This is a genomic window from Microbispora corallina (assembly GCF_016863035.1).
In the GTDB taxonomy this organism is placed as follows: domain Bacteria; phylum Actinomycetota; class Actinomycetes; order Streptosporangiales; family Streptosporangiaceae; genus Microbispora; species Microbispora corallina.
The window spans coordinates 1-41,583 of the sequence record NZ_BOOC01000056.1 but is presented as its reverse complement, the minus strand read 5'-3'; the positions used below and the strand labels follow the sequence as shown (position 1 = coordinate 41,583).

General features: G+C 72.9%; 40 protein-coding genes and 1 pseudogene. 24 read left to right on the top strand and 17 right to left on the bottom strand.

Annotated features, from left to right (window positions below):
• Positions 1-222: 222 nt before the first annotated feature.
• Complete coding sequence (locus tag Mco01_RS36225; RefSeq protein WP_204061333.1) at positions 223-1,068, bottom strand: helix-turn-helix transcriptional regulator; 846 nt, start codon at positions 1,066-1,068, stop codon at positions 223-225.
• 126 nt (positions 1,069-1,194) lie between these two features.
• Here Mco01_RS36225 and Mco01_RS36220 point away from each other — a divergent pair, with 126 nt between their 5' ends.
• The 6 genes from Mco01_RS36220 (at position 1,195) to Mco01_RS36195 (ending at position 9,267) form a co-directional block, all read left to right on the top strand.
• On the top strand, positions 1,195-3,387 hold the full coding sequence (locus tag Mco01_RS36220; RefSeq protein ID WP_204061332.1) for a transglycosylase domain-containing protein: 2,193 nt from the start codon (positions 1,195-1,197) through the stop codon (positions 3,385-3,387).
• 165 nt (positions 3,388-3,552) lie between these two features.
• Positions 3,553-4,404 carry an LLM class flavin-dependent oxidoreductase gene (locus Mco01_RS36215; protein ID WP_204061331.1) on the top strand — a complete coding sequence of 284 codons (852 nt, stop codon included), beginning with the start codon at positions 3,553-3,555 and terminating at the stop codon, positions 4,402-4,404.
• 65 nt (positions 4,405-4,469) lie between these two features.
• Positions 4,470-5,669 (top strand): sensor histidine kinase, encoded by a 1,200-nt coding sequence (locus Mco01_RS36210; protein ID WP_204061330.1) that lies wholly within the window; start codon positions 4,470-4,472, stop codon positions 5,667-5,669.
• A gap of 123 nt (positions 5,670-5,792) precedes the next feature.
• Positions 5,793-7,175 carry a cytochrome P450 gene (locus Mco01_RS36205; RefSeq protein WP_204061329.1) on the top strand — a complete coding sequence of 461 codons (1,383 nt, stop codon included), beginning with the start codon at positions 5,793-5,795 and terminating at the stop codon, positions 7,173-7,175.
• A 72-nt stretch (positions 7,176-7,247) separates the two neighbouring features.
• Positions 7,248-8,366, top strand: coding sequence for a WD40 repeat domain-containing protein (locus tag Mco01_RS36200; RefSeq protein WP_204061328.1), 1,119 nt, complete (start codon positions 7,248-7,250; stop codon positions 8,364-8,366).
• Between the two features lie 247 nt (positions 8,367-8,613).
• Positions 8,614-9,267 carry a maltokinase N-terminal cap-like domain-containing protein gene (locus Mco01_RS36195; protein WP_204061327.1) on the top strand — a complete coding sequence of 218 codons (654 nt, stop codon included), beginning with the start codon at positions 8,614-8,616 and terminating at the stop codon, positions 9,265-9,267.
• Between the two features lie 74 nt (positions 9,268-9,341).
• On the opposite strand, the gene Mco01_RS36190 is transcribed toward Mco01_RS36195, so the two are convergent.
• Positions 9,342-9,959: an NAD(P)-dependent oxidoreductase gene (locus Mco01_RS36190; protein WP_204061326.1), complete on the bottom strand. Its 618-nt coding sequence runs from the start codon at positions 9,957-9,959 to the stop codon at positions 9,342-9,344.
• A 93-nt stretch (positions 9,960-10,052) separates the two neighbouring features.
• Here Mco01_RS36190 and Mco01_RS36185 point away from each other — a divergent pair, with 93 nt between their 5' ends.
• Positions 10,053-10,652, top strand: coding sequence for a TetR/AcrR family transcriptional regulator (locus Mco01_RS36185; RefSeq protein ID WP_204061325.1), 600 nt, complete (start codon positions 10,053-10,055; stop codon positions 10,650-10,652).
• 5 nt (positions 10,653-10,657) lie between these two features.
• On the opposite strand, the gene Mco01_RS36180 is transcribed toward Mco01_RS36185, so the two are convergent.
• Positions 10,658-11,101, bottom strand: coding sequence for an ester cyclase (locus tag Mco01_RS36180; RefSeq protein ID WP_204061324.1), 444 nt, complete (start codon positions 11,099-11,101; stop codon positions 10,658-10,660).
• Between the two features lie 147 nt (positions 11,102-11,248).
• The gene (locus tag Mco01_RS36175; protein WP_204061323.1) at positions 11,249-11,869 is read right to left on the bottom strand and encodes a TetR/AcrR family transcriptional regulator; all 621 of its coding nucleotides are present in this window, start codon (positions 11,867-11,869) and stop codon (positions 11,249-11,251) included.
• 76 nt (positions 11,870-11,945) lie between these two features.
• Between Mco01_RS36175 and Mco01_RS36170 the strand changes: the two genes are divergently transcribed.
• Positions 11,946-12,299: a YybH family protein gene (locus Mco01_RS36170; protein WP_204061322.1), complete on the top strand. Its 354-nt coding sequence runs from the start codon at positions 11,946-11,948 to the stop codon at positions 12,297-12,299.
• A 30-nt stretch (positions 12,300-12,329) separates the two neighbouring features.
• Here Mco01_RS36170 and Mco01_RS36165 read toward each other — a convergent pair whose 3' ends face one another.
• Complete coding sequence (locus tag Mco01_RS36165; RefSeq protein WP_239104183.1) at positions 12,330-13,538, bottom strand: YbfB/YjiJ family MFS transporter; 1,209 nt, start codon at positions 13,536-13,538, stop codon at positions 12,330-12,332.
• Positions 13,539-13,939: 401 nt separating this feature from the next.
• Between Mco01_RS36165 and Mco01_RS39980 the strand changes: the two genes are divergently transcribed.
• Positions 13,940-14,854, top strand: coding sequence for a LysR family transcriptional regulator (locus Mco01_RS39980; RefSeq protein ID WP_204061321.1), 915 nt, complete (start codon positions 13,940-13,942; stop codon positions 14,852-14,854).
• A 131-nt stretch (positions 14,855-14,985) separates the two neighbouring features.
• Entirely contained in the window at positions 14,986-15,699 is a 714-nt protein-coding gene (locus Mco01_RS36155) for an SDR family NAD(P)-dependent oxidoreductase (protein ID WP_204061320.1), read from the top strand.
• 69 nt (positions 15,700-15,768) lie between these two features.
• Here Mco01_RS36155 and Mco01_RS36150 read toward each other — a convergent pair whose 3' ends face one another.
• Positions 15,769-16,740: an AraC family transcriptional regulator gene (locus Mco01_RS36150; RefSeq protein WP_204061319.1), complete on the bottom strand. Its 972-nt coding sequence runs from the start codon at positions 16,738-16,740 to the stop codon at positions 15,769-15,771.
• An 84-nt stretch (positions 16,741-16,824) separates the two neighbouring features.
• Between Mco01_RS36150 and Mco01_RS36145 the strand changes: the two genes are divergently transcribed.
• Both Mco01_RS36145 and Mco01_RS36140 read left to right on the top strand, forming a co-directional pair.
• Positions 16,825-17,655, top strand: a complete 831-nt coding sequence (locus Mco01_RS36145) for an NAD(P)H-binding protein (protein WP_204061318.1) — start codon at positions 16,825-16,827, stop codon at positions 17,653-17,655.
• 105 nt (positions 17,656-17,760) lie between these two features.
• The gene (locus Mco01_RS36140) at positions 17,761-19,101 is read left to right on the top strand and encodes a M1 family metallopeptidase (protein WP_204061317.1); all 1,341 of its coding nucleotides are present in this window, start codon (positions 17,761-17,763) and stop codon (positions 19,099-19,101) included.
• Positions 19,102-19,165: 64 nt separating this feature from the next.
• Here the strand turns inward: Mco01_RS36140 and Mco01_RS36135 are convergent, their stop codons facing one another.
• A complete protein-coding gene (locus tag Mco01_RS36135; protein ID WP_204061316.1) occupies positions 19,166-19,840 on the bottom strand; it encodes a DsbA family oxidoreductase in 675 nt (224 codons plus the stop codon).
• Positions 19,841-19,993: 153 nt separating this feature from the next.
• Between Mco01_RS36135 and Mco01_RS36130 the strand changes: the two genes are divergently transcribed.
• The 3 genes from Mco01_RS36130 to Mco01_RS36120 are packed head-to-tail and all read left to right on the top strand — an operon-like array spanning position 19,994 to position 22,797.
• Positions 19,994-20,296 (top strand): FeoA family protein, encoded by a 303-nt coding sequence (locus Mco01_RS36130; RefSeq protein WP_204061315.1) that lies wholly within the window; start codon positions 19,994-19,996, stop codon positions 20,294-20,296.
• On the top strand, positions 20,293-22,248 hold the full coding sequence (gene feoB / locus Mco01_RS36125; protein WP_204061314.1) for a ferrous iron transporter B: 1,956 nt from the start codon (positions 20,293-20,295) through the stop codon (positions 22,246-22,248). The genes Mco01_RS36130 and feoB overlap by 4 nt, the downstream gene beginning before the upstream one ends.
• 6 nt (positions 22,249-22,254) lie before the next feature.
• On the top strand, positions 22,255-22,797 hold the full coding sequence (locus Mco01_RS36120) for a NifU family protein (RefSeq protein ID WP_204061313.1): 543 nt from the start codon (positions 22,255-22,257) through the stop codon (positions 22,795-22,797).
• A 63-nt stretch (positions 22,798-22,860) separates the two neighbouring features.
• Here the strand turns inward: Mco01_RS36120 and Mco01_RS36115 are convergent, their stop codons facing one another.
• Positions 22,861-23,112, bottom strand: a complete 252-nt coding sequence (locus Mco01_RS36115; protein ID WP_204061312.1) for a hypothetical protein — start codon at positions 23,110-23,112, stop codon at positions 22,861-22,863.
• 264 nt (positions 23,113-23,376) lie between these two features.
• Here Mco01_RS36115 and Mco01_RS36110 point away from each other — a divergent pair, with 264 nt between their 5' ends.
• Entirely contained in the window at positions 23,377-24,858 is a 1,482-nt protein-coding gene (locus Mco01_RS36110) for an FAD-dependent monooxygenase (protein ID WP_204061311.1), read from the top strand.
• A gap of 289 nt (positions 24,859-25,147) precedes the next feature.
• Positions 25,148-26,488: a molybdopterin-dependent oxidoreductase gene (locus Mco01_RS36105; protein WP_204061310.1), complete on the top strand. Its 1,341-nt coding sequence runs from the start codon at positions 25,148-25,150 to the stop codon at positions 26,486-26,488.
• A 105-nt stretch (positions 26,489-26,593) separates the two neighbouring features.
• Here Mco01_RS36105 and Mco01_RS36100 read toward each other — a convergent pair whose 3' ends face one another.
• Complete coding sequence (locus tag Mco01_RS36100) at positions 26,594-27,205, bottom strand: TetR/AcrR family transcriptional regulator (protein ID WP_204061309.1); 612 nt, start codon at positions 27,203-27,205, stop codon at positions 26,594-26,596.
• 145 nt (positions 27,206-27,350) lie between these two features.
• Here Mco01_RS36100 and Mco01_RS36095 point away from each other — a divergent pair, with 145 nt between their 5' ends.
• Both Mco01_RS36095 and Mco01_RS36090 read left to right on the top strand, forming a co-directional pair.
• Positions 27,351-28,085, top strand: coding sequence for an SDR family NAD(P)-dependent oxidoreductase (locus tag Mco01_RS36095; protein ID WP_204061308.1), 735 nt, complete (start codon positions 27,351-27,353; stop codon positions 28,083-28,085).
• Between the two features lie 32 nt (positions 28,086-28,117).
• A complete protein-coding gene (locus tag Mco01_RS36090) occupies positions 28,118-28,741 on the top strand; it encodes an NADPH-dependent F420 reductase (RefSeq protein ID WP_204061307.1) in 624 nt (207 codons plus the stop codon).
• 18 nt (positions 28,742-28,759) lie between these two features.
• Here the strand turns inward: Mco01_RS36090 and Mco01_RS40375 are convergent.
• The 4 genes and pseudogenes from Mco01_RS40375 to Mco01_RS36070 form a co-directional block, all read right to left on the bottom strand.
• Positions 28,760-28,924: pseudogene (locus Mco01_RS40375) on the bottom strand (Tn3 family transposase); the annotation flags it as partial.
• A gap of 331 nt (positions 28,925-29,255) precedes the next feature.
• A complete protein-coding gene (locus tag Mco01_RS36080) occupies positions 29,256-30,680 on the bottom strand; it encodes an MFS transporter (protein WP_204061306.1) in 1,425 nt (474 codons plus the stop codon).
• A gap of 70 nt (positions 30,681-30,750) precedes the next feature.
• A complete protein-coding gene (locus Mco01_RS36075) occupies positions 30,751-31,236 on the bottom strand; it encodes a MarR family winged helix-turn-helix transcriptional regulator (RefSeq protein WP_204061305.1) in 486 nt (161 codons plus the stop codon).
• A gap of 111 nt (positions 31,237-31,347) precedes the next feature.
• A complete protein-coding gene (locus Mco01_RS36070) occupies positions 31,348-32,886 on the bottom strand; it encodes a PQQ-dependent sugar dehydrogenase (protein ID WP_204061304.1) in 1,539 nt (512 codons plus the stop codon).
• Between the two features lie 377 nt (positions 32,887-33,263).
• Between Mco01_RS36070 and Mco01_RS36065 the strand changes: the two genes are divergently transcribed.
• A complete protein-coding gene (locus Mco01_RS36065) occupies positions 33,264-33,995 on the top strand; it encodes a GNAT family N-acetyltransferase (protein ID WP_239104182.1) in 732 nt (243 codons plus the stop codon).
• A gap of 34 nt (positions 33,996-34,029) precedes the next feature.
• Here the strand turns inward: Mco01_RS36065 and Mco01_RS36060 are convergent, their stop codons facing one another.
• From Mco01_RS36060 to Mco01_RS36045, 4 genes are all read right to left on the bottom strand, one after another.
• Positions 34,030-35,190, bottom strand: coding sequence for a PAS domain-containing sensor histidine kinase (locus Mco01_RS36060; protein ID WP_204061302.1), 1,161 nt, complete (start codon positions 35,188-35,190; stop codon positions 34,030-34,032).
• 31 nt (positions 35,191-35,221) lie between these two features.
• A complete protein-coding gene (locus Mco01_RS36055; protein ID WP_204061301.1) occupies positions 35,222-36,046 on the bottom strand; it encodes a sensor histidine kinase in 825 nt (274 codons plus the stop codon).
• Between the two features lie 343 nt (positions 36,047-36,389).
• Entirely contained in the window at positions 36,390-37,292 is a 903-nt protein-coding gene (locus tag Mco01_RS36050; protein ID WP_204061300.1) for an RNA polymerase sigma-70 factor, read from the bottom strand.
• Between the two features lie 394 nt (positions 37,293-37,686).
• Entirely contained in the window at positions 37,687-38,421 is a 735-nt protein-coding gene (locus Mco01_RS36045) for an SDR family oxidoreductase (RefSeq protein ID WP_204061299.1), read from the bottom strand.
• 100 nt (positions 38,422-38,521) lie between these two features.
• Here Mco01_RS36045 and Mco01_RS36040 point away from each other — a divergent pair, with 100 nt between their 5' ends.
• The 4 genes from Mco01_RS36040 (at position 38,522) to sigJ (ending at position 41,582) form a co-directional block, all read left to right on the top strand.
• Positions 38,522-38,998, top strand: a complete 477-nt coding sequence (locus tag Mco01_RS36040) for an RrF2 family transcriptional regulator (RefSeq protein ID WP_204061335.1) — start codon at positions 38,522-38,524, stop codon at positions 38,996-38,998.
• A 389-nt stretch (positions 38,999-39,387) separates the two neighbouring features.
• Positions 39,388-39,720, top strand: a complete 333-nt coding sequence (locus Mco01_RS36035; RefSeq protein ID WP_204061298.1) for a YybH family protein — start codon at positions 39,388-39,390, stop codon at positions 39,718-39,720.
• Positions 39,717-40,601 carry an SDR family NAD(P)-dependent oxidoreductase gene (locus tag Mco01_RS36030; RefSeq protein WP_239104181.1) on the top strand — a complete coding sequence of 295 codons (885 nt, stop codon included), beginning with the start codon at positions 39,717-39,719 and terminating at the stop codon, positions 40,599-40,601. Before Mco01_RS36035 ends, Mco01_RS36030 begins: the two co-directional genes overlap by 4 nt.
• Before the next feature lie 60 nt (positions 40,602-40,661).
• Positions 40,662-41,582 (top strand): RNA polymerase sigma factor SigJ, encoded by a 921-nt coding sequence (gene sigJ, locus Mco01_RS36025; RefSeq protein ID WP_204061297.1) that lies wholly within the window; start codon positions 40,662-40,664, stop codon positions 41,580-41,582.
• The last annotated feature ends 1 nt before the right edge of the window (position 41,583 follow it).

The following is a 41,583-nucleotide window of genomic DNA, read 5'->3' as shown; positions in this document are numbered from 1 at the left end:
GGAAGGAACTCCGTCACCCCCTCGACGACACCGAGCACCACGGCCTGCACCACACTGATGTCGCTCATCGAAGGTCCTCTCGTCTGCCAAGGACGGCGTCAGGTCGCCGCGGCGGCCCGGTGGACGGCGCGCCCGCGACACCGTGTCCTTTCCCTCCCGGCGCCCCTGTCACAGCAGCGACACAGGGCATACCCGCGAAACGTCGGCGCAGGAGCCCTGGGCCTACTCGGGACGGGCCGCAACCGGGGGCCGCGCGAGGGAGCGCAGCACGTCGACCGCCCGTTCGGAGCCGGTGCCCGGCGCCGCCTCGAAGACGATGAGCTGCTGGCCCGGAGCGCTGTTGACGGTCAGGGACTCGTACCGCAGGGCCATCTCCCCGGCTCTGGGGTGCCGGAACCGTCTCACCTCGGTCGTCCTCGGCCTGACCTCGTGGCGCGCCCACATGCGCCGGAACTCCGCGCTGCGCACGGAGAGCTCCTCCACGATCTGGGGCAGGAACGGGTCGTCCGGAACCGCGCCCGCCGCCGCCCGCAGGAGCGCCACCTGTGAGCGGGCGGCCTCCTCCCAGTCGACGTAGAACTGGGTCGCGAGGGGGTTGAGGAACAGCAGCCGCAGCAGGTTGTCCCGGTGCTCCAGGCCCTCGTACAGGACGTTCGCGAGGGCGTTGACCGCGAGCACGTCCAGCCAGCGGCCGTGGACGAACGCCGGGCCCTCGTCCCAGCCGTGCAGCAGCCGCAGCAGGGTGGGGCTGACCGGCTCCCGCCGGCACGGCGGCCGGAGCCCCGCCTGCGGACGCGGATGGACGAGTTCGTGCAGGTGCCGGGCCGCGTCCTCGTCCAGGCCCAGCACCTGGGCCAGGGCGCTCAGCACGTGATCCGAGGGACGGCGCTCGCGGCCCTGCTCCAGACGGATGTAATAGTCGGTGCTGATGCCGGCCAGCCGGGCCACCTCCACCCTGCGCAGCCCCGGCGTGCGGCGGCGGCCCGTCTCGGCCACACCGGCGTCCTCCGGGCTCACGGCCTGGCGGCGAGCACGGAGAAAGTCCCCGAGACGTCGGTCTGTGTCCACTTAGCCACACTATGTCCGATTCGCTGAGCGCGACGGCACCCGGCGGCCCGCGATGAGGCGAACCTCACAGGAATCGTCAAGCATCACCCCGCCCTCTGGTCAGCCAGAACTCGTAATCTCCCAGGTATGCCTAAGCGGGGGACAATTCGGACAGAAGGCAGCAAAGGCGTCGCGCTTCTCCTGGCGCTCGCGGTCGTCGCGGGCGTCCTGGTGGCCGGGATATCGCTGCCGGCCGTCGGCGGCGTGGGCGTCGGCATCGTGACCGCGTCGAACGACCTGGACGTCAAGCCGGAGGACCTCCAGGAACCCCCGCTCTCGGAGAAGTCCGTCGTGCTGGACGCGGACGGCCACCAGATCGCCCAGTTCTACGAGCAGTACCGGGAGATCGTGCCGCTCGACCAGGTGGCCGGCGTGATGAAGACGGCGATCATCTCCATCGAGGACTACCGCTTCTACCAGCACGGGCCGATCGACATCCAGGGGACGCTGCGCGCCCTGGCCAAGAACGTCACGACGGGCGGCGTGGCGCAGGGCGGCTCCTCCATCACCCAGCAGTACGTCAAGCAGGTGATGCTCAACAAGGCCAGGACGAAGAAGGAGCAGGAGGAGGCGCTGGCGCCGAGCTACGGGCGCAAGCTCAACGAGCTCCGGTACGCGATGGGCCTGGAGCAGAAGTACACCAAGGACCAGATCCTGGAGAAGTACCTGAACATCGCCTACTTCGGGGCGGGGGCGTACGGGGTGGAGGCGGCGGCCAAGCGGTTCTTCGGCGTGTCCGCGGCCGACCTGTCCCTCGCCCAGGCGGCGACGCTGGCGGGGGCCGTGCAGAAGCCCAACGAGACCGACCCCGCGGCGGGAAAGAAGAGCCGGGGGCTCCTGCTCGCCCGGCGCGACGTCGTGCTCGACCGTATGGCGCAGCTCAAGAAGATCACGCCGGAGCAGGCGGCCGAGGCCAAGGCCAAGCCGCTGGGGTACAAGGGCACTCCCCTGCCCGGCGGGTGCGAGTCGAGCCCCTATCCGTACTTCTGCATGTACGTGCGCGCCGACATCCTCACCAACCCCGTGTTCGCCGCCTTCGGCAGGACGCGGCAGGACCGCGACCAGTTCCTCAAGCGCGGCGGCCTCGTCATCAGGACCACGCTCGACCCGAAGCTGCAGGCGGCCGCCGACGCGGCCATCAAGGACCGGGTCCACGCCACCGACGACCCCGTGGCCTCCGAAGCCCTGGTCGAGCCGGGGACCGGCCGGATCAAGGCGATGGCGGCCAGCCGGAAGTACGGGACCGACGCCCGCAAGAAGCAGATCTCCTACAACGTGGTGGCCGACCGCGCCCACGGCGGCGGCACCGGCTTCCAGGCGGGCTCGACGTTCAAGGTGTTCACGCTGCTCACGGCCCTCAAGCAGGGCTGGAGGGTGGACGACGGCCTCGACAGCCCGGCGGGGTACACCGCGCCCGGCTACTCGTCCTTCACCGACTGCAAGGGCCGCGACGTCGGCGACCCCGCCCACACCGTCTCCAACGACGAGGGGTCCGGCGGGTTCAAGACGCTGAAGACGGGCACCTGGCAGTCGGTCAACACCTTCTTCCTGAAGCTGGAGCAGAAGGTCGGCCTGTGCGACGTCGTCAGGACCGCCGAGTCGCTGGGCGTCAAGCGGGCCGACGGCGGGCCGCTGCAGCAGTACGAGACCTTCACCCTCGGCGTCAACGAGATGGACCCGGTGACGGTCGCCACGGCGTACGCCGCCATCGCCGCCCGCGGCTCCTACTGCCCGCCCCAGGCCGTCAGCGCGATCACCGACAGGAACGGCACGACCACGCGGTACCAGCCGAAGTGCCGCCAGGCCCTCGACCCCGAGGTGGCCGACGCCGCCGCGGACGTCATGCGGGGCGTGTTCGGCCCGCAGGGCACCATGAGCGCCGTGGGAGGCATCGGCCGGGACGCGGCGGGCAAGACCGGCACCAGCGACGACTACTCGACGGCGTGGTTCGCCGGGTTCACCCCCGACCTCGCCGGCGCGGTCAGCCTCGGCGACCCCCGTGGGGCGAGCACGCACCGGCTGAGCGGCGTGACCATCGGCGGCAGGTACTACAGCGTGGTCTTCGGGGCGGACATCTCCGGCCGCATCTGGAAGGAGACGATGATCAGCGCGCTGAAGGGCGTCCCGAAATCGTCCTTCCCGCCCATCGACTCCGCGCGCTTCGGCGGCTGTGGCGACCGGTGCGCGCCCCGGGACGACGTCCCTCCTGTCGACAACGGCTGGGATCCCGGCTTCGGCCCCGGGCCTGACCGCTCCTTCGGCGGCCCGCCCCCCATGTGACCCCGCCCCGGCGCCTACTGTTGGAGAAGGGCGCCTGACGGCCAGCGGGGACTTCCCCGGGTGGCCACTCCACCACCGCCGCATCCTCCGCCACGAGGACGGCGAGCTGACGCGTTCCGGCGTCACCCGGCCGGTGACGGCCGCGCGACCGACTCGGGGGTGGCCATGAACGTCGGACTCGGCCTGCCCGTCGGCGACCCCGACGCGCTGCCGGAATGGGCGCGCCGCGCCGAGGACGGGCCCTTCTCCACCCTCGGCCTGGTCGACCGCCTCGTGTACGACAACCCGGAGCCGCTGGTGACGCTGGCGGCCCTCGCGGGGGCCACCTCCCGGATCCGGGTCATGACCGAGGTCCTGATCGCGCCCATGCGCCCGACGGCCCTGATGGCCAAGGAGCTCGCCACGCTCGACCGGCTCAGCGGCGGCCGCCTCACCGTCGGGATCGGCGTGGGCGCGCGGGAGGACGACTTCCTGGCCATGGGCGCCGAGCACCGGCGCCGCGGCCGCCGCCTCGACGAGCAGATGGCGGCGCTGCGGCGCGTCTGGGCCGGCCGCCCGTACGGCGAGGGGATCGGCCCGATCGGCCCGGCGCCCTCCCGCCCCGGAGGTCCCGAGGTGCTGTTCGGCGGCTTCGTCCAGGCCACGGCCGAGCGGGTGGCCCGCTGGGGGGACGGCCTCATGGCCTCGACGCTCCCGCCGGAGGAGATGGACCGGCTCTTCCGGATGGTCGAGGAGTCGTGGGAGAGGGCCGGGCGGCCCGGCCGTCCGCGGCTCGTCGCCCAGGCCAACGCGGCGCTCGGCCCCGAAGCCGTCCTGGACGAGGCCCGCCGCGCGGCCGGCGGCTACTACGCGTTCCTCGACTCGGGTGAGACGAGGGTGGAGGGGATGCTGACCTCACGCGAGGCGATCCGGGGGGCCGTGCGGGCCTTCTGCGACGTGGGCGCCGACGAGCTGATGCTGTACTGCTGGTCGGCCGATCCCGCCCAGGTCGACCGCATCGCCGCCGCCCTGCCCTGAGGTTCCGGGAAGCGCCGGTCAGGCGGTACGAGACATTGGGTGATAAACGTCGCAGAATGGCTCATATGGGGCGCACTATGGCAGGCGTCGCGCTCCGCCGGCGTGGCGTACTGGTCGATCTTCTGTTGGCGACCGCGGTGGTCGCGTTCACGATCCCGACGACCGCCATCGGCCGCTCCTTCTCGCTGTGGGGACCGGTTCCGGACTGGATCGAGTTCCTCGTGGGCTCGGTCACGGCCTTGACCATGTTCGTCCGGCGCCGGACGGCGTGGCCCGCGATCGTCGCGTCCGTCGCGTGCGCCTGCGTGACCGGCCAGACCGTGCCCATGGTCCTCGCCGCGTTCTCCATGACGTCCGAGTGCCGGATGCGCTCATGGTCGGGGGTCGCGCTGGCGCTCACCGGGGTGTACGCAGCCGTCGACTACGTGAACCCGTACACCGACCAGTTCCTCTATCTCTGCGTCGTGCGCGCGGTGACGCTCATCTACCTGCCCGCCCTGGTGGGGACGTGGGTGTGCGCGTACCGGCGGATGGTCGGCGAGCTGCGGGCCGGGGTCCGCGAGCGCGAGGAGCTGGCCGCCTCCGAGGAGCGACGCAAGATCGCCCGGGAGCTGCACGACACGGTGACGCACGCCGTGACCGTCATGGTCCTCAACGCCGGCGTGATCCGGGACTACAGGGACTCCCCCGAGGTCTCCCGGCTCGCCGCGGGCATCGAGGACAAGGGCGTGCAGGCCCTCGGCGAGCTGCGCCAGCTCCTCACCGTGCTCCGCCGGGAGGACCAGCCGGCGGTCAAGGGGCCGGAGGGGATCACCCGCCTCGTGGAGGAGTCCCAGCGCATGGGCATGCGGATCAGCCTCCACCTCGACGTCCCCCCGCAGGCGCTGCCGCGGCAGGTCGCGCACGCCTCCTACCGCCTGGTGCAGGAGGGCCTGAGCAACGTGCGCAAGCACGCTCCGGACTCCGAGGTGCGGGTCACCTGCACCCTGACGGGCGACGACGTGAACGTCTCCGTGGTCAACACCGCCGGCCGGGGCGACGAGCCGGCCGGCGACAGGTGCGACGACCGGGGAACGGCCAGGGCCGCGCCCTCCATGGGCGGAGGCTTCGGGCTCCCGGGCCTGGGGGAGCGCGTCGCGCTCGCGGGCGGCCGCCTCACCGCGGAGCCCACCCCCGAGGGCGGCTTCGTCCTCGCGGCGCGGTTCAGCGTCCGCCCCGGCAAGAGGAGTGCCGTCCTGCGCCCGAGGTGGAGCACCGGCGACTGACCCGGAGCTCGGCCGATGACAGACGGCGGCCGGGCGTCTAAGATCGCCGCCCAGACCCGTTCATCCGCGGATCGCCCGCATCGTCCTGTAAGGCGCAGGAGCCGGAAAGGCAGGCCCGCAGTTGTGATCCGCGATAGCCGGTCCGCGTCGGCCGCGACCCCCCTGCCCACGTCGCCGCTCGAACCCCTGCTCACGGCGGAGTACGACGCCGATCCCGGGCTCGTCCACGAACGGCTGCGCGGCAGGTACGGCCCGGTCGCCCCCGTCGACCTCCTCGGCGTGCCGGTCTGGTTCGTGCTCGGCTACGACGAGGTGCTGCAGGTCATGCAGAACCCCCGTGAGCTGTGGAGCAAGCGCGTGGACGCCTGGCGGGCGTACGCCGAGGGACGCGTCCCGCCCGACTGGCCGCTGCTCGCCCTCCTCAAGGCCGACAACATGGGTTTCCACGACGGGGAGCGGCACCACGCGCTCCGCGGCTCCTGGAACGCGGCCCTCCGGCCGTTCCAGGAGCCCGGCCACGAGCAGGCCAGGGTGCTGGAGCGGGCCGTCGTGCGCTACTGCGACGAACTGATCGGCGTGATGACGGAGGAGGCGCCCGCCGGACGGGCCGACCTGGCCGCGCAGTACGGGCGGCCGCTGCCGCTGATGGTCGCCAACCACCTCCTCGGCGTCACGCTCGAGCGCGGCGACGACGTGGTGACGGACCTGTGGCGCCTCATCGACGGCCCCGACTCCGGCGGCGCCTACCAGCGGCTGTACACCGCCCTCCTGGAGCTGGCGACGGACAAGCGGCACCGCCGCGGCGACGACCTGCCCTCGTACATGCTGGCGGCCGACCCGGGCCTGACCGATGAGGAACTGGCCAGGGAGCTGCTCATGCTGCCCGGCTTCCTCGACTTCACCGGCGGCCTGATCTGCAACGTCATCGTCGAGGTGATCACCAATCCGGAGCTGCGGCAGGCCCTGTCGGTCGGCGCGATCGAGGAGGTCGTCAACCGCGTCGCCCTGTCCAACCCGGCGCTGGCCAACCTCAGCTTCCGCTACGCCCGGGCCGACGTGAAGCTGGGGCGGTTCACCGTCGCGGCCGGAGACCCGGTGATGCTGTCGATCGCGGGCGCGCACGCCGATCCGGTGTTCGCCGCCGCCCTCCCGAGGGACACCGTGCGCAGCACCCGCGCCCATCTCGCCTGGGGCGCCGGCCCGCACGGCTGCCCGAGCCGCCGGCTCGCCACCATGATGACCACGATCGCCGTCCGCCGGTTGCTGGACCGGTTCTCCACGCTCACGCCGGCGCTCCCGCCCGACCGCCTGCCGTGGCGCCCGTCCCCCTTCGTCCGCGCGCTCCGCTCCCTGCCCGTGCGCTACGAGCTCGACGGCCGCCACTCCCCCGGGACCGGTCCCGTCCCGGGCGATTCGGCGTCGTCGCCCTCCGGTGAGGACGGCGCGGGACAGCCGCCCCCGTCCGGTCTGCGGGCGTTCCTGCGCAGGCTGCGCGGGGGGCAGTGACCACGGTTCCCACCCCCGATCGCCGGAAGGCGACGACTCTCCCGCTCGGCGATCGAAACGTACGATCGGGCTATGACGTGGGACGCCGTCGGAGCGCTCGCAAGCGTTGTCGCCCTCCCCATCACGCTCGCGATCTTCTGGTGGGAGCAGCGTCGTCATCGGAACACGGCCTCCGTCCAGGAGGAAGGCGCGGGTCCCGCGGACGGCGCGAACCGGGAGACGCCCGTCGCCCGGCGGAGCCGTCATCCCGTCGGGCGCGGCGGGGGTGGGGACGAGTGGTTCGAGCCGGCCGCGGTCCTGACGGGACACGACGGGGTGGTCTCCGACGCGGCCTTCAGCCCCGACAGCCGGGTGGTGACGACCGTCAGCGGCGACATGACCGTCCGCATGTGGGACCCGGCCACCGGGGATCCCGTCGGCCGGCCCCTGCGAGGCCACACCGGCCCCGTCTGGGCGGTCGCCTTCAGTCCGGACGGACGGCTCGTGGCGACCGGCGGAGCCGACACCTCCGTGCGCCTGTGGGAGGCCACGACGGGCGAGGCCGTCCCGCCGGAGCTCGTCGGCCACCGCGGGTTCGTCGTCGGCATGGCGTTCAGCCACGACGGCAGGCTCCTGGCCACCGGCAGCGGGGACACGACCGTACGCGTCTGGGACGTGGCGCGGGGAGAACCGGCCGGCCCCCCTCTGACCGGTCATACCGACACGGTCTCCGGCATCGCCTTCAGCCCGCGGGGCCGTCTGGCCACGGGAAGCGCCGACGGCACGGTCCGGCTGTGGAAGCCGCTGACCGGAGAGCCCATCGGCGAGCCCATCGGCGGGGACGGCGGCGCCGTGGAGAACCTGGCCTTCAGCCGGGACGGACGCCTGGTCGCCACGGGCGGCGACGACGGGACGGTCCGCCTCTGGGACCCGTCCACGGGCTCGCCCGCCGGCCCGCCGCTGACCGGTCACACGGCGGCCGTCTGGGGAGTGGCGTTCACCCCTGACGGCCTCCTCGTCACCGGTGGCCGGGACGGGACCGTACGGGTGTGGGATCCGGCGTCGGGCCGGCCACTCGGACACCCCCTGCTCGGCCACACGGACGGAGTCAACAACGTGGCGGTGAGCCCTGACGGCCGGTACCTCGTCAGCTGCAGCGACGACCAGACGGCACGGCTGTGGCGGAGGAAGGCCCCGCCGTCGGAAGAGTGACCCCCCGCCCCCGCCGCCCGGGCCCCTCTCCACACGGCCGCGCCCAAGTGCCCTCTCCAGGGCGGCCGCGTTCGAGTGGCCGGGCCCGTTCCGGGGCGGCCGTACGCGTCGCCGTGCGGTGACGCCCGCCTGTCGCGGCCTCCCGGCGGCGGGCAGGACGGCCGCCGATAGTCTTCCGGAGATCGTTCCGGCGACGGCGCGGACGCGCCGGCGAGCCGAGCGGACGTCGAGAGAAGGGCTTCCCGGCATGGCCGTCATCCACCGCACCACGCTGACCCCCACCAAGCTCGAACTTCTCGCCTCATGGCTCCCCCGGCAGGCGTGGTACGCGGAGACGGGGCGCGCGCCGGAACTGGAGAAGGCCGGCGGCTTCCGGCTCGACGATCCGCGGGGCGAGGTCGGCATCGAGTTCATGGTGGCCGTCGACACGTCAGGCGGCGAGCCGGTCTCCTACCACGTCCCCCTCACCTACCGCGATGCGCCGCTGGAGGGCGCCGATCACGCCCTCATCGGCACGGCCGAGCACGGCGTGCTGGGGCGGCGGTGGATCTATGACGGGACCCGCGACCCCGTCCTCGTGACGCAGCTTCTCGCGCTCCTCCTGGGCCGGGCCGAGCCGCAGGCGCAGAGCGTGAGCGACACCCCCGATCCGTCGGTCGTCAGCTCGTACACGGGAGAGATCGTCTCCCCCTCCGTCACCTCCACCGGCGCCGCGGACGGGCCGCACGGCACCGACGTCGTCGTGGAGACCGAGGGCGGGAGCCTGGCCATCCGCGTGATCCGCGTCCTCGACCCGGGCCGGGACGACTCCGGCGCCCACCTCGGACACGTCACCGCCGGATGGCGACTGCCGGACGACGGCGACGTCCGCGGCCGGTTCGTCGTCGTCGGCGATCGGTAGTCCGCGCCGCCCGGCGAACGCGGGGTGAACCGCCGCCCCGCGTTCGCCCGCTCAGTCCGTAAGGACGACGGCGGTCATGCGGCGATCCGCGGGGCCTGGTGGAGGTGGGCCGGCGAGGCGGCCTCGCGCAGCAGGAAGTCGGCCAGGTCGGCGCGTGAGATCGCGGAGGTGAGCCCGATCTTCAGGTCGGTCCCCACCCGGTAGACCCCGGTGTGCGGCGTGTTCCTGAGAGCGGGCGGGCGCACGATCGTCCAGTCGACGGCGGAGGCGCGGATGAGGCTTTCCATCTCGTCCTTGTCGCGCATCTTGTGGCCCAGCATGGCCCGCAGCAGCCGGGAGTAGAGCGAGCCGTCGTTGGACTCTGCGGCGCCGTGAGCGCTCACCACGATCAGCCGCCGCACCCCTGTCCGGGTCATCGAATCGAGAATCGAGCGGACGCCGTCGGTGCAGACGCTCACCGGGCCCCTGGCGTTGGGTCCCAGCGCGCTGATCACCACGTCGCGGCCGTCCACCGCCTCCTCGACCAGATCGGCCCTGGTCAGGTCCGGCACGACGGCGATCTGAAGGCCCGGCCGGGCCTGCAGGGCATCCGGGCGGCGGACCACGGCGGTCACGTGATGTCCCGCGGCGAGGCCCTGGGCGACGGTCTCCCGCCCGGTGCCGCCGCCGGCGCCGAAGACGACCAGTTTCACGATTCCTCCACCCTCAGTTCCGAGACAGTTTGTCTCAGAGGTGAGAGTGGCACCGCCCCCGTCTCTGAGTCAAGTTGTCTCATAGAATGCGGTGTGAGCAACTCGACCGATCCCCGCGCCGCGCGCACCCGGGCCGCGATCCTGGTCGCCGCCCGCTCGCTGCTGCTCGACGAGGGCCCCGCCGCGCTCACCCACCAGCGCGTCGCCCAGGAGGCCGGCGTCGGCCGGGCCACGGTGTACCGGCACTGGCCGCAGGCCGAGCAGCTGCTTCACGACGTCATGACCGGTGTCGACATCCCGTTCTTCCGGAAGCCGGAGGTGCCGGTCCGCCCGTGGCTGTGCTCGCAGCTTCGCGATCTCGCCGACGAGCTGGCCACGCCCCGGGCCGCCGGCGCCATGCTCACCCTGACGCAGAGCGCCCTCTGGGATCCGCACGTCGCGGCACAGCGCGACCACTGCCTCGACGCGCTCGACGAGAGGCTCAGGATCGCGCTGGACCTGGCGGCCGGAAACGGGGAGATCGACGTCGTCCCCGACCCGCCCGACGTCTCGGCGCTCCTCGTCGGGCCTCTTGTCTACCGCACCGCCATGCGGGGGGGAACGGTCTCCGACCAGCTCATCGACCGGCTCGTCGACGGTCTGGGGAGGTGGCGCCCCCCGGGGCCGTCCGCGCGGGAGAGCGCGGACGGCTGACGCGCTCAGGCCGCGGTCGGGCGGGCCTCCGTCAGGCACATGCCGAGCTGGGTGTACAGCTCCAACTGGTCGTAGTACTCCCGGTGCGTCTTGATCCTGCCGTCCTCGACGAACGACGCGCAGGTCCCCCGGAGGGTGATCGGGCGGCCGGTTCCCTGCAGTTCGCGCCCGTCGGGCAGCAGGAGAGGCCCGAGATGCGTGCCCGTGGCCGTCCACTCGACCATCATCGGCGCCTGGCAGCCGACGGCCTCGAACCACGGCGTCAGGTGATAGTCGGGAAAGCTCTTGAAGGTCTGCTCGTACAACCAGGCGATCTGCTCATGCCCCTCCGCCACCCCGGACGGCGAGACCACGACGGCGTCCGGGCTGAAGGCCTCGAGCACCCGGTGCAGATCGTGACTGTTGATCGCTTCGGCCAGCCCGCGCTTGATGCTCCAATAGTCAGACATGGCGACAGTCCCTCGACGGTCGGAAACATAACGACCATTGGGTTCACATTAGCCAGAGGTCGGGCAGGAACCGTCCACGACGGTCTCGCCGGAGCACCAGGAAGGGGTGCCGGTCTCCCCTTCCGCCCATGACGCCGCCAAGAGCGCCTATGGCGCGACGGCGGTGGGCGTGCCGGTCCGGACGCCGAGCAGGGCCACGCAGTTCGCCCACAGGGCGTCGAGGAGCCCGGTGTCGTTGTAGAGCTTGGCGAAGAGCACCTGACCCTCGAGCTGGGCGACGACGGACCGGGCGGCCTCGCGGGTGTCGGCGACGGTGGCCTCTCCCCGCTCCCTCGCCTCGGCGATGACCGCCTCCACCAGGTCGACCTGGGCGTCGAAGATCTGCTGCAGCCGTTCGCGGATGACCTCGGTCTGGTTGCTCATCTCCAGCGTCAGGTTGCCGAACATGCAGCCCGAGACCGTCCCGCAGCTCTGCTGCCCGGCGCGCTGCTCGGCCGCGGTCTCCTCGAACAGCTGCCGCAGCCGCTGGAGCGGCTCGGCGTCCCCGCCCAGGATGCGGGTCCAGTCGCTCAGCTCTGCGGCCCAGTGCTCGTCGATGACGGCCAGGGCGAGCGACTCCTTCGACTCGAAGAAGTAGTAGAAGCTGCCCTTCGGCACCCCCGCCGCCTTGCAGATCTCGGCCACGCCCAGCGCCGAGTAGCCGCGCAGCTCGACGAGCGACCGGGCGGCGGTAAGGATCTTCTCCCTGGCGTCACTGCTTCGTCCCATGTTGCAAGTGTACGACCGGTCGACTACTTTCTAGCCGACCGGTCGTCTAAATAAGGACACGATGATGAGCGACCCGATGCGCGAGGTTCTGAACAGCTGGAAGGCCGCCTTCGACGGCCACCGCACGGACGCGATGGCCGACCTGTTCACCACCGACGCCCTGTTCCAGGGCTTCGGCCCCACGGTGACCGCCGGGCGGGACGCGGTGCGCGCCTACTACGAGGCGGTGCCGGACGACCGCACCGCCGACGTCACCGTGCTCCACACCTACACGATCGGCGACCAGGTGGCCGGCGGGTTCGCCGACGTCACCTTCCGCGACCCCGCGGGCTGGGAGGCCGCCGTGCACCTGTCGCTGGTCCTCCGCCGTGACGAGGGAGCGTGGCGAATCCGGCAGTACCACGTGTCCCGGGTGATCACCGACCACTGACCCCCGGCGGGACGGGAGCCGCACGGCCGCTCACGGCTCCGCGGCCGGATGATCCGGTACGGGCATGTCGTGCGGGAATCCGGCCCGGAGGACGACGGCCGCGACGGCGGCGCCCATGACGACGACCGCCGCCAGGATCAGGGCCTGCCGGTAGCCGTGGTGGAGCAGGGGGGCGGCGGCCGGCGGGCCGAGGATCTGCCCCACGGAGTATCCGGCGGTGAGCAGCGCGACCGAGCGGGGGAACCGCAGGTGGGCGCCCACCGCGAGCGCGACGGTGGCCACGCCGAGGAACGTGGCGCCGAAGAGGAGAGCCGACGCCAGCGCCGCGGCCACCCCGCCGGACACGGCGGGCAGCGCGATGCCCACTGCCTGCACGACCAGCGCGGCGAGCAGGAGGCCGGGACGCGACAGGCGACGGCCCAGCCACAACCACAGCGCCGAGGAGGGAACGGCCGCCAGGCCGACGAGCACCCAGGCGCCGCTGCCGGCCCAGCCGGGCGAGCTCTGCTCGATGGCGGCCACGAGGAAGGTGCCGGCGATGATGTAGCCGACGCCCTCCAGCGTGTACGACGCGAACAGGGCGGCGAACCAGCGATGGGTCCGGCGCCACTCCTCCCGCGTCCGTGCCGGAGGGGGCGGGGTCGCGGTCCTCAGGTTCCACGACGCGGCGGCCAGCAGCGCGGCCAGGCCGGCGGAGGCCCACCACGCGGCACGCCAGTCGGCCGCGGCGCGCAGGACCACCACCAGGAGGCCGGACAGGGCGATTCCGGCGCCGACGCCCCCGAAGGCCCAGCCGTGCAGATGGGCGGGGTGGTTCCGCAGATTGCTCTGCAGGGAGCTGACGGCGATCACGAAGACCAGCGCGCTGGCCGCGCCCGCGATCACCCGGAGGCACAGCCACGCCGTGGTCGCGTGCGTCTCCGGCATCGCGGCCAGGGTCGCGGTCAGCACCAGCAGGGAGCCCCGCAGGACGGCCGGGGAGCGCACCGCGCGCGGAAGGAGGATGCCGAGCAGGGCCCCGGCCAGGTAGCCGGCGTAATTGCCGGTGGCCAGGTCGGCCCCGGCCCCGGCCGAGAGGCCGGCCTGAGCGTGCATCAGGGGAAGGATCGGGGTGTAGACGAACCGGCCGACGCCCATGCCCGCCGCCAGCGCGGCCGCCGCCTGGGTGACATGGGCCCGGGGCGAGCGGAGCGCGCCGCCGGACGCGGCGGTGCTGGGATGCAGAGTTGCTGGGTTCACGACGCTTTCCTCGACGGCACGGGTACGGCGGCACGACACGCCCGCGCCTTTACACACGACACGACACGGCCGCGCCACGGCTGGACACGGCCGCACCTCTGTACGGCACGGCGTCCCTGGAGCGTGGCCCGGTGGGACGCGCGGGCGAGACGGGCCAGGGCACGGGGGCGAGACGATACGCGGGCGTGACTGAACGAGGCAGGACAGGACGGGGTGCGGCGCGACGAGACAGGGCGAGACAAGACAGGGTGGGACGGGACAGGACGAGAGGAGACGGCGGGCCCGCTATGTCCGGCCGGTCCCCCGTGACCCGAGCCTGCCTGTTAGGCGGGGTCCGGCGCCACGACCGGCTCCCTCCCTGCTGGGAGGCGCAGCCTCCCACCGCACGTAGCATCGCGGAGGTGGAGCTGCGTCACCTGCGTTATTTCGTCGCGGTCGCCGAGGAGCTGAACTTCGGCCGGGCCGCCCGGCGCCTGCTGATCGCCGGCCCCTCCCTCTCGCAGCAGATCAAGGCGCTCGAACGCGATCTCGGGGTGCGGCTGTTCGACCGCGACCGCCGTTCCGTGGCCCTCACTCCGGCCGGCGCGGCCCTGCTTCCGGACATCCGCGACCTGCTGGACCGGGCCGACGACCTCCGGAGCCGCGCCGCCCGGCTGTCGGGCTCCGAGCCGCTCCGGCTGGGTTACGTCAACTGGCTGCCCCCGGACCTGGCCGCCCGCACCCCCGCGTCGGCCCAGGTGCACGTCGACGCGTGGGTAGCGCCCTCCCACCTCCAGGCGGCCAGGGTCGCGGACGGCAGCCTGGATCTCGCGGTGTGCTGGGTGCGCACGGCGGACCTCGATCGGCTCGGCCTGGACGCCCGGCTCGTCGGCGTGGAGCGCCTCTACGCGGTCGCCACCGGGCGCGACACCGGAGCCGTCCAGGCCCGGGACACCGTCGTCCTCATCGACGACGACGCCGCGGCCTGGTCGTCCTGGAACGTCTACGCCGAGGAGCTCGCCCGTGCCACCGGCGCCCGTCCCGTGCGGATCAGTGACGGCGGCGTCACCGGGGCCGCCTTCTTCGACCACGTCCGCCGCGCCGGGCGCCCCGTCGTCAACTCTCCGAAGGGGCAGGCGGCCCCGCTGCCGCCCGACCTGGTCCGGCGCCCGCTGATCGCGCCGGAGATCTGCTGGACCTGGTCGCTGGTCCGGCGCCGCGGAGACGCCCGCGCCGCCGTCCTGGCCGTCGCCGACGCCCTCACCGACGGCGTCGGCGACCTCGGGATCCACGCGCCGGACGTCTGGCTGCCCGACGGGGATCCGTACAAGCGGTAGACGTCCGCGCACGTCGAGAGGCCGTCGAGGTTTTGACAGATACTCGACCGGTCGTCTACGTTCTCAATAGTCGACCGGTCGGCTAGTACCGGTCGCGGAGATTCCATCCCCTTGAGAGAAGAGCACTTGTGATGAGCACGCAGGGTCAGAAGGTCGCGGTCGTCACCGGGGCGTCGCAGGGCATCGGAGCCGGCCTGGTCGCCGCGTACCGCAAGCTCGGCTACGCCGTGGTCGCCACCTCCCGCACCATCGCGGAGTCGCTGGACCGGGACGTCCTCAGCGTCCGGGGCGACATCGCCGACCCCACCACCGCCGACCGTGTGATCGAGGCCGGCGTCGAGCGGTTCGGCCGCATCGACACCCTGGTCAACAACGCCGGGTTCTTCGTCGCCAAGCCGTTCACCGACTACACGCCGGAGGAGTTCTCCTCACTGGTGGCGGTGAACCTGGGCGGGTTCTTCCGCATCACCCAGCGGGCCCTGCCGCACCTGCTCGCCCAGGGCGGCGGGCACATCATCCAGATCACCACCAGCCTGGTCGACCACCCCAACTCCAGCCTGCCCTCCGCGCTGGCCTCCCTCACCAAGGGCGGTCTGCAGGCCGCCACCAAGGCCCTGGCCATCGAGTACGCCACCCGCGGCGTCCGCGTCAACGCCGTCTCGCCGGGCGTCATCAAGACCCCCATGCACGCCCCGGAGACCCATGAGTTCCTCGGCGGACTCCACCCGGTCGGCCACATGGGCGAGGTGAGCGACATCGTCGACGCCGTGCTCTACCTGGAGAACGCGCCGTTCGTCACCGGCGAGATCCTCCACGTCGACGGCGGCCAGAACGCCGGTCACTGAGCGAGGCCACCGGCGCCGGCCCCGCACCGGCGCCGGGCCTCCACCGGCCTCACCGGTCTCCGCCGCCGATCAGCCGCCCGGGAACGGGCCGGGCCGGACGGACGACGAGCGCCAGGCCGAGGGGCTGACGCCGCGGGAGCGCTTGAAGGCCACGCTGAAGGCGAAGGGGTCGCCGTACCCGACCTGGCGGGCCACGGCGGCGACGGTCGCGTCGGTGTCGCGGAGCAGGTCCGCCGCCAGGGTCATCCGCCAGCCCGTGAGGTAGGTGAGCGGCGGCTCGCCGACCAGGCCGGTGAAGCGCGCGGCGAAGGCGGCGCGGGACACGCCGGCCGCGGCGGCCAGCGCGGCGACCGTCCACCGGCGGGCGGGATCCCCGTGCAGCAGGCGCAGCGCGCCGCCGACGGCGGGGTCGGCCAGCGCCCGGTACCACGCGGGACGCGCGGGCCCCGGCTCCGCGCACCACGCCCGCAGGGCCAGCACGAGCACGAGATCCAGCAGCCGGTCGAGCACGGCGTCCTGGCCGGGCTCGTCGCGGGCGACCTCGGCGGCGAGCAGGTCCAGCGCGGGCCGGGTCCGGGGCCCGGCCGGCACGACCGCCAGCGGCGGGAGCATCCCCAGCAGGCGGTCGCCCACGTCGCCGCGGAGCTCGTAGGCGCCCCTGAGCATGATCGTCGCCCCGGGCGATCCGTCGCCGTACGTGCGGGCGGCGAGGCTCCGGTGGGCGGCCGCCGCCGCCACGCTCGCGTTCACGACCTGCTTGCGCCGCCCGCTGATCACGACCTGCGGCGGGGTGGAGGGGTCGTCGGCGATCGTGTACGGGCCGGTGCCGGCGACGAGCGCGATGTCGCCCGCGGCGAGGCGTGCCGTCGCCGCGCGGGCGTCGTCGCCGAGCCGGATCGACGCGTGGCCGCCGAGCGTCGCCACGACCGTGAGCGGCGGGGCCTCGGCGAAGGTGAGCGACCACGGCGGACGCTGGATCAGCTGCCGGACCACCGCGTTCCTCGCGCGGGCTCGGTGCAGGAGATCGCCCAGGACGTCCACGTCCCTCAGGGTAGACGATCACAAAGGGATGTCCGACGTTCTCCCATGGATCGTCCCGGCCCTCGTGCGGTTGGCTTACCTGCCATGACGGACATCCTCATTCTCGGCGGCACCGGAACAGTCGGCCGCCGCGTCGCCGCCCGCCTCAGGGCCGCCGGCCGGACGGCGCGCACGGCGGCCAGGACCGGCGGCGACGTCCCCTTCGACCTCGGCGACCCGGGGACCTGGGCGCCCGCGCTCGACGGCGTCACCGCCGCCTACCTGATGGAGCCCGACCTGCGGACGAGCATCGACCGCCGGGCGCGCGTCCCCGCGTTCGTGGCCGAGGCGACGGCGGCGGGCGTGCGGCGTCTGGTGCTCCTGTCCGCCCCGGCCGCCGACGAGGACGGCCATCCCCTCAAGATCGTCGAGGAGGCCGTGCGCGACTCGGGCGCCGACTGGACCGTCCTGCGGCCGACCTGGTTCTCGCAGAACTTCGGCGAGAAGTTCTGGCGGCCCGGGATCCTCGCCGGGACCCTGTCCCTGCCCGCCGGCGACGGCCGCGCGCCGTTCGTCGACGCCGAGGACATCGCCGAGGTCGCCGTGTCGGCGCTGACCGAGGACCGCCACGCCGGCCAGGTCTACGAGCTGACCGGGCCGCGGGCGATCGGGTTCGGCGAGGCGGCCGGGCTCATCGGCGCGGCCGTCGGGCGGGTGATCCACTACGACGACGCCGACCCCGCGGTCCATGTCGAGCGCCAGGTCGCCCATGGCGTTCCCCCCGAGGTCGCACGGCTCCTCACCGGCCTCCTGGCCGGCCTCCGCGACGGGGTGGGCGGGGCGGTCCTCGACGGCGTCGACCGCGCCCTCGGCCGGCCGCCCCGGCCGTTCGAGGAGTACGTCGCCGAGACGGCCGCCGCCGGCCTCTGGACCTGACGTCCCATAGCGGGAATCGAGGACGCATTGACCCCTATTTGACAAAAAGTTACATTACGTCGGCAGATCGGGGGCCCGGCGCGCCTGTAAGGGAGAAACGTCCTCATGGTCCGACGAGTCCTGGTCTCGGCCACCGCGGTGGTGCTCTTCCTCGTCTGGGGCGTCCCGCCGGCCGCCCACGCGGCGGACGGCACGCGCACCCCGTCGTCGCCCTCCTACACCGTCACCCTGTCCAGCAACACGTCGGGCAGCACCTGGACGGGGCACGAGAGCGTGACGTTCTCCAACGCGTCCGCGGACCCCCTGACCGAGGTCTACCTGCGGCTGTGGGACAACTACCACGGGGCGTGCCCCTCCACCCCGGTCACCGTGACCAACGTGACCGGGGGCACGCCGTCGCCGTTGTCGGTGGGCTGCACCGCGATGAAGATCGCGCTGCCCGCGCCGCTCGGCCAGGGCCAGAGCGCCACCGTCGGGTTCGACCTGAGCATCGTGGTGCCGTCCGGCGCCGACCGGTTCGGCCGCGACGGCTCGTTCACCTTCGTCGGCAACGCGCTGCCGGTCCTGGCCGTCCGCGACGCGAGCGGCTGGCACCTCGACCCCTACTCGAACAACGGCGAGTCGTTCTACTCGCTGATCAGCGACTACTCGGTGACACTCGACCACCCGTCGTCGCTGCTGGTGCCCGCCACCGGCACGTCGACCGACACGCCGGGGACGTCCGGCCGCACGGTCACGAAGGCGACCGCGAAGAGCGTCCGCGAGTTCGCGTGGGCGGCCGGGCCGTTCGTGAAGACCACGAGCACCACCACGACGGGCGTCGTCGTGAACGTCTACCGGGTGAGCTCGATCAGCTCCGGCAGCGCGAGCTCGATGATGACCACCGCGAAGAACGCGCTCGTCACCCATGCCGGTCGGTTCGGCGCCTACCCGTACGGCGAGGTGGACGTGGTGCTCGACAACAACTTCTGGTTCGGCGGGATGGAGTATCCGGGTTTCGTGCTCGACGTGATCAGCTCGACCGCCCTGGCGCACGAGCTGGCCCACCAGTGGTGGTACGGGATCGTGGGGGACGACGAGTACACCAGCCCCTGGCTGGACGAGTCGTTCGCCGACTACGCCACCGACCTCTACAACGGCGTCTCGGGCACCAACTGCTGGAACGGCGTGTCCTGGCAGTCGTCGGCCGAGAAGATCACCAACTCGATGGCGTACTGGGACGCCCATCCGAGCCGGTACGGCACGGTGGTCTACACGTACGGCAAGTGCGCGCTGCACGACCTGCGGCGGGCCATCGGCACGACGGCGATGCAGAACCTGCTGAAGAACTACGCCGCCGCGCACTGGTACGGGGTGTCGACCACCGCCGAGTTCAAGGCCGCCGCGCAGGCCGCCACCTCGGTCGACCTGTCGTCGTTCTGGACCGCCCACCGCATCGACGGCTGATGCCCGTGACCGGCGCGGCAGGAACGTCGGCCGAAGATCCGCCCGGAGATGGGAGAACGGGTGGTCAGGAGCCGAGGGTGCCCAGGGCCGTCGCGATCGCCTCGCGGTAGCCGTCCACCGGCACCGCGCCGGGGATGCCGTAACGTCCGTCGAGCACGGTGAACGGCACGCCGGTCGCGCCGAGCTCGAGGGCGGCCCGGTGCTCGGCGCGCACCTCGTCGGCGAAGCGGTCGCCGTCGAGGACGTCGCGCGCCTCATCGGCCGGGACGCCCACACGCTCGGCCGCCGAGACCAGGAACTCCGGCTCGTAGACGTCGGCCGCGCCGCTGAACAGGCGTTCCTGCACCACGCCCATGAACGCGTTCGCCAGGCCGTACGTCCTGGCCAGAAGCGTCAGACGCAGCACGTCGAGACTGTTGCCGTGCGCGCGGTCGATCTCGTACGGAAGGCCCTCCTGCGCGGCGAGCTGCCTCATCTGCTCTTCCAGCGCACGGGCCCGGGCGGGCGGCATCCGCAGATGCCGCGCGAGGTACTCGAGGTTCGGTTCGACCGTCCGGGACGCCCCCGGGTCGAGCTCGAAGGCGTGCAGCACCACGTCGACGCGATCGGCGGCGTCCGACTGCGTGATCGCGGTCTCCAGCCGCTTCTTGCCCAGGTAACACCAGGGGCAGGCGACGTCGACCCACACGTCGATGCGCAGCCGGGTGTCGCCGGCGGCCGCGGGCGCGATGACGTCCATGGTCGTTCCCTCCTGGGTTCGAGCGGGGATTTACGGCAGGCTATGCCGGGAGACCGGGGTGGGGAGACGTCCGATCAGTTGTCAGCGTAGCCTAGCCTTACTGATCTGATCGTGTTGATCGTGTTCCGTCCGGCACGGCGAGGTGAGGCGTGGATGACCACCGTTGACGACTTGGTCGAGCCCGGTGATCGGCTGTCCGCGGTGCGGTGCGACGGGGAACGGCCCCTCGCCGACCTGGCGCCCGGCGCCAGGGCCACCGTGACGCGGGTGACGACCGCGGGATCGCCCGCCACGGCCCGCCGGTTGCGGGACCTCGGGTTCACCCCGGGCACGGTGGTCCAGGTGGTGCGCCGGGCGCCGCTGCGCGATCCTGTCGTCTACCTCGTGAAGGACTACGAGGTGTGCCTGCGCAGGGCGCAGGCCGCGTGCGTGTACACGGTCAGGGCGGACGGGTGAGCGCCGACTGCCACGACACCGGTGATTCGGGCACGGGCGCGGTCCTCACGGACGTGCCCCGGGTCGCCCTCGTCGGCAGCCCCAACGCGGGCAAGACGAGCGTCTTCAACAGCCTGACGGGTCTCAAGGCGAAGACGGGCAACTATCCCGGGGTGACGGTCGCCCGGTTCGTCGGCACCTTCCGCGTGGGCGGGCGCGGCTACGTGGTCGAGGACCTGCCGGGGACGTACAGCCTGGAGCCGATCAGCCCCGACGAGCAGATCACGGTCGACGTGCTCGACGGCCGCCTGGAGAACGTGCCGCGGCCCGACGCCCTGCTGGTCGTGGTGGACGCCACCACGTTGCGGCGGTCGCTGGGGTTCGTGGCGCAGGTCCTCGCGCGAGGTCTGCCGACGTGCGTGGTGGTCACCTTCACCGACGAGCTGACCCGCCGGCAGGGACACCTGGACGTCGAGGCGCTCGGGCAGGCCCTCGGCGTGCCGGTCCTCCCGGTGGTCGGCCACCGCGGGCACGGCATCGGGGAGCTGCGCGAGCGGCTGGCGGAGTGGCGGTCCTGGCCGCGCCCGGTGCTGCCGCCCCCGGCGGACCCGGACGAGTCGGACGCCTGGGCGGAGTCGGTCCTGGCCTTCGCCGGATACCGGTCCGCCGAGCGTCACCGGGTCACCCAGCGCGTCGACGCGGTCCTGCTCCACCCCGTTCTGGGCACGGCCGTGTTCTTCGTCGTGATGCTGCTCTTCTTCCAGACCGTCTTCACCCTGGCCGCCCCGCTGCAGGGGTACGTGGAGGCGTTCTTCGGGTGGCTGTCGGGCCTGGTCGCCGCCCACGTCCACGTCGCGTGGCTGTCGGGGCTGCTCGGCGACGCCGTCATCGGCGGCGTCGGAGGGGTGCTGGTCTTCGTCCCGCAGATCGTCCTGCTGTTCCTGCTGATCGCCCTGCTCGAGGGCGTCGGCTACATGTCCCGCGCGGCGTTCCTGATGGACCGGGTGATGGCGCGGGCCGGGCTGGAGGGGCGGGCGTTCGTCGCGCTGCTGTCGTCGTTCGCCTGCGCGATCCCCGGCATCATGGCGACCCGCACGCTGCCCTCCGCCAACGACCGCGTCGCCACGATGATGGCCGCGCCGCTCATGACCTGCTCGGCCCGGCTGCCGGTGTACGTGCTGCTCATCGGCCTGCTGGTCGACCCCTCGGTCAAGGTCGGCCCGTTCGGCGCGCAGGGGCTCGTGATGTTCGGCATGTACCTGCTCGGCGCGGTGTCGGCCATGCTGGCCGCCTGGGCCTTCAAGAGGCTCGGCGACCGCCGCGGCCTCGTCATGCCGTTCTACATGGAGATGCCGCCGTACCGGCTGCCAGCCCCGCGGTCGGTGCTGGTGGCCATGTGGGACTCGTCCAGGTCGTTCATCCGCAAGTGCTCGACGATCATCATGGTCACCACCGTCGGGCTGTGGCTGCTGCTGAACCTGCCGCTGCAGTCGGCCGCGCAGATGCGGGCGGCCGGCGTCGACCCCGGTGACGCGACCGCCGTCTCCTCCTACGTCGTCGACCACAGCTACGCCGCGGACCTCGGCCGCCTGGTGGCCCCGGTCTTCGACCCGCTGGGCTTCGACTGGCGCGTCAACGTCGGCGTGCTGTCCGCGCAGTCGGCCAGGGAGACCTTCGTCGCGACCCTCGGCCAGGTCGCCGCCGCCGAGGACCCGGAGCACCCGGCGCAGGTCCTGCGCTCCATGACCTACCCGGACGGCCCGCGCGCGGGGCAGCGGGTGTTCACCGCGCCCACCATCGCCGCGCTGCTGGTCTACTTCGCCTACGCCCTCCAGTGCATGGCCACCGTGGGCATCATGCGGCGCGAGACGGGCACCTGGAAGTGGCCGGCGGTCGCGTTCACCTACCTGACCGCGACCGCGTGGGTGATGGCGTACCTGGCGAGGACGATCACGACGATGCTGGGCGGGTGAGCGCCGATGGTCCCGACCCATCCCCAGCCGGTGCCCGGGCGGCCCGACGAGCTGCGCTGGGTCGTCCCCGCGGACGTGCTGCCCTTAACCGGACGACCGGCCGCCGTCCCGGCGCCGCTGGCCGCGTTGCTTGCCGACGGCACCCTCGCCGAGGTCCGGGTGGAGCCGGCCGCCGTCGTCACCCGCCTCGGAACGGGCCGCGGCTGGCCGGCCGACGGCCCGCGCGTCCGCACCGCGCTCCACGCCGCCCTGGACGACCCCGCCGGCTGGGCGCCCGAGGACGACGCCGGGGAGTCGCCGGAGGACCTGCTGCTGTACACCGCCGCCCGGGACCTCATCGACGGGCAGGTGGGGCGGTTCGCCCGTTCCCACGGAGGCGGCATCGACCTGGTCGCCGCCCACGAGGGCGTCGTCACCGTCCGCCTGAACGGCGCCTGCAACGGATGCCCGGCGGCGCGCGTCACGATGAAGCGGCGGCTGGAGGACACGCTCCGCCGGCGTTTCCCTGCCCTTCGCGAGGTCACGGACGCCGGCGCCCCGCCGTCCTGACCCGGCCGCACGACAGGCCGGGGGGCGGCCGGTCGGCGCGCCCCCCGGGTTGTCAGCGGGTCGCTAGCACTTGCCGCTCACCCGCTTGCATCCCGTCCTCTTGCAGCACCTGAACCGGCGGTGGTTGGTGCACCGGTAGCTGCATTTGTCGCCCGGGTTCCCCGCCGAGAGGCCGAGCGTGGGGGACCCCTGGCAGGACGACGGGGCGGCGGCGAGGCTCGGCTGCGCCGACGCGGACGACACGCCGAACGAGCAGGGCGCGAAGGCCACGAACAGCGTGGCCCCGAAGACCGTGAACAGTCGCTTTCCCCGCATGGATCGCTCCTCTCCGATCGAGCCGCAGGTCGCGATCGCGGACTTCGATTGTCGGCGGCGGCCTCGAAGCGCGTCCAGGCCACTGACCCTCTCTGGAGGCATTCGCCGGTCATTTCAGCCCGTCGCATTGGCACGGCATTGGCGCGGCATTGGCACGGCATTGCCGCGGCGGCCGGAGCATGATCCAATCTGCCGGAGGAGCCGGGGGTACGCGTGCGCCCCCGCGGCCGCGGCGCGGCCGATCGGCGGACACGGGAGCGGTGAATGGGTGACGTCGTCATCGTGGGAGGCGGCCCCACCGGGCTGTGGCTCGCGGCGGAGCTGCGGCTCGCCGGCGCCGGCGTCACGGTCCTGGAGAGGCGGACCGAGCGCGACACCCACTCGAAGGGCTTCACCGTCCATCCCCGCACGATGGAGTTGTGGGCCTCGCGCGGCGTCGACGAGCTGTTCGTCCCCAGGGGCACGCGGGTGCCCAGCTCGCACTTCGGCCTCCTCGACACCCGGATGGACTACGGCGCCCTCGACACCCCCTTCCCGTACGTCCTCCTGCTCGCGCAGCCGGCGGTCGAGGAGCTGACCGAGGGGTACGCCCGCGACCTGGGGGTGACCGTCCGCCGCGGGCACGCCTTCACCGGCCTGACCCAGGCGGCGGACGGGGTCGTGGTGCGGGCCGAGGGGCCGGACGGCCCGTACAGCCTGGAGACGGGATTCGTGGTCGGATGCGACGGCGTGGGCAGCGCGGTCCGGGCGGCGGCCGGGATCGGCTTCCCCGGCACCGCGTCGACCGCCTACACGTGGATCGCCGACGTGATCCTCGACGACCCTCCGCCGGTGGCGTACTTCCAGGCCACCAACGAGGCCGGTCAGGTGCTGGTCGTGCCCATGGGCGCCGGCGTCCACCGGGTGGGCGGCATCGACGGCGACGCCGGCGCGGACGCGGCCCTCCCCGGCGAGAAGGAGATCAGGGCGCGGCTCGTGTCGGTGACCGGCACCGACTTCGGCCTGCGCGACGTGGTCTGGGTGTCCGGCACGGGGACCGCCTCGCACCTCGCCGACCGCTACCGCGACGGCCGGGTGCTGCTGGCCGGGGACGCCGCGCACCGCCTCTTCCCCGCCGGCGGGATGGGCCTGAACGTCGGCCTGCAGGACGCGGGGAACCTCGGATGGAAGCTGGGCGCCACCGTGCGGGGATGGGCTCCCGGCGGCCTGCTGGACACCTACCACCAGGAGAGGCACCCGGTCGGCGCCGCCACCCTGCTCCTGACCCGGGGACAGACCGCGCTCATGACCGCGTTCACGCCCGAGAGCCTCGCCCTGCGCGCGGTGCTGAACGACGCCGTCGGGCAGGTGCCGCAGTTCTCCCATCACCTGGCGCGGCAGGTCTCCGGCATCGGCGTCTCCTACGGGCGGGGTCCCGGCGACCACCCACTGGTGGGCACGCGGGCCCCGGACCTGCGGCTGTCCGACGGGACGGGGCTGTTCGGGCTGCTCGTCCCGGGCGGGTACGTGCTGCTCGACTTCGCGGGACCGGCCTCCGCCGTCGCCGGCGGGACGGCCGCGCCCCCCGGGCTGACCGTCCGCCAGGACCGGCCGGTCGAGTCGCGGGCCGACTGGCGGCCGGTCCGCGCGGCGCTGATCCGTCCGGACGGACACGTCGCCTGGGCCTCGGAGACGGACGGCGACACTTTGCGGTCCGCGGCCGCCACCGCGTTGGCCGCCGCCGTCGGCGGTCCCGGCTTGCCCTAAAGGGATCATTTCGGCGGTTTCACGGCGGCAGCCGCCGAGTACCCGTAATGCCCGCACAGGGCAAGCGGGGACCAAAAATGCAGGTCATCGCCTTGTGAGAGGATCGGGGCCTTCCTAACGTGAGGGCATGTCCCACTCATGTCCTCGCCGCTCGTTCATGGGAGGGACGCGGACACCCGCCGTCCCCCGAACCGGCCCGGACGTTCGCCGGTGTGACCGGCCGCAGGGGCCGCCACGCCCGCCTCGAACGACCTGAACCGAACCGGCGCGAGATACGGGGGTGCTCGCGGTGACACATCGACCGGACCACAGCGAGGACGGGACCGGCCGCCCTCGGGAGACGGGATACTCGCGGCGATCGTTCCTGGCGTGCTCGGCGGCGGGCGCCGCGGCGCCGTTCCTCGTCCGCGGAGCGTCCTCCTCCCCCGGCGCGGCCGCCCCTCCCTCCGGCGAGGCGGCGAACTTCGTCGTCCAGCCCACGCCGTCGCGGTACTTCGTCCACCGGGAGAACGGCTCGGAGGAGATGAAGTGGGGCCCGGTCGGGCGGGCGGTCCTGGACGGCCGGCACGCCGAGTACGGGGACGCGATCCCCAACGACCGCCTGTACATCCACAACAGGGCGCGCCCGCCGCGGATCGACCGCCGCGCCTGGCGGCTCAGGCTCACCGGTGACGCGCTGGCCCGTCCCCGGTCGTTCACGTACGACGACCTGCTGGCGATGCCGCCGGTGACGCTGAGGCGCACGATCGACTGCGGGGCCAACTGCTCCGCGTTCTTCCCGAAGCTGCCGCCGGGCGGGGCCGACGAGCGCTGGCTTCCCGTCGGCTACACCCAGTGGCACTTCGGCGCGGTGGGAGCCGCCGAGTGGACGGGAGTACGGGCCGGGGACGTGCTCGCCGCCGCGGGGGCCCGGTCGCCGGTGGACGTGAAGTTCATGGGCCTGGACCTCATCGTCAACCAGAGCTTCCCGGGCGGGACGGTGCGCTACTCCCAGGTCGTCCCGATCGAGAAGGTCCTCAAGGACGACACGCTGCTGGTGTACCGCATGAACGGGCAGGACCTGCCGGTCGACCACGGCTACCCGCTCCGCCTGCTCCTGTCGGGATGGAGCGCCGTGACCTTCGTCAAGTGGCTCGGCGAGATCGAGGTGTCCACGCGTCGCATCCCTCCCACCGGGCTGCAGACGAGGCACGTCCTCACCGGTCCGGCCTATCCCAAGCCGGTCCCGCTGAGCGTCAGCCCCATCCGCAGCGCCATCGAGCACGACCCGGAGGTCACGCTGCACCCCGGCGACGTCGTCCTGCGCGGCCGGGCGTGGTCGGGACACGGCGCGATCGACCGCGTCGACGTCTCCGTCGAGAGGCTCGCCGCGCCCGGGCGCTGGGTCACCGAGATGCCGTGGCGGAGGGCGACGCTGCTCAACACTCCCGAGCCCTTCATGTGGGTGCGCTTCGAGGTGCCCTGGCGGGGAGCCCGCCCCGGGCAGTACCGCGTGATGTCCCGCGCGAGGGACAGGGCCGGCAACGTCCAGCCCCGCCCGCAGGACGTCGTGTGGAACCAGCACGGCCTCGGCTACAACGGGCACTACCCCCTGGAGCTCATCGTGGTCCCGCCCAGCGACATGCCGTGACCCCCGGCTAGTACGACGTGGGCGACGGCCGTCGTCCACCGCCGGACGAGCCGACCCCGGGACGCGCGACCGGCAGCGCGTCCAGCCTGGCCGCGGAGTGCCACGTCAACTCGAGACTTCCTCTCGTCGCCGGTCATCGCCGGCTGTGGCGGGGATGGCGGTGTCGATGAGGACGGCGGCGATGGCGGCGGCGGTGGGGAAGGCGTCGGCGTTGAGGACCCGGGTGCGGGCCGCGGCGCCGTCGATGAGCAGCGCGAGCTGCTCGCCGAGCTGTTCAGGGTCGGCGGCCCCGGCTTCGCGGGCGGTGTCGGCGAGCCGCGCGGCGACGGCTTTCTTGTAGTCGCGGGCGTACTGGGATGCGGGGTGCTGGGGGTCGTGGAGTTCGACGGCGGCGCCGATGTAGGGGCACAGGGGGGTGGTGGGGGGGACGTCGAAGGCGGCGAGGAGCCGTTCGCGGGGCGTGAGGTCGGTGCGGTCGAACACGCCGGACAGAACAGAGGGATCGAACCGGCGCAGGTACTCGGCGACGAGTTCGTCCTTGCCGGTGAAGTGCTGGTAGGCCGTGCGCTTGGACACCTGGGCCGCCGCGCACAGCTGGTCCATGCCGGTGCGGTTGATGCCCTGCTCGCGGAACAGCTGCTGGGACGCGCTGAGGATGCGCTCGCGGGCGCCCCGGCCCCGGCGGCGGCCCTTGGGTCCCTTCTCCACCTCCGTCATGGGTCCATGGTACGCCGGCTGGGTAACGACCGGTGTACATAGTTTGCGTCCCGGCCGCCCACCCCGTACCGTAAGCACACAGATCGGTGTACATAACACCGGTAACCGCTGGTGCGCACGGCACCACCGACTCAAGGGAACGAATATGGGGAAGCTTGACGGCAAGGTCGCGGTCATCACCGGCGGCACCAGCGGCATGGCGCTGGCCGGCGCGAAGCTGTTCGTCGATGAGGGAGCGCACGTCTTCATCACCGGCCGCCGCCAGGAGGCCCTGGACGAGGCCGTGAAGCAAATCGGCCGCAACGTCACCGGCGTCCAGGGCGACGCCGCCGACCTGGACGACCTGGACCGCCTGTACGACACCGTCAAGCGGGAGAAGGGAACCCTCGACGTGCTGTGGGCCAGCGCCGGCGGCGGCGAGCCCGCCCCGCTCGGCGAGATCACCGAGGCCCAGTTCGACACCTGGTTCGGGCTCAACGCCCGCGGCACCCTGTTCACCGTCCAGAAGGCCCTCCCGCTCTTCAACGACGGCGGCTCCATCCTCATGACCGGCTCCAACGCATCCCTCGGCGCCTTCCCCGGCTGGAGTGTCTACGCCGGCAGCAAGGCCGTCCAGCAGGCATGGGCCCGCGTCTGGCTCAACGAGCTCAAGGACCGCCGCATCCGCGTCAACGTCCTGACCCCCGGCCAGGTCGCCACTGCCAAGCAGGAAGAACTCTTCGACGAGGCCACCAAGCGTCAGTTCGAGTCCCTCATTCCCCGCGGCCAGATGGGCCGCCCCGACGAAATCGCCACTGTCGCCCTCTTCCTCGCCTCCGACGACTCCAGCTACGTCAACGGCATGGAACTCGTCGTCGACGGCGGCACTACCGCCCTCTGAACCGAACAACCACCACCAGGGCAGGACATCTCATGAGCAACATCAGCATCATCGGCACCGGGAACATGGCCCGCACCATCGGCGCGCGGGCGGTGGCGGGCGGCAACACCGTCGAGGTCATGGGCCGCGATCAGTCCAAGGCCGCTGACCTGGCCAAGGCTCTCGGCGGCGGCGCCACGACGGGAGAATGGGGCACCGCCCCGGCGGGGGACATCGTCATCGTGGCCCTGTTGTACGACGGTGTCGTGCCGGTCGTCGCCCAGTACGGAGACGCTCTCGCGGGCAAGGTCATCGTCGACATCAGCAATCCCTTCAATTCCACGTTCGACGGGCTGGCCCACCGCGAGGAGACCTCGATCGCGCAGGAGGTCGCCAAGGCGGCCCCGGCCGGCGCCAGCGTGGTGAAGGCGTTCAACACCATCTACCGTCATGTCCTGGAGAAGGGTCGGCCCGACGTCTTCATCGCTGGCGATGATGCGCAGGCCAAGGCACGTGTGGAGGCGTTCATCGAGAGCCTCGGGTTGCGCCCGCTGGACGTCGGCGGCCTGAAAATGGCGCACTGGCTGGAAGGAGCGGGCGTGGTCACGGTGGGCCTCGCCAACCACGGGGTGGGGAACCTGGACTTCGCCCTCGGCATCACCGAACTTCCCGTCTGAGCGAACGGTGTCCTCCTCGCGGATCTCGTGGCCCTCGGCCTGGAGCTGGGCGAGGGCGTCGATGTAGCGGGTCGTCCAGAGCACGATGGCGTTGAGGACCAGGCCGAGCGCGCCGAGCCGGCCCTCCATGCCGTCGCGGTACTCCTGGTGGATGGGGCCGCGCTTGTGAACTGCTTGAGCCACGACCGGAGCCGTACGCGACGCTGCTTAAGGCGGCCTCACCTCTTCCCCTCCGTGTTGATGCGGAAGAGGGGGATCAGTACGACGGCGAGGCACATGATCACGATGCTCCGCCGCTACCTGCGCGACGGTGGCGTAGAACGCTTCGGATCCCATGGACGTTCTTCGTGGGCACTCGCGCGCCTGTTTCTGCCGCAGGTCCGCGGAGGGCACGTGCCGCTCGCGGCCGCGAACCGGAGGGCTGAGGAGGCGGAGGCGCGGGAGACGACCCAGGCCGCACGGATCGACAAGCTGGGGCAGATGCTCGCCGGCGCGCGGCTGCAGCTGGAGCACGTCACGCAGGCGCAGGCAGCGGAGCGGCCGGGGCGGGCCGGCGCAGGACGGCGAGCGCCACGGCGAACGCCGCGACCAGCAGGCCCGCGGAGACGGCGAACGCCAGCCGGTAGCCGCCGGTCAGCGCGGCCGCCTCCCCGGCTCCGGCCGCCAGCAGCTCGTCGGTGCGCGAGGCGGCCAGCGTGGACAGCACCGCGACGCCGATGGCCATGCCGACCTGCTGGGTGGTGCCGAACAGCCCGGAGGCCAGGCCGGCGTCGCTCTCCCCCGCTCCGGACATGCCGAGCGTGGCCAGCGCCGGGAGCACCAGCCCGCCGCCCGCGAGGAGCAGCATCACCGGCAGCAGGTGGGTGACGTAGACGGCGTCCACCGGGATGCGGGTGAGCAGGGCCATCGCCCCGACGAGGAGCGCCAGACCGGCGACCAGGACGGCGCGGGCGCCGAAGCGGGCGCTGAGCCGGGCGGACACGAACAGGGAGACCGAGCCGATGAGCACCGCGGCCGGGAGCATCGCCAGACCCGTGTCCAGCGCCCCGTAGCCCAGCACCCGCTGCATGTAGAGAGCGACGAGGACCTGGAAGGCGAACATCCCCGACAGGCTCAGCATCTGGGCGAGGTTCGCGCCGGCCACGTTGCGTGACCGCAGGACGCGCAGCGGCATCAGCGGGGCCCGGGCCGTGGCCTGCCGCACGACGAACCCGGCGAGCAGGGCCAGCGACACCGCGCCGAGGGCGAGCGTGTGGACGGAGAGCCAGCCGTACTCCTCGACCTCGACGACCGTGTAGATGCCCAGCATGAGACCGGCGGTCACCAGCACGGCGCCGGCGACGTCGGCCCCGGCGGCCAGCCCGATGCCCCGGTCGGCGGGCAGCGCCGGCAGCGCGAGCGCGACCGTGGCCACCCCGATGGGCACGTTCACGAGGAAGATCCACGGCCAGCTCAGGGCGTCCGTGAGCACTCCGCCCAGGACCTGGCCGATCGACGCGCCGGCCGCTCCGGTGAAGCTGAAGATCGCAATGGCCCTCCCCCGCTCCCGGGGGTCGGTGAACAGCGTCACCAGGATGCCCAGGACCACGGCGGAGGCGAGCGCGCTGCCCACCCCCTGCAGGAACCGCGCGGCGATCAGGAGCCCCGGACCGGTGGACGCGGCGGCCAGCAGCGAGGCGGCGGTGAAGATCGCGTTGCCGGCCAGGAACATCGTGCGGCGCCCGACCAGGTCGCCCAGCCTTCCCGCCAGCAGCAGCAGGCCGCCGAAGGGGATCAGGTAGGCGTTGACGATCCAGCTCAGCCCGGCCGACGAGAACCCCAGATCCCTCTGGATGGCGGGCATCGCCACCGTCACGATGCTCCCGTCGAGGATCGTCATCAGCCCCGTCGCGGACAGCACGCCCAGCGCGGTCCAGCGCGAGTTTCGCGTGTACGACATGTCTCTCCCGTCTCGTATCGACGAGAAAGACCGTAGCAGATAGTTTTGTTGTAGACGATCCCTTACGGATCTACTTTCGCTCGCGGGCTCGCCGGGCCTGCTGGGCGCCGTCCGCGGGAGTGGCGAGGTGGCCGGCGGCCAGGCGGTTCAGGGCGCGCACGAGGACCTCGCGCTCGTCCTCCGGCAGCGAGCCGAGCGCCGCGCGGTGCACGCCGTCCACGATCTCCTGGCTGCGGCGGGCGATCTCCGCTCCGGCGTCCGTGACCGCGATGATCCGCGCCCGCCGGTCCACGCTGGACGGGCGGCGCTCGGCGTACCCCGCCTTCTCCAGCGCGTCCACGGTCACGACCATGGTGGTCTTGTCCATGTCGCCCAGCTCGGCGAGCTGGATCTGCGTGCGTTCCTCCTCGATGGCGTGGACGAGCACGCAGTGCATGCGCGTCGTCAGCCCGATCTCGGCGAGCGCCGCCGCCAGCCGGGTGCGCAGCACGTGACTCGTGTGGTCGAGCAGGAAGGACAGGTCCGTCTCTGTGCGCGCGGGAGCCATCGCCGTCATGCCACCAGCGTACCCACGTCGTCCCGCTGCGGATTATCCGCGAACGGACGATACGGCGGCGCCCGCCGGCGCCCGGCCGAGGGCCGGGGCCGGCGGGCGTTCCGGCCGGTCTCAGGCAGCCGCGCACCCGACGGCGGACGGCACCCGGTTGGAGCCCGACCAACTGGCGAGGAAGCCGGCGGTCGTCGAGGCGGCCGGCGCCAGGGCGCCGTTCCACGTCTCGTTGCGGACCGTCACGCCGCTTCCCGACTGGGTGTAGCGGCCGCCCCAGATCTGGGTGACCCGCTGGCCGTCGGGGAAGGTGAAGGTGACGCTCCACCCCGTCAGGGCCGCCGTCCCGGTGTTGCGCACCGCCAGCTCGCCCTGGAACCCGCCCTGCCACTGGCTGACGACTCGGTACGTCGCGGAGCAGCTGAGCGGGCCGCCGGTCGGCGACGGGCTGGGCGAGGGGCTGGGCGAGGGGCTGGGCGACGGACTCGGCGACGGCGACGGACTCGGCGAGGGAGAGGGAGAGGGAGAGGGAGAGGGAGAGGGACTCGGCGACGGCGACGGAGAGGGGCTGGGCGAGGGCGACGGATTGCCGGCCGGAGGGACGCGGATGATCCGGTCGTCGTCGGCGGCCGGAGTGCCGCGGCCGTCGCGGTTGCTCGTCGTCACCCAGAGCCACCCGTCCGGTCCGACCGCGACCGTGCGCAGGCGCCCGTACGTCGCCTGGAGCTCGGCCACGGGGGTGCCGGCCGTGGCGCCATTCACCGGCACCGTCCACAGCCGCGTCCCGTGCAGCGCCCCCGCGAAGAGCGTGCCGTTGGCGTACGCCAGGCCGCTGGGCGAGGCCTCCGCGGTGCTCCACGTCACCAGGGGGTTGCGGAAGCGCGGGTCGTTGCACATCCCCTCACAGGTGGGCCAGCCGTAGTTCGCGCCGCCGACGATGAGGTTGATCTCGTCCCAGGTGTTCTGGCCGAACTCGCTGGCGTACAGCCGTCCCTGCCCGTCCCAGGCGAGCCCCTGCACATTGCGATGGCCGTAGCTGTACACCCGCGACCCCGCGATCGGGTTGTCCGAGGGGACGCCGCCGTCCGGCAGCAGGCGCAGGATCTTGCCGCCCAGGCTGTTCAGGTCCTGGGCGTTGGCCGTGTTCCCGCCGTCGCCCGCGGAGACGTACAGCATGCCGTCGGGCCCGAACGCGAGGCGTCCGCCGTTGTGGAAGGAGTTGCGGGGGATGCCCGACAGGATGACCTGCTGGGTGGCCGGCGCGTTCAGACGGAAGCGGACCACCCGGTTGTCCGAGGACGTGGTGTAGTAGGCGTAGATCCACTGGTCCTGCGCGTACGCGGGCGAGACCGCGATGCCGAGGAGACCGCCCTCGCCCGAGGGCGTGACGTTCGGGACCGTCGCCACCGGCGTGGGCGCGGACCCGGGACGCACCTGCATGATGCGCGCCGTGTCCCGTTCGGACACGAGGGCGCTGCCGTCCGGGAGGAACGCCAATCCCCACGGCACCTGGAGTCCCGTCGCGGAGACCTGCGCGCGGCCGAAGTCGAACCCGCCGGTCGCGGCTCCGGCGGCGGGCGGACGGGTCACGAGGAGCGCCGCCGCGATGGCAAGGACGGTGAGGGCCGCGGCGAGGGCCGAGGCGAGACGGTGCGGCATCACGTGCCCCCCGAGGGATGAAACGTCGGCTGTCGGCTCCGGGTGTGTCACGGGAACGTAGCCGGGGTCCGCGGCGCGGGCAACGACCGGCCTCCGCCCGCTCCCCCTCGGCCTCGATGACCTGGGCCTCCTCTCACCGGCCGGTCAGCGGGTCAGGAAACTTTCAGGTAAACCAGGAAACTTTTCGCCGGCCAGCGGGCGACCTACCCATATTACCTACCGCTATTACCGGTAATTAGCCTAGAATGCCGCAGAGAAGGACGAATGACAGGAGGTCGGATGCCGAAGGCGTTCGTGTTCACCCGGGCGTTCCCCCTGAACGAGGCGCCGCGCGCGGCGCAGGACGACCACGCCCCTGGCACCATCGAGGTGGGCGCGTGAGCGTCGGCGCGCCGGGCGGCGGGACCGCGGACCGCCACCTCCTGGACAACCCCGCCTGGGCCTCGCTCACCGGCCCGCACGCGCACTTCGCGGAGCGGCACGGCAACGCGGTGCGCTATCCGGACGACGTCTCGCCGTTCTACGCGCTGCCCGACGACCCCGGCCCTGCGGACTGGAACGACCTCGCCGTGCTCGCGGGACCCGGCGCGACGGTCCCCGTCGCCGGCGCCTTCCCGCCGCCGGACGGGTGGGAGGTGGTGGCGCAGGGCGTGGGCGTCCAGATGGTCGGCGACGACGTGGCGCCGGCGCCGGACGGCGAGGCGGTCCGCCTCGCGGCCGCGGACGTCCCGGAGATGCTCGACCTCGTCGAGCGCACCCAGCCGGGCCCGTTCCGGCCGCGGACCGTCGACATGGGCACCTATCTCGGCATCCGCCAAAACGGCGCCCTGATCGCCATGGCCGGCGAGCGCCTGCACCCGCCCGGCTGGACGGAGATCAGCGCCGTCTGCGTCGACCCGGCCTTCCGCCGCCGGGGTCTGGCGTCCCGGCTGGTCCTGGCCGTCGCGGCCGGCGTCCGCGCCCGCGGCGAGATTCCGTTCCTGCACGCCGTCGCGAGCAACACCGGCGCCATCCGCGTCTACGAGGCGCTCGGCTTCCGTCTCCGCCGCATGACGACGTTCGCCGCCGTCCGCGTCCCCGCCGGCGTGCTGACCGACGCGCGTGGGTGACCGCCTTTACATCGTAGATCTCTAGGCGGGCGGGTCAGGAGACGAGAGGAAGGCGCAGGACGAAGCGCGCCCCGCCGTAGGCGGCGTCCTCCACGTGCAGGGTGCCGCGGTGGGCCGAGGCGATGGCGCGGGCGACGGCCAGGCCCAGCCCGGGGCCGCCGCGGTCGCGGCTGCGGGAGGCGTCCAGGCGGACGAAGCGCTGGAAGATGCGGTCGCGGTCGTCCGGGCTGACGCCGTGCCCGTCGTCGGCCACGGCGAGCTCCGCGTGACCGCCGGCGCGGCGCAGGTCCACCTTCAGCCGCCGCGCGGCGTGCCGCCGGGCGTTGTCGAAGAGGCCGGCGAGCAGCCGGGTGAGCTGCCAGGAGGCGGCGTCCACGGTCACCGCCGGCTCCAGGTCGAGCCGCACGTCACAGCTTCCTGCCCAGCGGGCGGCCACCGTCTCGACCAGGCTCGTCAGGTTCACCTCCTCCAGCTCTTCGTCGGCGTCGACCTCGATCGTGGCCAGCAGGAGCAGGTCGTCGACGATGGCCGCCAGCCGGTCGAGGTCTCCGGCCAGGTGGCCGAGCAGATCGCGCAGGTCGACGTGGTCGGGGTGGAGCTGCGCCTCCTCCACCTGCAGGCGCAGCGCGGCGAGCGGCGTGCGCAGTTCGTGCGAGGCGTCGGCGGCGAACTGGCGCTGCCGGTCGAGCAGCCGCTCCGCGTACGTCGCCGCCTCCCTCACCTGCTCGTTCAGGTCGTGCGTCTCCGTGGCGTACGGGCTCATGGGCGAGCGGCTCCCCCGGAACTGCTGGAGGAACGCCGACACGTCCTCCGTACGGTGGACGAACAGCACCACCGCGCCGTTCGAGCCGAAGACAGGCGAGTTGACCGTGCTCCAGTACCGCCCCTCGGACAGACCCCCGGCGCCCGAGACGGGCATGGCGCACCTCTGCGGCGCCATCACGTCCGGCTTGCCGGTGGCCCGGGCCCGGCGCAGCGAGGCCTCGAGGTTCCGCAGCGCGCGCCGTCTGCCCGGGTCGGCGTGGTCGTGGGCGCAGGAGTCGAGCACGTGCCGGCCCAGCAGTTCCTCCCGCCGCCGGCCGCAGGCGTCGAGGTAGGCCTGGTTGACGGCCACGATGGTCATGTCCGGCGTCATCACCAGGCACGGGCTCGGAACGGCCGCGAACAGGGCCGCGTAGTCGAGGTGCTGTCTCATCGGGTTCCCTTCGGCGCGCGCTCGGTGGAGCTCACGTCTCCATCGCTTCGTGCAGGTGCCGCTCCGGCTCCGATCCGGCGGAAGCGGCCGGGCCCGCCAGGGGAAGGCGCAGGACGAAGGCCGCCCCACCCGTCTCGGACTCCTCGGCGTGCAGGCTGCCGACGTGGGAACGGGCGATGTCGCGGGCGATCGACAGACCCAGGCCGGTGCCGGTGCGGTCGAGGCGGCGGGCGGCAGCCAGGCGGGTGAAGCGCTGGAAGATCCGTTCCCGATCGCACTCCGCGATCCCCTCTCCGTCGTCGGTCACCGTGAGCCGGGCGTGGCCGTTCTCGCGGCTCACCCGGACCTCGACCAGGTGCCTGGCGTGCCGCTGGGCGTTGTCCAGCAGGTTGGTGAGCAGCCGGACGATCCGGATCGGGACGGCATGGACGATCACCCCGCTGTGCAGCCGGAGCCGTACGTCGATGGGGTCGGACCTGCGGGCGACCTCCTCACGGACGATCTCGGCGAGGTCGGCGCGCCGCGGCTGGACGCCGGAACCGGTCTCCAGCTCGGCGAGGACGCGCAGGTCCGTGAGGATCGCGTCCAGCCGGTCGACGTCGCGCAACGCCCGGGCGACCAGGTCGCCGAGGACCGTCTGGTCAGGATGCAGGCGGGCCTCCTCCAGCTCCGCGCGCAGCCCCGCGACGGCCGCGCGCAGCTCGTGCGACGCGTCGGAGGCGAACCGCCGTTCCTTCTTCAGCTCGCGTTTCAGCTCGCGCATCGTGTCGAGGGACGTCTGAATCGCCGCCGCGGTCCTGCCCTGACGGGATGGGTGCGGCTCACAGTCGTACGGGGGCGTGGGGAGTGCCGTCACAGCACATGTTCCTTCCATTGCGTGGCTTCCGGGCGCGATGCGGCGGACGGTCGCGTGGGAGGTTCGCGCGGCCCGCGCCGGCGCGGTGCCGGGCCGGTCCGCCGGGCCGGCGCGATCTCCGCGACGGCCGTCGCTTCGGAGGGAGCCGCTGTCATGCGGTCACCAGCTAGGACAGGACAGCCCCCCGGCCTGTGACAGCCCCGGGGCGAGCGCGTGCGATTCGTCGTCCGGCGCGGCTCTCACGCGGACGGGTGAGGTCCGCCGCCTGGCAGCGCGCGAGGGTGGCCGAGGCAGCCGCGCGCCGGCGAGCCCCCCGGTCGACGGGCTCGCGAACGTGGCGTGGTCAGGTCACGGCCGGCACCGCGGTGATCTTGGCGGGGTTCATCATCCAGAACACCCGGTCGACGCCCTGCTCGGAGGCGTCGACGGTGAGGACCGCGAACACCTGCCCGTCCCGGCTCAGCAGCGCGGAGGTCTGGCCGTTCGTGCTCGCCCACGTCACGTCGACGCCGGCCCAGAAGCGGCTCGCGAACGCCCTGACGTACCTCGCCACCCGCGACGCCCCCACCACGGGGATGCGCGAGGCGCGCTCGGCGCCGCCGCCGTCGGAGTAGCTCACCACGTCCGCGGCGAAGATCTCCTCCAGCGTGGCCAGGTCGCCGGCCCGGGCGGCGGCGACGAAGGCCGTCAGCAGCCTGCGTTGCTCGGCCTTCGTCACGGGCGCCCTGCGCTCGGCGCGCACGTGCCGGCGGGCCCGGCTGACCAGCTGGCGCACCGCCACCTCGCTGAGCCCGACGATGTCGGCGATCTGCCGGTAGGGGTAGTCGAACGCCTCCCGCAGCACGTACGCCGCCCGTTCCGTGGGCGACAGCCGCTCCAGGAGCAACAGGACGGCGAGCTCCAGCGCCGCGCCGCGCTCGGCGCCGAGGTGCGGGTCCGCGCTGGTGTCGACCGGCTCCGGCAGCCACGGGCCGACGTACGTCTCGCGGCGGACGCGTGCGGACTGGGCGGCGTTGATGGCCAGCCGCGTCGTCACGGTCGCGAGGAACGCGGCGGGGTTGTCCACCGCGGCGCGGTCGCAGCCCTGCCAGCGCAGCCACACCTCCTGCACCAGGTCCTCGGCTTCGGTGGCGCTGCCCAGCATCCGGTACGCGATCCCGAACAGGCGCGGCCGCACATTCGTGAAGACCTCCGCCGCCCGGTCGATCTCGCCCGGACCCCTCGACCCGCCGTCCGCCACCGCCATCGCCCCCTTGCCTCGTCCGCTTCACGGCTCGGCCCCCGGCCCTCGTGGCCGCCCGCACCCATCCGCGGCTGGAGCGAGTACGGGACGGGCCCGCGGGCCGGGTGCGCGCCGCTTCCTCCGGTGTGCGCGGTACGGCGCCGGCCACGTGATCGCGTGGTGCCCGGGATGGACACGGATGATCGCCACCGGGCGGGCGACGAGCTCTACGGGCCCGGCCGGCCTCGCGGCGGCGCCCGTGGCCGGGCAAGCGGCAGGACGCCCGGGACGGGTGCGTACCCCGGCGTCGCGCCCGGGCCCGGTGACGACTTTCCCACCACCGTAACCCCGCGGCTCGGTGTGGGGTGGACGACCCGGGCGAGGCCGGGGGGACCGCCGGCCTCCCGGGGCGTGGGGGTCAGGCGCGCGCGAGCCAGTCGGCGTACCGGGTGGGGGCCGTCACGGCGCCGGCGGGGGCGATGATGGCGTCGCCCGACACCGCGGCGAACATGCCCGCGGTGTCGTCGGCGACGACACGGCTGTCGCCCTTGGCCGCGAGCGTGATCCTGCCGAGCTCGTCGAGGGTGAAGACCTCGGGACCGGCGACGTTGCGGACACCGTTCAGGGGTGCGCCCACGGAGACCTCCGAGACCGCGGCGGCGACGTCCGCGGCGGCGATCGGCTGGATCGGCGTGCGCGGCAGGCGCACCGTCTCCCCGTCGCCGGTCCAGGACATGATCGCGTCGACGAACTCCATGAACTGGGTGGCGCGCACGATCGAGAACGGGACATCGCCGGCCCGCAGCACGTCCTCCTGGAGGACCTTCGCCCGGTAGTAGACGAGGCCGGGCACCTGGTCGACGCCGACGATGGAGAGGATGACGAAGTGCCCGACGCCCGCCTTCGTGCTCGCGCCGACGAGGTTGTCCATCGAGGTCTGGAAGAACGCGGGCGAGGCGTCGTCGAACGTCGGGGAATTGGTGAGGTTGACGACGACGTCCGCGCCCGCCACGGCGTCGTCCACGCCGGCGCCGGTGATGATGTCCACGCCCGTGGACAGGGAGTGGGGCACGGCCTCGTGACCGGCCGCCGTGAGGTTCGCGACGACCTGCGAGCCGATCAGGCCGGTTCCGCCGAAAACTGCGATCTTCATGATGAGCCTTTCACCCAGGTTCGAACGAGGTGTTCGCCGCCGACTATACCCGGACAAAAATTATCCGAGATCGGGGGGCCGATAGGGTGGCAGGGTGAAGATGTCTGCGGGAGTGGAGTGGGCGCTCCACTGCTGCGTCGTACTCACGTCCGTCGCGGAGCCGGTGCCGGCCGCCCGGCTGGCGGAGCTGCACGATGTGTCGCCGACCTACCTGGCCAAGCAGCTCCAGGCGCTCGCGCGAGCCGGCCTCGTCCAGTCGGTTCAGGGGAAGTCGGGCGGCTATGTGCTGACCCGCTCCCCGGCGGCGATCACCCTGCTCGACGTCGTCGAGGCCATCGACGGGCCCGACCCGGCCTTCGTCTGCACGGAGATCCGCCAGCGCGGCCCCCTGGCGGCGCCGCCCGAGCGCTGCGCCACGCCCTGCCCGATCGCCCGCGCGATGGCCGCGGCCGAGTCGGCCCGGCGGGCCGCGCTGAGCTCCGTGACCATCGCCGACCTCGCCGGACAGGTCGAGACCGACAGCGGCGCGGGCACCCTGAAGACCGTCGGCACCTGGCTCGGGAACGACCTCCCGTAACAGAGTGCAGCCTGCCCGCCTCGCCCGAGTTGGGGCTGGGCGCGGGGCGTGCGGCACGCCGAAAATAGACATCTCCCGCCCGGCCGGATGAGTACCGGCCCGTTGATCGTTCGCGCATCCCCCGGAACCGCGCCACTTGGGCTCGGCGCGGACCCGTCCGGACCGCGTCGTCGTCCAGGAACGGCGGCGTGCCGCCGTTGCGGGCGTCGACCACCTCCACGTCGCCGCGACGCGGTTGCGGCCGCGCTCCCCCGCCCCACCGGCCGCGCTTCCCCGCCCCACCGGTCGCGCTTCCCCGTCCCACCGATCGCGACCCGCGTGACCCCGGCTCGCTATAGCAGTTCATATAGCGCTATATTGACTTCTATAGCGCAACGAGAGGAGAGCTCATGAGCGCGACCGTTCCCGCTGTGGTGGACAGGTACTTCGAGGCGGACGCACGCCGCGACATCGACGCGATCGTCGGGCTGTTCACCGGCGACGCCGTGGTCGTCGACGAAGGTGAGACCCGGCGCGGCACCGCGGAGATCCGGGCCTGGCAGGAGGGCCCGGCGTCCCGTTACCAGTACACGACCGAGGTGCTCGGCGCCGAGGTCCTCGACGCCGGCGACGTCCTGGTCACCGCACGCCTGACGGGCGACTTCCCCGGCGGCACGGCGGAGCTGACGTGGCGCTTCACCCTCGCAGGAGACCGCGTCAGCCGGCTGAGGATCGCGCCGTGACCGCGGCGGGAACGCCGGCGAGGACCTGGTTCGTCACCGGGGGAACCCCCGGCGGTTTCGGCATGGCCTACGCGGACGCCGCGCTGGCCGCCGGCGACCGCGTCGCGCTCACCGCGCGCCGCCCCGCCGAACTGCGCGAGTGGGCCGCGCCCCACGGCGACAGGGTGCTCGTCCTCCCCCTGGACGTCACCGACGGCGGGCAGGTCCGGCGGGCCGTGGCCGAGGCGGAGGGCCGCTTCGGCGGCATCGACGTCCTGGTCAACAACGCGGGCCGCGGATGGTACGGCTCGGTCGAGGGCATGGACGAAGAGGCCGTCCGCAGGGTGTTCGAGCTGAACTTCTTCTCGGTCCTGGCCGTGACCCGAGCCGTGCTGCCGGGCATGCGGTCGCGCCGCCGCGGCTGGATCGTCACCATGTCCTCGGTCGCCGGCCTCGTCGGCACGGCCGGCTTCGGCTTCTACACGGCGGCGAAGTACGCCGTCGAGGGGCTGACGGAGGTGCTGCGCCGGGAGGTGGTCCCCCTGGGCATCAAGGTGATCACGGTGGAGCCGGGCGCCTTCCGTACGCGGGCCTACGCCGGCTTCGCCGGCGAGCCCATCGAGGAGGACATCCCGGACTACCGCCCGATGCTGGAGTCCGTACGCGCCGCCATGATCGGCGAGGACGGCAGGCAGGCCGGTGACCCCGTGCGCGGGGCGCGTGCCGTGGTCGCGGCCATCGGCCGGGACGACCCGCCCAGACGGATCGTGCTGGGAGGAGCGGGGTACGACGCGGTGACCGGCCACCTGGAGGCCGTTCTCGCCGAGCTCCGCGCCCAGGAGGCCGTCGCCCGCGGCGCGGACTTCCCGGAGCCGACAGCCGGAGGCGACGCGCCGGCCTGACATTCCGGGCCGTAGTCTCGTCGATCCCGTGACGGCGGACGCGACGAGGAAGGCGGCACGATGAGCGACGAGCCCGATCCGAGCCTGAGCGCGATCATGAGCGAGCGGCGCGGGCTGATCAACCTCGCGTACCGCCTCCTCGGCTCCCTGGCCGACGCGGAGGACGTGGTCCAGGAGACGTACGCCCGCTGGTACGCCATGTCCGGACCACAGCGGGACGGCATCGGCTCCCCCGGCGCCTGGCTGACCACGGTCGCCAGCCGCATCTGCCTCGATTTGCTCGGCTCGGCGCGGGCCCGGCGCGAGAGGTACGTGGGCGAGTGGATCCCCGAGCCGCTGCCCGACCCCGCGGAGTGGGCCACCGGGCCGTCGGGCGGCGGCGCCGACCCGGCCGATCGGGTCACCCTCGACGAGTCGGTCACCATGGCCTTCCTGGTCGTGCTCGACTCGATGACCCCGGCCGAACGCGTCGCGTTCGTCCTGCACGACGTCTTCCGCTACTCCTTCGCCGAGGTGGCCGAGATCGTCGGCCGTACCCCCGCGGCATGCCGCCAGCTGGCGTCCTCGGCCCGCCGCCGCCTGGGCCCGTCGCAGGCTTCCGCGACCTCGCCGGCCCGGCGGGCCGGGATCGTGCGGGACTTCAAGCAGGCGTGGGAGGCCATGGACATCCACACCCTCATCGGCCTCCTCGACCCCGACGCCACGGCGACGGGCGACGGCGGGGGCCTCGCCAGCGCCGTGCTCCGTCCCATCGAAGGCGCCGAGCAGGTGGCCCGCCATATCCTCGCGATCGCCGACGTGGCACCCGGCCTGACGATCCTGGAGCGTACGGTCAACGGGCAGCCCGGCCTGGTCGCCCAGCAGGACGGCGTCACCGTGACCGTGGCGGCGTTCGAGGTCGTGGGCGACCGGATCACGCACATCTGGGCGGTACGCAACCCGGAGAAGCTCCGGCCGTGGACGTCGGAGTCATCCTTCTAGG

What these genes read in the sequence shown, in the direction of transcription:
- Mco01_RS36220 (WP_204061332.1), top strand. Translation starts at nt 1,195, where the DNA reads ATGCCTAAGCGGGGGACAATTCGGACAGAAGGCAGCAAAGGCGTCGCG.
- Mco01_RS36215 (WP_204061331.1), top strand. Translation starts at nt 3,553, where the DNA reads ATGAACGTCGGACTCGGCCTGCCCGTCGGCGACCCCGACGCGCTGCCG.
- Mco01_RS36210 (WP_204061330.1), top strand. Translation starts at nt 4,470, where the DNA reads ATGGGGCGCACTATGGCAGGCGTCGCGCTCCGCCGGCGTGGCGTACTG.
- Mco01_RS36200 (WP_204061328.1), top strand. Translation starts at nt 7,248, where the DNA reads ATGACGTGGGACGCCGTCGGAGCGCTCGCAAGCGTTGTCGCCCTCCCC.
- Mco01_RS36195 (WP_204061327.1), top strand. Translation starts at nt 8,614, where the DNA reads ATGGCCGTCATCCACCGCACCACGCTGACCCCCACCAAGCTCGAACTT.
- Mco01_RS36180 (WP_204061324.1), bottom strand. Translation starts at nt 11,101, where the DNA reads ATGTCTGACTATTGGAGCATCAAGCGCGGGCTGGCCGAAGCGATCAAC.
- Mco01_RS36175 (WP_204061323.1), bottom strand. Translation starts at nt 11,869, where the DNA reads ATGGGACGAAGCAGTGACGCCAGGGAGAAGATCCTTACCGCCGCCCGG.
- Mco01_RS36170 (WP_204061322.1), top strand. Translation starts at nt 11,946, where the DNA reads ATGCGCGAGGTTCTGAACAGCTGGAAGGCCGCCTTCGACGGCCACCGC.
- Mco01_RS36155 (WP_204061320.1), top strand. Translation starts at nt 14,986, where the DNA reads ATGAGCACGCAGGGTCAGAAGGTCGCGGTCGTCACCGGGGCGTCGCAG.
- Mco01_RS36145 (WP_204061318.1), top strand. Translation starts at nt 16,825, where the DNA reads ATGACGGACATCCTCATTCTCGGCGGCACCGGAACAGTCGGCCGCCGC.
- Mco01_RS36140 (WP_204061317.1), top strand. Translation starts at nt 17,761, where the DNA reads ATGGTCCGACGAGTCCTGGTCTCGGCCACCGCGGTGGTGCTCTTCCTC.
- Mco01_RS36135 (WP_204061316.1), bottom strand. Translation starts at nt 19,840, where the DNA reads ATGGACGTCATCGCGCCCGCGGCCGCCGGCGACACCCGGCTGCGCATC.
- Mco01_RS36130 (WP_204061315.1), top strand. Translation starts at nt 19,994, where the DNA reads ATGACCACCGTTGACGACTTGGTCGAGCCCGGTGATCGGCTGTCCGCG.
- Mco01_RS36120 (WP_204061313.1), top strand. Translation starts at nt 22,255, where the DNA reads ATGGTCCCGACCCATCCCCAGCCGGTGCCCGGGCGGCCCGACGAGCTG.
- Mco01_RS36115 (WP_204061312.1), bottom strand. Translation starts at nt 23,112, where the DNA reads ATGCGGGGAAAGCGACTGTTCACGGTCTTCGGGGCCACGCTGTTCGTG.
- Mco01_RS36110 (WP_204061311.1), top strand. Translation starts at nt 23,377, where the DNA reads ATGGGTGACGTCGTCATCGTGGGAGGCGGCCCCACCGGGCTGTGGCTC.
- Mco01_RS36100 (WP_204061309.1), bottom strand. Translation starts at nt 27,205, where the DNA reads ATGACGGAGGTGGAGAAGGGACCCAAGGGCCGCCGCCGGGGCCGGGGC.
- Mco01_RS36095 (WP_204061308.1), top strand. Translation starts at nt 27,351, where the DNA reads ATGGGGAAGCTTGACGGCAAGGTCGCGGTCATCACCGGCGGCACCAGC.
- Mco01_RS36090 (WP_204061307.1), top strand. Translation starts at nt 28,118, where the DNA reads ATGAGCAACATCAGCATCATCGGCACCGGGAACATGGCCCGCACCATC.
- Mco01_RS36080 (WP_204061306.1), bottom strand. Translation starts at nt 30,680, where the DNA reads ATGTCGTACACGCGAAACTCGCGCTGGACCGCGCTGGGCGTGCTGTCC.
- Mco01_RS36075 (WP_204061305.1), bottom strand. Translation starts at nt 31,236, where the DNA reads ATGACGGCGATGGCTCCCGCGCGCACAGAGACGGACCTGTCCTTCCTG.
- Mco01_RS36070 (WP_204061304.1), bottom strand. Translation starts at nt 32,886, where the DNA reads ATGCCGCACCGTCTCGCCTCGGCCCTCGCCGCGGCCCTCACCGTCCTT.
- Mco01_RS36060 (WP_204061302.1), bottom strand. Translation starts at nt 35,190, where the DNA reads ATGAGACAGCACCTCGACTACGCGGCCCTGTTCGCGGCCGTTCCGAGC.
- Mco01_RS36050 (WP_204061300.1), bottom strand. Translation starts at nt 37,292, where the DNA reads ATGGCGGTGGCGGACGGCGGGTCGAGGGGTCCGGGCGAGATCGACCGG.
- Mco01_RS36045 (WP_204061299.1), bottom strand. Translation starts at nt 38,421, where the DNA reads ATGAAGATCGCAGTTTTCGGCGGAACCGGCCTGATCGGCTCGCAGGTC.
- Mco01_RS36040 (WP_204061335.1), top strand. Translation starts at nt 38,522, where the DNA reads ATGTCTGCGGGAGTGGAGTGGGCGCTCCACTGCTGCGTCGTACTCACG.
- Mco01_RS36035 (WP_204061298.1), top strand. Translation starts at nt 39,388, where the DNA reads ATGAGCGCGACCGTTCCCGCTGTGGTGGACAGGTACTTCGAGGCGGAC.
- sigJ (WP_204061297.1), top strand. Translation starts at nt 40,662, where the DNA reads ATGAGCGACGAGCCCGATCCGAGCCTGAGCGCGATCATGAGCGAGCGG.